Annotated in this window: 44 protein-coding genes and 1 tRNA gene; 17 read left to right on the forward strand and 28 right to left on the reverse strand. The window is 57.5% G+C overall.

The window, feature by feature from the left end; translation table 11 throughout:
• Positions 1 to 650 precede the first annotated feature (650 nt).
• The 9 genes from IC235_RS12490 to rpmH all read right to left on the reverse strand — a co-directional run bounded on the left by IC235_RS12490 (position 651) and on the right by rpmH (position 9,307).
• Positions 651 to 1,826: a serine hydrolase gene (locus tag IC235_RS12490; protein WP_191005519.1), complete on the reverse strand. Its 1,176-nt coding sequence runs from the start codon at positions 1,824 to 1,826 to the stop codon at positions 651 to 653.
• Positions 1,827 to 2,075: 249 nt separating this feature from the next.
• Positions 2,076 to 3,221: a hypothetical protein gene (locus tag IC235_RS12495; protein ID WP_191005520.1), complete on the reverse strand. Its 1,146-nt coding sequence runs from the start codon at positions 3,219 to 3,221 to the stop codon at positions 2,076 to 2,078.
• A gap of 197 nt (positions 3,222 to 3,418) precedes the next feature.
• Positions 3,419 to 4,747 (reverse strand): APC family permease, encoded by a 1,329-nt coding sequence (locus tag IC235_RS12500; protein WP_191005521.1) that lies wholly within the window; start codon positions 4,745 to 4,747, stop codon positions 3,419 to 3,421.
• 140 nt (positions 4,748 to 4,887) lie between these two features.
• Entirely contained in the window at positions 4,888 to 5,415 is a 528-nt protein-coding gene (locus IC235_RS12505; protein ID WP_191005522.1) for a DUF2480 family protein, read from the reverse strand.
• A gap of 78 nt (positions 5,416 to 5,493) precedes the next feature.
• Positions 5,494 to 6,186 carry a tRNA (adenosine(37)-N6)-threonylcarbamoyltransferase complex dimerization subunit type 1 TsaB gene (gene tsaB, locus IC235_RS12510; RefSeq protein WP_191005523.1) on the reverse strand — a complete coding sequence of 231 codons (693 nt, stop codon included), beginning with the start codon at positions 6,184 to 6,186 and terminating at the stop codon, positions 5,494 to 5,496.
• Between the two features lie 111 nt (positions 6,187 to 6,297).
• A complete protein-coding gene (locus IC235_RS12515) occupies positions 6,298 to 6,819 on the reverse strand; it encodes a coiled-coil domain-containing protein (protein ID WP_191005524.1) in 522 nt (173 codons plus the stop codon).
• Between the two features lie 106 nt (positions 6,820 to 6,925).
• Entirely contained in the window at positions 6,926 to 8,620 is a 1,695-nt protein-coding gene (locus tag IC235_RS12520; RefSeq protein WP_191005525.1) for a S41 family peptidase, read from the reverse strand.
• A gap of 25 nt (positions 8,621 to 8,645) precedes the next feature.
• The gene (locus tag IC235_RS12525) at positions 8,646 to 9,086 is read right to left on the reverse strand and encodes a ribonuclease P protein component (RefSeq protein ID WP_191005526.1); all 441 of its coding nucleotides are present in this window, start codon (positions 9,084 to 9,086) and stop codon (positions 8,646 to 8,648) included.
• 62 nt (positions 9,087 to 9,148) lie between these two features.
• Positions 9,149 to 9,307, reverse strand: coding sequence for a 50S ribosomal protein L34 (gene rpmH, locus IC235_RS12530; RefSeq protein WP_046246180.1), 159 nt, complete (start codon positions 9,305 to 9,307; stop codon positions 9,149 to 9,151).
• Positions 9,308 to 9,443: 136 nt separating this feature from the next.
• Between rpmH and IC235_RS12535 the strand changes: the two genes are divergently transcribed.
• Positions 9,444 to 11,177 carry a M61 family metallopeptidase gene (locus tag IC235_RS12535; RefSeq protein WP_191005527.1) on the forward strand — a complete coding sequence of 578 codons (1,734 nt, stop codon included), beginning with the start codon at positions 9,444 to 9,446 and terminating at the stop codon, positions 11,175 to 11,177.
• A gap of 253 nt (positions 11,178 to 11,430) precedes the next feature.
• Here IC235_RS12535 and IC235_RS12540 read toward each other — a convergent pair whose 3' ends face one another.
• The 3 genes from IC235_RS12540 to IC235_RS12550 all read right to left on the reverse strand — a co-directional run bounded on the left by IC235_RS12540 (position 11,431) and on the right by IC235_RS12550 (position 12,986).
• Positions 11,431 to 11,721, reverse strand: a complete 291-nt coding sequence (locus tag IC235_RS12540; protein WP_191005528.1) for a hypothetical protein — start codon at positions 11,719 to 11,721, stop codon at positions 11,431 to 11,433.
• A gap of 94 nt (positions 11,722 to 11,815) precedes the next feature.
• A complete protein-coding gene (locus IC235_RS12545) occupies positions 11,816 to 12,760 on the reverse strand; it encodes a PfkB family carbohydrate kinase (protein ID WP_191005529.1) in 945 nt (314 codons plus the stop codon).
• 152 nt (positions 12,761 to 12,912) lie between these two features.
• A tRNA-His gene (locus IC235_RS12550) sits at positions 12,913 to 12,986 on the reverse strand.
• A gap of 149 nt (positions 12,987 to 13,135) precedes the next feature.
• On the opposite strand from IC235_RS12550, the gene IC235_RS12555 reads away from it, so the two are divergent.
• Positions 13,136 to 14,548, forward strand: a complete 1,413-nt coding sequence (locus IC235_RS12555) for a DEAD/DEAH box helicase (RefSeq protein WP_191005530.1) — start codon at positions 13,136 to 13,138, stop codon at positions 14,546 to 14,548.
• Positions 14,549 to 14,565: 17 nt separating this feature from the next.
• Here the strand turns inward: IC235_RS12555 and IC235_RS12560 are convergent, their stop codons facing one another.
• The 3 genes from IC235_RS12560 to upp form a co-directional block, all read right to left on the reverse strand.
• The gene (locus IC235_RS12560) at positions 14,566 to 15,144 is read right to left on the reverse strand and encodes a hypothetical protein (RefSeq protein ID WP_191005531.1); all 579 of its coding nucleotides are present in this window, start codon (positions 15,142 to 15,144) and stop codon (positions 14,566 to 14,568) included.
• 71 nt (positions 15,145 to 15,215) lie between these two features.
• Positions 15,216 to 15,662: a hypothetical protein gene (locus IC235_RS12565; protein ID WP_317173570.1), complete on the reverse strand. Its 447-nt coding sequence runs from the start codon at positions 15,660 to 15,662 to the stop codon at positions 15,216 to 15,218.
• Positions 15,663 to 15,844: 182 nt separating this feature from the next.
• A complete protein-coding gene (gene upp / locus IC235_RS12570) occupies positions 15,845 to 16,564 on the reverse strand; it encodes a uracil phosphoribosyltransferase (RefSeq protein ID WP_191005532.1) in 720 nt (239 codons plus the stop codon).
• Positions 16,565 to 16,837: 273 nt separating this feature from the next.
• Between upp and IC235_RS12575 the strand changes: the two genes are divergently transcribed.
• The 6 genes from IC235_RS12575 to lpcA all read left to right on the forward strand — a co-directional run bounded on the left by IC235_RS12575 (position 16,838) and on the right by lpcA (position 22,572).
• The gene (locus IC235_RS12575) at positions 16,838 to 18,820 is read left to right on the forward strand and encodes a hypothetical protein (RefSeq protein WP_191005533.1); all 1,983 of its coding nucleotides are present in this window, start codon (positions 16,838 to 16,840) and stop codon (positions 18,818 to 18,820) included.
• A 3-nt stretch (positions 18,821 to 18,823) separates the two neighbouring features.
• Positions 18,824 to 19,174 carry an ADP-ribosylation/crystallin J1 gene (locus IC235_RS12580; protein ID WP_191005534.1) on the forward strand — a complete coding sequence of 117 codons (351 nt, stop codon included), beginning with the start codon at positions 18,824 to 18,826 and terminating at the stop codon, positions 19,172 to 19,174.
• A gap of 20 nt (positions 19,175 to 19,194) precedes the next feature.
• Positions 19,195 to 21,039 carry an ABC transporter ATP-binding protein gene (locus IC235_RS12585; protein WP_191005535.1) on the forward strand — a complete coding sequence of 615 codons (1,845 nt, stop codon included), beginning with the start codon at positions 19,195 to 19,197 and terminating at the stop codon, positions 21,037 to 21,039.
• A 40-nt stretch (positions 21,040 to 21,079) separates the two neighbouring features.
• Positions 21,080 to 21,340, forward strand: a complete 261-nt coding sequence (locus IC235_RS12590) for a hypothetical protein (RefSeq protein ID WP_191005536.1) — start codon at positions 21,080 to 21,082, stop codon at positions 21,338 to 21,340.
• 87 nt (positions 21,341 to 21,427) lie between these two features.
• A complete protein-coding gene (locus IC235_RS12595; RefSeq protein WP_191005537.1) occupies positions 21,428 to 21,916 on the forward strand; it encodes a hypothetical protein in 489 nt (162 codons plus the stop codon).
• 65 nt (positions 21,917 to 21,981) lie between these two features.
• Positions 21,982 to 22,572, forward strand: a complete 591-nt coding sequence (lpcA, locus tag IC235_RS12600) for a D-sedoheptulose 7-phosphate isomerase (RefSeq protein ID WP_191005538.1) — start codon at positions 21,982 to 21,984, stop codon at positions 22,570 to 22,572.
• A gap of 367 nt (positions 22,573 to 22,939) precedes the next feature.
• Here lpcA and IC235_RS12605 read toward each other — a convergent pair whose 3' ends face one another.
• The 4 genes from IC235_RS12605 to IC235_RS12620 form a co-directional block, all read right to left on the reverse strand.
• A complete protein-coding gene (locus IC235_RS12605) occupies positions 22,940 to 24,100 on the reverse strand; it encodes a hypothetical protein (protein ID WP_191005539.1) in 1,161 nt (386 codons plus the stop codon).
• 794 nt (positions 24,101 to 24,894) lie between these two features.
• Positions 24,895 to 26,310, reverse strand: a complete 1,416-nt coding sequence (locus IC235_RS12610) for a T9SS type A sorting domain-containing protein (RefSeq protein WP_191005540.1) — start codon at positions 26,308 to 26,310, stop codon at positions 24,895 to 24,897.
• A gap of 537 nt (positions 26,311 to 26,847) precedes the next feature.
• Positions 26,848 to 28,533: an NHL repeat-containing protein gene (locus IC235_RS12615; protein WP_191005541.1), complete on the reverse strand. Its 1,686-nt coding sequence runs from the start codon at positions 28,531 to 28,533 to the stop codon at positions 26,848 to 26,850.
• Between the two features lie 275 nt (positions 28,534 to 28,808).
• A complete protein-coding gene (locus IC235_RS12620) occupies positions 28,809 to 30,491 on the reverse strand; it encodes a T9SS type A sorting domain-containing protein (protein ID WP_191005542.1) in 1,683 nt (560 codons plus the stop codon).
• 626 nt (positions 30,492 to 31,117) lie between these two features.
• Between IC235_RS12620 and IC235_RS12625 the strand changes: the two genes are divergently transcribed.
• Positions 31,118 to 32,653: a YifB family Mg chelatase-like AAA ATPase gene (locus IC235_RS12625; protein WP_191005543.1), complete on the forward strand. Its 1,536-nt coding sequence runs from the start codon at positions 31,118 to 31,120 to the stop codon at positions 32,651 to 32,653.
• Positions 32,654 to 32,813: 160 nt separating this feature from the next.
• A complete protein-coding gene (locus IC235_RS12630) occupies positions 32,814 to 33,848 on the forward strand; it encodes a quinone-dependent dihydroorotate dehydrogenase (RefSeq protein WP_191005645.1) in 1,035 nt (344 codons plus the stop codon).
• Here the strand turns inward: IC235_RS12630 and IC235_RS12635 are convergent.
• Both IC235_RS12635 and IC235_RS12640 read right to left on the reverse strand, forming a co-directional pair.
• Positions 33,790 to 34,476 (reverse strand): DUF2306 domain-containing protein, encoded by a 687-nt coding sequence (locus IC235_RS12635; RefSeq protein ID WP_191005544.1) that lies wholly within the window; start codon positions 34,474 to 34,476, stop codon positions 33,790 to 33,792. The two genes, IC235_RS12630 and IC235_RS12635, sit on opposite strands and share 59 nt — an antisense overlap.
• 126 nt (positions 34,477 to 34,602) lie before the next feature.
• Entirely contained in the window at positions 34,603 to 35,577 is a 975-nt protein-coding gene (locus tag IC235_RS12640; RefSeq protein WP_191005545.1) for an acyloxyacyl hydrolase, read from the reverse strand.
• A 486-nt stretch (positions 35,578 to 36,063) separates the two neighbouring features.
• On the opposite strand from IC235_RS12640, the gene IC235_RS12645 reads away from it, so the two are divergent.
• The 6 genes from IC235_RS12645 to IC235_RS12670 all read left to right on the forward strand — a co-directional run bounded on the left by IC235_RS12645 (position 36,064) and on the right by IC235_RS12670 (position 41,298).
• Positions 36,064 to 36,813, forward strand: a complete 750-nt coding sequence (locus IC235_RS12645) for a porin family protein (protein ID WP_191005546.1) — start codon at positions 36,064 to 36,066, stop codon at positions 36,811 to 36,813.
• 776 nt (positions 36,814 to 37,589) lie between these two features.
• Positions 37,590 to 38,264 (forward strand): porin family protein, encoded by a 675-nt coding sequence (locus tag IC235_RS12650; protein WP_191005547.1) that lies wholly within the window; start codon positions 37,590 to 37,592, stop codon positions 38,262 to 38,264.
• Positions 38,265 to 38,436: 172 nt separating this feature from the next.
• Positions 38,437 to 39,033: a porin family protein gene (locus tag IC235_RS12655; protein WP_191005548.1), complete on the forward strand. Its 597-nt coding sequence runs from the start codon at positions 38,437 to 38,439 to the stop codon at positions 39,031 to 39,033.
• Positions 39,034 to 39,259: 226 nt separating this feature from the next.
• On the forward strand, positions 39,260 to 39,559 hold the full coding sequence (locus IC235_RS12660) for a hypothetical protein (protein ID WP_191005549.1): 300 nt from the start codon (positions 39,260 to 39,262) through the stop codon (positions 39,557 to 39,559).
• Positions 39,560 to 39,733: 174 nt separating this feature from the next.
• Positions 39,734 to 40,300 (forward strand): porin family protein, encoded by a 567-nt coding sequence (locus IC235_RS12665; RefSeq protein WP_191005550.1) that lies wholly within the window; start codon positions 39,734 to 39,736, stop codon positions 40,298 to 40,300.
• 392 nt (positions 40,301 to 40,692) lie between these two features.
• Entirely contained in the window at positions 40,693 to 41,298 is a 606-nt protein-coding gene (locus IC235_RS12670) for a porin family protein (RefSeq protein WP_191005551.1), read from the forward strand.
• Positions 41,299 to 41,440: 142 nt separating this feature from the next.
• Here the strand turns inward: IC235_RS12670 and IC235_RS12675 are convergent, their stop codons facing one another.
• The 3 genes from IC235_RS12675 to IC235_RS12685 all read right to left on the reverse strand — a co-directional run bounded on the left by IC235_RS12675 (position 41,441) and on the right by IC235_RS12685 (position 49,289).
• On the reverse strand, positions 41,441 to 42,805 hold the full coding sequence (locus tag IC235_RS12675; protein ID WP_191005552.1) for a dipeptidase: 1,365 nt from the start codon (positions 42,803 to 42,805) through the stop codon (positions 41,441 to 41,443).
• A 102-nt stretch (positions 42,806 to 42,907) separates the two neighbouring features.
• On the reverse strand, positions 42,908 to 43,546 hold the full coding sequence (gene plsY, locus IC235_RS12680) for a glycerol-3-phosphate 1-O-acyltransferase PlsY (RefSeq protein WP_191005553.1): 639 nt from the start codon (positions 43,544 to 43,546) through the stop codon (positions 42,908 to 42,910).
• A gap of 217 nt (positions 43,547 to 43,763) precedes the next feature.
• On the reverse strand, positions 43,764 to 49,289 hold the full coding sequence (locus tag IC235_RS12685) for a hypothetical protein (protein WP_191005554.1): 5,526 nt from the start codon (positions 49,287 to 49,289) through the stop codon (positions 43,764 to 43,766).
• Positions 49,290 to 49,716: 427 nt separating this feature from the next.
• Between IC235_RS12685 and IC235_RS12690 the strand changes: the two genes are divergently transcribed.
• Entirely contained in the window at positions 49,717 to 50,739 is a 1,023-nt protein-coding gene (locus tag IC235_RS12690; RefSeq protein ID WP_191005555.1) for a Gfo/Idh/MocA family protein, read from the forward strand.
• Positions 50,740 to 51,138: 399 nt separating this feature from the next.
• Here IC235_RS12690 and IC235_RS12695 read toward each other — a convergent pair whose 3' ends face one another.
• The 4 genes from IC235_RS12695 to IC235_RS12710 all read right to left on the reverse strand — a co-directional run bounded on the left by IC235_RS12695 (position 51,139) and on the right by IC235_RS12710 (position 57,246).
• Entirely contained in the window at positions 51,139 to 52,821 is a 1,683-nt protein-coding gene (locus IC235_RS12695; RefSeq protein WP_191005556.1) for a sodium/sugar symporter, read from the reverse strand.
• A 357-nt stretch (positions 52,822 to 53,178) separates the two neighbouring features.
• Entirely contained in the window at positions 53,179 to 55,689 is a 2,511-nt protein-coding gene (locus tag IC235_RS12700; protein ID WP_191005557.1) for a TonB-dependent receptor, read from the reverse strand.
• 237 nt (positions 55,690 to 55,926) lie between these two features.
• Positions 55,927 to 56,757: a 50S ribosomal protein L11 methyltransferase gene (gene prmA, locus IC235_RS12705; protein ID WP_191005558.1), complete on the reverse strand. Its 831-nt coding sequence runs from the start codon at positions 56,755 to 56,757 to the stop codon at positions 55,927 to 55,929.
• Between the two features lie 102 nt (positions 56,758 to 56,859).
• Positions 56,860 to 57,246 (reverse strand): hypothetical protein, encoded by a 387-nt coding sequence (locus IC235_RS12710; RefSeq protein ID WP_223847267.1) that lies wholly within the window; start codon positions 57,244 to 57,246, stop codon positions 56,860 to 56,862.
• Positions 57,247 to 57,671: the final 425 nt, after the last annotated feature.

Here is a 57,671-nt window from a genome sequence, read left to right on the forward strand (position 1 = left end):
CCGTGGCTTCCCGTAGAAAGCCACGTCTTACCTGTTGTCTTTTCCAGTCATTCAAAGAACGTGCGTCGGCCCCTGTTAGGCCAACCTTGTGACTACTCCCGTAATCAGTCTTGTGCTACTTGCTTCCCTGCTATTCATGCCTTCTCGCTCCTCTTTTGAAGCCGGGGTCAACAACGGCAAACAGCCTATTGTTGGTTCCCCTGCCGCAACGTTTCTGGCTCCGTTTGAGCCCCTGTTGCGATTGGGAGTGCAAAGGTACTTACAATTTTTGATTTGTCAAGCTTCTTCAGATTTTTTCTCTCTTTTCAAATCCCTGTTTTCAAGCAGGGCTGCAAAGCTACGGCGATTTTCTTAGTTTTTGCAAGTCTTCAAAAAAGAATTTTTCTTTTGGACTTTCTCTAGGCAGCACGAGGGGTAAGACAATCAAACCATTCGTGAAGTTCCGCGTCTTTTCAACTTCCTCGGAGAGCTTTTGCTTTTGAAGCAACCAATGTCCATTTGACGATTTGGGATTGCAAAACTACTAGTTTTTTCTCTCCTGGAAAAGCGCTGCGCAAAGATTTTGGCTGCTCAGGCAGGTAGCAAGTACCTGTCTCGTGTATACCATATTGTAGACCAGCATCTTAATACGGCCAGCATTTTCAGAATTTTTAACGGATTGGTTCGGGAGCAAAGAACTCCGCTAGGTTAGGGCGAAACTGACGAGCACGCTGAGTCTCGTATTGCTGGATTAAACGGCCAAGTTGAGCCAAGAAGGGTAAGCCAATGGAGGCATACTCGTAAGCCCCGTCGTTGATGATGCCGTCCTTGTTAACGTACAGGACCGCGCTGAGCATGAATTCCGACTGGTGCAGAGAGTCGGCGAAGTAGGCAACATCGGCGAGGTAGCCGTGGGACATGCCTACTATATTATAGATGCGGAGGCTGGCTTGGTAAGGAAGCTTAGGATCCCGGCCGTAGTAGAGATATTTCTTGTAAGCGTCGAAATACTGAGCGGGTGCATACGGACGGAAGCCAGACTGATGTGGGGTGGCGTGGAGGTACCACCGGAGGAAAGCATAATCGGAAGACGTGAGGTTGAACCGCCGGCTTGCCGAGACAGAGGAAGGAAACAGGATACTTTGGAGCACCGCGGTGACGTCCGCCAAGGGCAGGTGATTGGCAGTCGTAAAGTCATATGGCCTGCGAATAACCCGGCGACCAACCTGGTAGGCCTGTCCTTTAAGAACGCGCCCTAGCGGACTGGTATAAGGAACGGCATTGTATTGGGCTGCTTGTTTATATAAGGTATCGCCTTGGATGGTGTGAAAACTGATGGGATTCGTGTAGCGGTTAGCGTTGGTGTCGCAGGGAGCAAAGCGGCGGGTAATACGGGCATTGGGATAGCCAAGCTGGGCGAGTCGGTCGTTGAGTGGGCGTTGACCAAGAAATTCATAGAGCCGATTGTAGGCGAGGTTGTCGCTGACCAACAGCATGCGCTTGATGTAGTTGCCAACGGTAGCCGCCTGGTCGGAATCGGCTGGGGCGGCGAAGCGGACCGGGGTCTGGCAGCGCCAAGCAGTACCAGTAGCCATAATGGTGCGGCGGTGCACACCCGGCTTATTAAGCTTGTTAAGCTTTTCGAGGGAGAGCGCTACAACGGGCAGCTTAACTAAACTAGCGGGGTTGAAATATTGGCCAGGGTTGAGCTGGTAGGTGTGAGGGATGAAGGAGGGACGGTTTTGCGCGTCGCGGTTAATCTGGGTGTAAATGATTTGGAGCTCGTATTCCGGGTTGGTGGCAATGCGGGTCAGTTCAGGGCTAGTATGAATCAGGGAGTCAAGCAAAGGGGAATCATTGAGCATTGCCCTCCCCTTCCTGCCCTCCAGGCGATCACCATCAAGAAGTCGGTGGAGGATAGGTAGCAGCTGGTGAGCCCCCGCCGCTAAAGAGGTTATCCCGATTATTGCGGCTACTCTAATCGCGTAATAGTGTAGGGGCGAGAATAGTGAGTGCGGTTTCATGACGGATAGAAAATAGAAAGGGTCATGGTGTTGCCACCACGACCCTGTATATCAGGTAGTTTATGGCAGAAGCTAATTGGCCAGGGGGATCAGACGCTGAGCTAAGAGCAGGTTGGAATCGGTTTGACGCCAGTTGTAGCCGGTGCCAAAGGGCAAGGGCTTGGGAGGATGCAGAGAATCAGTGTAAGCCCTGGTAAGGTCAGCCTGGTAGTGGTTGGCAAAAAGCGGGATGGGACGTTTATACGTGCCATAGTAATTGAATTTCCAGGCTCCTTTTTGGAAGAACTTCATGGCGATGCCTGAATCATCTTGCAGGACGTAGCGGCTACGACGCAATACTAAACGGCGGACTTCGCTGAAGTATGATTTATGCATCAGATACGTAGCCGACTTAACGTAGGTGGTAAGCGGACCAAGAGCGCGCACAAACGCAAGTGGCGCGGGCTTGGCGCGCAGACCTTGATTACTGAGGTCGGTGGAGAAATAGTAAACGGTTTTAGGCTGACCATCGGGGCCGCGTAGCTTCATCTCAACCCCGAGAACGGGCTTAGAGGCATCAACCTGAGTGGTATCAGCGGTCCGGTCGGTCAGTTGACCGGTGGCATCGAGCTGCACGGGGCGGATGGCGATGATTTGATTGCCGGTACGAACGGCAAAGAGCATCATCAAGGGGAGCGCCCCGTTGAGTTCCATAGACTTCAAATCGACGGCCATGTCGTTGGTGCGAAAGAAGCTAAAGTTGAGCACCGACCACAGGGAGGTTTTGACGGTCGAGAACAGCTTCGGATTCGCCAGCGAGGTTCGGGTGGGGATGCTCCCGACGGGCTCTAAGCCCATCAGCACGTAGGTCTGGCTGGTGGGGAACATCGTGAAGACGTTCAGAAAATCAGGACCACTAAAAGGGTAAAAGATGGTGGGGCTGCTGCGGTGAACGGAATCGAGTTCGGTGCGGGCCCATTTGGTCATGCGCGTGGTGTGCGTAGCGCGGTACTTAGCCCAGCTCCTATCCTGGTCTTTGGCGAAAGCTTTCCAGGCCGGCTTCGTCGCCAGGGCTAATAAATCGCTGTGGCTACTGGGGCGCAATCCGCTCAGGAAAGCGGCCACGTCTTGAGCACGGGTTGTATCGGGGGCGGTAAGGAGCTTGGCGTTGGCGGCTGACGGAGCCGACTTGGTGGAGTCTCGCTTGGTGGAATCGATGGCAGCGGCAGTAGCAGCCATCGATTCTTGCTTGCCGGCAGTTGCCCGGGAACCTGTTTCCGTTTTGGTGGTCGATTCCGTACAAGCAGCTAGCAAGAGCAAAGCACCCGGTAAAAACCGGAGCGCAACGGTGCGAAAGTACATGTTGTATAACAGTAGTTAAACGGTAAGTCCCAATGATTAGGCCTGCCAATGAGGCTGCAAGTTACAGCCGCGCTTCAACCTTGGACAATTGGCGCGGTACGGGTGGAGCGCGTGGTCAGAAAATACACCAGTAATCCGGCGCCCAGAGTAGCCAGGCCGTAAAGCGACTCGGTTGGCTTATCCCGCAGAATGAAAGTCAGCGTCCACCCGCTCAGGCCCAGAAAAACAAGTGGGGTGAATGGGTACCCCCACGCACGGTATGGGCGCAGCAGATGGGGTTGGCGCCACCGAAGAATAAACAGGCCCAGCACGGTCAGGAACGTAAACAAATTCAGTACGAATCCGGCGTAGACCAATACTTCCTTGAAGCTGGGCTTTAGCACAAAGGCTAACGTAATAGCCGTTTGCAGCAAAAGCGCGCGTACGGGGATGCCAGCCCGACTACGGCCAGCCAGCCAACGCAAGGCCGGGATGTCCTCTCCCATTGTTTGCACGATCCGGGGCCCCGCAAAAACCATCGAACTAACCGTAGAAACGAGCAGGGCGGCAATGATGCCCCCCATTAACCGACCGCCAAGGGGACCGAACAGGGAAGTAGCGGCCACGAAGCCAACTTCGACCTGGCCACTCAACCCAGCGAGCGGGGTGGAGCGAAGGAATACGTAGTTGAGCCCCACATATAATAGGAGTACGACCGCGGTACCGACCAACAAGATGCGAGAAAGATTGCGCTTGGGATCTTCAATTTCGCCGGTGAGATAAACCGCAGCATTCCAACCGGAGTAAGCGTAGCTCACATAAACCAGCGATACGGCAAAAGCAGGGCTGAGCAAGGCTTGCCAACCCGCCGCATCAGGCGCGAAGCGCAGCGGCTGCGCCTCCCCTACTATCATGCCAGCCCCAATAAAAACAACCAGTACGCCCACTTTTACCGCGGTAATGACAACCTGCAATCGACTACCGGCGCGGGTACTGCTACCGTGCACCAGGGTTAAGATGAGGACGACCGCTATCGAGAGGCTGGTGGGGTGCAGAGTTGGCCAAAGGCTTTTCGCGTATTCGCCCAGCGCTAGCGCAGCCAAGGCGGTAGGTGCGGCGAAGCCCACTGTAGCCGATACCCAACCCGATAGAAACCCCAGGGCAGGATGGTAAATCTGGCTTAAGTAATGGTACTCGCCGCCCGAGCGGGGCATGGCCGCGGCTAGCTCACCGTAACAAACGGCTCCGCACAGCGCAATCAGGCCGCCTACTAGCCACAGCATGAGCAAAGCAAAGCCACTTTGGATGCCCAGCACCTGAAACCCCAGGCTAGTGAAAACGCCCGTGCCCACCATATTGGCAACGACAATAGCCGTACCCGTGAGAAAATTGATTTTGTAGGGCGCGTTAAGCGAGGAGGGCATACAGAAGAACTTGATTCCCCAAAGATGCGGGCATTCGGGGATATTGCCGGGCAGACAGTCTCAAAAAAAGCTTGACATTATCCTAGTGCCTTTGAGTGGGCCTTCGCCTTCTACCCATTTTTACGAACAGAGACCTTGGATTAACCGGCCCCAGTGCTCACTTTAGGCTTTTTGTAGAGCGGCACGGTACTACACGGCTCGCCATACATGATGCTACTGGCAATGGGGAGCAGCTTCTGCATGATGGCCACGTAGGCATAGGTAGGCACGGGTACATTGCCGCAGCCTTTTACCACTACCTTGGCGTCGCGGTACTCTTCGGCCTCGATACCAGCAATGGCCTCCTGAAACAGGGCTTGCTCCAGAGCCGCCAAATCGCCGAATACGTAGCGGTAGGCGTGGTTCTGAAGTTTAGTGGCAAGTAGCATATAGGCCCAGGTGGGCACAATAGCATCAGTGGAGCAGATGATGGCCACATTCTTACCATCGTACTGCGCCCAGTCGTGGGTTTTGATAAACTCGCGGAAATCCTTCTCGCGCAGGACAAGGCCGTGGAAGAGGTTGTCTTTGATGTCGTACACCACGCGCTCGCCGGGATGAATAAGATCTTCCAGGTTGAGGGTAACGAGGCCACTGTTAGCCACACGATTAACAAAGGGAAGTTCCATAGGATGCATCGCCAAGCTTCTGCTTAATATTAGGTTGTTAACAATACAGCCAACCGGGCCGCAAAGCCAAACCTTCGTCTATTGCTTGGGCGTCGTGGTGTAGACTTCTTTTAAATAAAAAGGCTCGTAATAAGCCACATCCTGAAATTCTTGCTGGTGGTACGCTGCAACGGCCAACGCCCCTACTGCTACCGCCGAAGGCTCAATACCCGTCAGGAAGCCCGCATTGGGCTGCTCCCCGAGCAGTGGCTGAAACTTTGCCGCGCCATGGCCAAAGAATAAAACGGAATGGTGGGCCAATTGTTCGGCCAAGGTATTCGCATCAAGAATAAGTGGCGTAGGGGCCAGCACTTCTTGTCCGTCGTGGCTATAAAGAGCAGCGTATACTTCCATTCGCCGGGCATCCAGCATGGGGCAAAAGAGGAAGTTTTCGGGCCAGGCAGTACCAGCCGCTACCTGGGCGGCCAAGGCACGTAGTGTGCCTATTGCTATTAAAGGGATATCAAGCGCGAAACATAGGCCCTTTGCCGCCGCGCCGCCGATGCGCAGGCCGGTATAAGAACCGGGCCCATCACTTACCGCTACGGCGCTGAGGTCGGTTATGGCATAGCCGGTGTTTTCGAGCAGTTGGTCGATTATTACCGTGAGGTGCGTAGAGTGCGATTTGTCGAGCCGGAGCTCGGATTGACCAAGCAGGGAGCCGTCGGCTATTCGGTGCAGGGCTACCGAACAGACCCGCGACGAGGTTTCGAGGGAGAGCAGTATAGACAAGTGTTTTTCGTTAAGCAAGCGAATTTACGGCATTTGCCGTTGGCCTTGCCGCTTCACTTAAGATATTTTCCCTCTTGGCCCCAACTACATAAGAGGAATTGCCTACCTATACTATTTGCTCTCACCAAGCAGATTAAGAATGCGGTCGAGTTTAGTATCCACAACCTTGGCCTGCGTGTTCAAGACGTCAATCTTGGCATCGGTAGCCGCTATCCTAGTATCGATATTTGATATCCTGGCATCAGTAGCCGCTATTCTTGTATCGATATTTGATATCCTGGCATCAGTAGCCGCTATTCTCGTATCAATAGCTGCTACGGTAGTGTCAATAGCCGCTACCTTGCTATCAATAGCTGCTACTATAGTGTCAATAGCAGTTACCTTAGTATCGATAGCTGATACCCTAGCATCAGTAGCTGCTACTTTGGTATCAATGGCGGCGACCTTGGTATCAATAGCCACTACCTTGTCCTTCACGTCCACCAACTCATTCAACAAGAATTGAATATTGCTGCTTTGCTGTGTTACAATATTCACTAACTGAGTTAGCTGAACAGTATGACGATCTGCAACTGCCAGGGTTTGGGAAACGAGCGGCTCAAGTTGGTCAAGGCGTTGGTCAGCAGTCATCATTGGAAAGGAAGATTTTAAGGATATTTGGTAGCTAGCACCAACATCTAATACACTATTCCCTAGCAACTCCTGCTACTGAATAGTCATCTCCTTATAAGGGCAATAACTACTTTGTGTTCATCGACTTCCGTGCACTCGCGGCCTGCCCGCTCGGTTTCAGCAACGCGGCGTAGCGGTTGGGGTCGTTCAGCACCGCCACGGCGGCGAGGATGTTGGGGTCGTCGTCGAAACCCGCTTCCGTTCGACCTTTCTCGAAGTAGTAGCGCGACACGATTTCCTGCTCCAGCAGCTCTTTGATCTCCGGCTTAAAGCGCTGCAAGTCGTTGGCTTTATTTACCGTCACTTTCTTGCGGATGGTTTCGAGTTCCAGCTTCACGTCGTCGTAGTGCTTCTCTTCTCTCACCTTCTTGCTGAGCTCGGCGAGCGCTTTTTCAGCGTCGGTGCTGTAGCTGAGATTCTTACTCTGGAGAAAGTTAACAAACTTCTGATACTCGGCGTCGGACAGCTTGAACTGACGAGCGGGCGCAATGGTGGCGTGCTCGGCGCGGTAGCGGGTGGCGTAGTCGAACAGGTAGCTTTTCTGGAGCAGAATGCGGGTAATGTCCGCGATTTCACGATCCTGCACCTCAATGTCCGGGGCTACGCCGCCGCCGTCGTATACCGTACGGCCCGCGGTGGTTTTGAAAGCCGTGCGTAAGGAATCTGGGAATTTACCCAGAGAGCCATCTTCGGCACGGTGGGCGTAGTCGATTTCCTGGATGCAGCGACCACTGGGAATGTAGTACTTGGCGGTCGTCACCTTTAGCTGGGAGTTATAGCTAAGTGGGCGGGTAGCTTGCACGAGGCCTTTGCCGAAGGTGCGCTCGCCCACCAGCACAGCCCGGTCGTAGTCCTGCAACACGCCCGATACGATCTCCGAAGCCGAAGCCGAGCGGTTGGAAGTGATAATGGCAATTGGAATCTGGGTATCGAGGGGCTGGTCGAGGGCCTTGTAGGTTTTGTTCCACTCCGTGACTTTACCCCTGGTGCTGACTACATCCAGCCCTTTGTCGATGAAAAGATTGGAAATATTAACGGCCTCGTTCAGCAGGCCGCCGGGATTGTCGCGGATGTCGAACACGATTTTCTTGGCGCCCTGCTCCTTAAGCTTGTTAACGGCCGCGCGCACTTCCCGCCCCGCGTCGACCGTGAAGCCCCCGAGCTGGAAGTAGCCGACATCGCCGGAAATCATGCCGGTATAGGGCACGTTGTCGACCTGAATTTTATCGCGGGTGATGTCGATTTGCACGGGCTTGTCCTGCCCATAGCGGGTCACTAACAGCCTCACCACCGAGTTGGCCTGGCCCTTAAGCAGCTTGCTAATGTCGCCGTTGCTCTTCTTATCAACTACTACGCCGTTGATGTCGAGGATTTCATCACCGGGGAGCAGGCCCGCCTTTTGGGCCGGGTAGCCTTCGTAGGCACTCTGAACTACGGTCTTGCCGTTGCGTTTCACTACCGAGGCCCCAATGCCGCCGTATTGGCCGGTCGTCATGGTGCGGAAGTCCTCAATGTCGTCCTCCGGGATATAGTTGGTGTAAGGATCCAGTGAGCGCAACATGGCGTCGATGCCCGTCTTCACCAGCTTGGCGGGCGTGATTTCGTCCACGTAGTAAGTATTCACTTCCTTGAACAGCGTGGCGAAAATGTCCAGGTTTTTAGCGATTTCAAAATAACGCTCGTTGTCAGAAGAAGCTCGGAAAGACACCAAGCCTAGTGCGCCAACGGTTAGGGTAACGAGTAATTTTTTGCGGATAGTCATATAAAATAAGTAGAGGTAGGCTAATTTACGTGGGAGGAAGCAAACGAGATGCTTCACCTGTTGTATTTAATAAACGATAGAGAGCGGAAATTAGTCTTTTTTCCACCAAACCCAGTGGACTTTTTTCTTTACCCGTGAAGATAATACCAAGAAGGGCTACTTGATGCCCGGTAGGGTGCTCCAACAACCGATATTTATTAAGCCGGTACGCCTCCCGGATCAGGCGCTTGAGGCGATTCCGGTCGACTGCCCGCTTAAAAGTGCGCTTACTGACGCTGATAAGCACCTGCGGCGGCGCAGCCGTGGGCGCCGGGCTCGCAACCCAAACAATGCGCAGGGGGTAAACGCCAAAAGAGGAACCCTGCTTGCTAAAAAGCTCTTCGATGAGCTTCTTGCGGCACAGGTGTTCCTCTTTCGGGAAGGTATAGCGTCTGGAGATCGGGGCTTGATGCTCGGTGCGTGGCATTGGCTTACAATAGCTCAGCTACTATTCCCAAGCATCAAGCACGAACTACTAAGCACCAACTACTAGCGCTTGTGCTTGCCTTCGTCGGAAACGGTAAGGCGCTTGCGGCCTTTGGCGCGACGACGGGCTAGCACGTTACGGCCGTTGGCGGTTTCCATGCGCAGACGGAAGCCGTGCTTGTTGACGCGCTTGCGCTTCGAAGGTTGGTAGGTGCGTTTCATCTTAAAGTTTAAAGTCTAGTTTCGAGTTGGGCCGGCAAAGGTACGGGCTTTCTCTGGAAAAGGCAAGACCCTCAGCCACTTTTACCGGCAACGGGCCCCCCGTAGTAGCTTTAGCCACTTTTACCCCGTTTTGGCGATGATTCACTACCGCGTTTCCTTCGAAAACCCCCTCACGTTTTACCTGCGCATTGAGCTAACGCTGGACGTGGCCGCGGAGGCCACCGCTCCGCTGGGGCTGCAGCTACCGGCTTGGCGCCCCGGGCGTTATGAGCTGCAGAACTTTGCCCAAAAGGTTCAGAAGGTCGAGGTGTTCGATGCGACGAACAAGCAGCCCCTCCCCTACCGCAAGCGCACCAAGGACCGCTGGGAAGTAGCCGCCGCAGCTGGTCGTACCGTGCGGGTGAGTTACAACTTCTACGCCCACCAGATGGACGCTGGCGGCTCCTGGCTCGACGAGTCGCAGCTCTACCTGAACCCCGTGCAGGCCCTGATGTACGTTGAGGACCGCCAGCAGGAGGCCTGCCAACTAACGCTGGCGCTTCCCGAGGGTTGGCAGCTAGCTTGCGGCCTGCAGCAAACCGCCCCCAACGTGCTGGCCGCCGAGAATTTCGACCAGCTGGCTGATTCACCGCTCATTGCCAGCCCCACGCTGGTGCATCAGCAATACGAGGCCGGCGGCTTGCCTTTTCACATCTGGGTGCAGGGGGAGGCTGAGCTTAGCTGGCCGCCGATTCTGGCCGATTTCAAGGCGTTTTCGGATGAGCAATTACAGCTGTTTGGGGGATTCCCAGTGGCCGACTACCACTTTCTGAACCAGTTTTTGCTCTACAAGCACTACCATGGGGTGGAACACCACAACTCGACGGTGATTACCCTGGGGCCAGCCGAGCAGATTATGAGCGAAGACTTATATAAGGAGTTGTTGGGGATAAGCTGCCACGAGTTGTTCCACACCTGGAACATCAAGAGCATCCGACCGGCCGAGATGCAGCCGTACGATTACAGCCGGGAGAACTATTTCCGTACCTGTTTCATTGCTGAAGGCATCACGACGTACTACGGCGAATACCTCCTGGCCCGCAGCCGGGTGCGGACGCCCGCTCAGTATTTTGAGGAACTCAACACAGTGCTGCGCAAGCACTTTGACGATGCCGGCCACGAGAACCTCTCGCTAGCCGATGCCTCCATGGACCTCTGGCTGGACGGCTACAAGCCGGGCGTGCCCGACCGCAAGGTATCGGTGTACCACAAGGGGGCACTGGTAGCGCTGATTCTGGACTTAACGCTGCGTCAGCTCTCGGGCCACGCCCGCAGCCTCGACGATGTGATGCGGCGGCTGTACGAGGAGTTCGGGAAAACGGGTATCGGCTACACCGAAGCCGACTACATCCGGTTAGTTAACGAGGTGGCCGGACGCGACATGCACCTGTACTTCGACAAGTTTATCTACGGCACCGCCCCACTTACCGAACCTTTGGATAAGGTGCTGCACACGGTGGGCTGCCAGCTACTAGTGGCCGAAAGCAGCACGGCTTCGGAGGGGCTGTTTGGTTTCCGCACGGTGGTGAAAAACGAACGAACGGAAGTCAGCGCCATTTGGCCCGGCTCGCCGGCCGCGACGGTGCTGACCATTGACGACGAAGTTGTGGCCGTGAATGGCCGGCGGGTCGTTACCAACCTGCAATCCTTGCTCAACCAGGGCGAGCCAACCTATGAGTTGAGTGTTTTTCGCCAGAACCGGCTGCTCACGGTGAATCTGGTAGCCGTACCGAATGTCAGCTTTGGGCATCGGTACACGGTGGATAAGCTGGCAACGGCCGACCCGGCTCAGCAGGAGGGATTCCGCAAGTGGCTGAGGTGGGAATTCTAACCGAATAGCCGATAAGGCATTGGGTGGCTAGCGGCTTATTACTGAGAGGCCGCTCTTCAGCCCCATTGACGATCCCGGCCAATGGTTAGGTTCACCAGGGTGGGTAGCGAGCTACTGGACTTCGTCAGCCAAACACCAGGGAGGAGTTATTCTACTAAAGAGCCAGGAGCAAATGTGGTCAGTCAGCATCCGGCTAAAAAAGCAAGCCCCGACTAACTGGAGTTAGTCGGGGCTTGCTTTTTAGTCAGTTATGTTAGTTGGCTCGGCTACCAGGGCCTTTCTGGCTTCTGTCAACCGACATGGGGCTGTTGCCTTGCGGGTTGCTACGCGGCTTGTTGGCCTGAGTATGGCGCACCTCGTTGAAGTTGCCACCGGGGGTGTTGTTCTTGGTGTCGTTACCCTGCTGGGTAATGTGGCTCTGGTTCACGTTCTGGTTGGTCGCCGATTTTACCTTGGGCGTGGCCGTCTTTTTATGATGCTCATTCTCAAAGGGCACCACCGAAGGCTGCTCGTCGGTAGGGATGGAATTTTTCTTGAGAGTCATGGCGTGGAAGGCAAAAGTGGAAGATGTTTCCTTTTACCCATCTGGCCCGCAAAGAGTTGTCCTTTTCCACCGCTGGCCGCGCCTTTGTACCCGCTTAAGTGGCTGGCACGTTGGCTACGGCCCCAACCGGCATCACTTTCACCAGCTCAGCGAACTGGGCTTCGCGGGCTTCCACTTCTTCGTCTGTGAGGTTAAGGAGGCGCTCAGTGCCGAACTTCTCGACGCAGAACGAAGCCATCGCCGAGCCGTGGATGACGGCGCGCTTCATGTTTTCGAAGCTGATGTCGTCGGTAGCGGCAAGGTGGCCGATGAAGCCGCCCGCGAACGTGTCGCCCGCGCCGGTGGGGTCAAATACTTCTTCCAGGGGCAGGGCCGGGGCGTAGAACACCTTGTTCTTGTGAAAGAGCAGGGCGCCGTGCTCGCCTTTTTTGATGATGAGAAACTTCGGGCCCATGCCCATAATTTTCCGGGCGGCCTTCACCAGCGAGTACTCGCCGCTGAGCTGGCGGGCTTCTTCGTCGTTGATGCTGAGCACGTCGACCATCTCGATAGTTGCAATCAGCTCTTCCAGCGCAATGTCCATCCAGAAATTCATGGTGTCCATCACAATCAGCTTGGGCCGGTTGATGAGCCGCTGGATGACGAGGCGCTGGACCTGCGGCGCCAGGTTGCCGAGCATCAGGTACTTGCAGTCCTGGTAGCTATCGGGGATGATGGGGTCGAAGTCGGCCAGCACGTTCAGCTCCGTGACGAGGGTTTCGCGGGAGTTGAGGTCCTGCGAGTACTTGCCCGACCAGAAAAACGACTTCTCGCCCGGCTTGATCTGCAGGCCTTCTACGTCCACGCCGTGCTTTTCGAGCAACTGGATGTCGGACTGCGGAAAGTCTTCGCCCACGACGGCCACCAATTTCACGGGCGTGCCCGAGTAAGAAGCCGAAAGGCTGATAAACGTAGCGGCCCCGCCGATGATTTTGTCGGTTTTGCCGTAGGGCGTTTCGATGGCGTCGAATGCGACGCTGCCGATGACGAGAAGACTCATGTAGCTAATGGTTAGGGTACTGGCGAAATATAGTAGGCGGTTGCGGAACAAATGGCAGCTTAGTTGTAGCCAATTGCGGCCCGCAATCCGGGCCACAACGTTCGGCAATTAAAAAAAAAGTCCCCGGAAGTTTCCGGGGACTTTTCTGGATGGGTAAATAATGGGGCTCGAACCCACGACCTTCGGAATCACAATCCGACGCTCTAACCAGCTGAGCTATATCTACCGTGTTTGTTTTTGGTGGGGCAAAGATAGAAAAAGAAGCCGAAACCGACAAAAAAAGTTCGGAATCGGGCCGGACGTGCCACGGGCTTGGCCCGACGGGCTTCTTGCGATAGGGTGACGCCCCCGCTGCAAAAAGCCGACCTTTGCCGGATGGAACCCAACTTCACCCCATCGTTCAACGATTTTAAGCTCAACAAACAACTGCTCACGGCGGTGGCCGAAGCGGGCTTCACCCAGCCCACGCCGGTGCAGCAGCAAACCATCCCGCTCCTGCTGGCCGGGCACGACGTGCTGGGCATTGCCCAAACCGGCACGGGCAAAACGGCCGCCTTCGGCCTGCCCCTGCTGATGAAGGTGAAATACGCGCAGGGCACCAACCCGCGGGCTCTGGTGCTGGCCCCCACCCGCGAGCTGGCCATTCAGATTGAGAACCACTTAAAGGCCTTGGCGGTGAACACCGACCTGCGAATTTTCGCCATCTACGGGGGCCTGGGGCCGAAGACGCAGATTGAAACCATTGCCCAGGGCGTGGATGTGCTCATTGCCACCCCGGGCCGGCTGCTGGAGATTTACCTGAAGGGCGACTTGGTGCTGCGGGATTTAAAAACGCTGGTGCTGGACGAGGCCGACAAAATGATGGATATGGGTTTCATGCCCCAGATTCGCCGCATTTTAGAGGTGATTCCCCGCAAGCGGCAGAACGTGCTGTTCTCGGCCACCATGCCGGAGCGGGTGACGCTCCTGAGCGAGGAGTTCCTGGAGTTTCCGGTTCGGGTCGAAGTGAGCCCGCCGGCCCAAACGGCCTCCACGGTAGCGCAGACCCTGTACGAAGTGCCCAACCTGCTCACCAAAATCAACCTGCTGCACTTTCTGCTGCACCGCGACGCCGAAACCATGACGCGGGTGCTGCTCTTCACCCGCACCAAGGAGCACGCCGACCAGGTCGCGCACTTTCTGGAGCGCAAGGCCCCCGTTGGCGAGGTGCGCGTAATTCACGGCAACAAGGGTCAGAACGCCCGCATGAACAGCATGGATGCTTTTCGGGCCGGCGAAGTGCGCTACCTCGTGGCAACCGACGTGGCGGCGCGGGGCATCGACGTGCCGCAGGTAAGCCACGTCATCAACTTCGACGTGCCCATCGTGCACGACGACTACGTGCACCGCATCGGGCGCACGGGCCGGGCCCAGCACACCGGGGCGGCCATCACCTTCGCCAATGAGGCCGAAATGGTGCACATCGGGGAGATTGAGGCGCTCATCAACCAGCAGATTGAGGTGCTCCCGCTGCCGGCTGAAGTGCCGGTTGCGGAAACCCCATTCGAGGAGCAGCAGAAGATGAGCCGCGAACTCGACGAGCGCCGCAAAAAGCTGGACCCTACCTTTCAGGGGGCTTTCCACGAGAAGAAAGAATGGATTAAGCCCGGCGTGACCATTGACAAGCGCACCGGCAAGCCCTTCGTCGAAGGACGAAAAAAAAGCACCAAGGGCGCCAAAGCCAACGTGGGCAAGAAGGGCGGCTCCGCCCCCGGCGTGAAGGCTATCAAAGCCCGCAAGCGGCGTTAGGTGGGAAACCAGTAGCGCTACGGCTCGCGGCTCAGGGCCTCGATGCACTGCTCCCGAATGCTCCAAAGCTGGGGGAGGGTGAGGCCCAGCCCGGGGTTCTGGTGGAGCCAGTACCGCAGGTAGGTTTGGTGGAAAGCGACTTTAGCATCACCTATCTGGGTGGGCTCAATCTCCAGTTCGAGCAGCAGGTCGGCCCGGAAGTCGTCGGCCGAAGAGTTGGGCCGGGTGCAGTCGAGTACCGTGCGGTGTACCCGCAGGTAGTTGTGCACCTCGGGCAGAAACGCAAGGCCGTACTGGGCCAAGGTACTGGCTACCGCGGGAGTGTTCAGGCCGTTCATTCTGAAAATGCCCAGCTTCAGCTTCAGGTCCGGGATGCCATTTTCGAGGGCCAGCTGCCGGAGCACGGCGTGCTTGGGGCCGCAGGTAGCGCCCCCGTCGGCGAACACGCTGACTAGGTTGGTCTTATCGGTGTTGCGGCGGTAGGGCAATTCGCGGATAAACTGCGCAGCGTGCTGGAAGTCGGTGATGCGCCGGCTTAGAAACTCCCGCGAAATCTCCCCAGTGTCTTGAATCCGGAAGTTGAAAGCGCCAGACATGCCTCGTACGGGTTAGGTATGACCTTTTTACGCGAGGCTATGGCTTTCGTTCTGGGCCGAAGTCAGGGCTACTAGTGGTGCAGCATGTGCCCGAAGCGCACGCTGGCGAAGGTGAGGGCCCCACCCCACAGCACGGCGCTCCAGAACATGTGCAGCAGGATGCGCGGGCGCGGCACGCCCAGCAGCGTGGCGATAACCGTGCCGCCAATCGGCGAAAGCAGCACGGGCGTGAGAAAGGCGATGCCGCCCATGCCGAACTTACGGAATACCTTGATGATGTTGCGCGAGCGTTTCGTAAAAATGGGCTCCCGCCGCAGGCGGCGCTGTTTCTGGCGGTGCTGCATCCACACCCCGCCGATGCCGGAGAAGACGAACACGCTGGTCATCATGCCAGCCACGGTGAGGGCCACGGTCGGCCAAAAATGCAGCCCCATGGAGGTGCCGGCCAGCGGACCACCCAAAAACTTGACCGTGCTCAGCAGGAACACGGACGCGTATTTAACGGCAGGATGGAGCACGACAAAATGAAAGAGCAAACCAATGAAACTTGAGACCCAACAACGCGCCGGAGCGTACAACAAAGATACCAAGTTACCAAACTAGCAGGCGCTATTCCTGCGCGGAGCCGGGGCTGCGCCAGGCCAACGGCCTGAATTCACCGGCCAAAGCAACTGGCGCCCCGCCCAACGAAATCAGGGGGCTATAGCTTACTGCCGTAGGACAGGTCGCCGGCGTCGCCCAGACCAGGTATGATGTAGGCTTGCTCATTCAGGCCCTCATCGATGGCGGCTACCCACAGATTGGCTTCGGGAATCTCGCGGGCCACGTAGGCCAGGCCGGCGGGCGAGGCAATGACGGACGCGATATGTACTTGCCGCGGCATCCCGAAGCGCAGCATGGCCCGGTAGGTTTGCACGAGGCTTTTGCCGGTGGCCAGCATGGGGTCGGCCAAAATCAGGACCCGCTCGTCGAGGCTGGGAGCCGATAAGTAGTCGACCTGCACTTGCACCTGGGCCGTGCCCTCGATGCGGTAGGCAGCTACAAAGGCACTGGGCGACTGGTCGAAATAATTGAGGAAGCCTTGGTGAAAAGGCAGCCCCGCACGCAGCACGGTGGCCAGAATCGGGAAGTCGCGCAAGAGCTTGCCGGTGGTTTCGGCCAGGGGCGTTTGAATGATCTTGTCGCTGTAGCTGAGGTGAGTGCTGATGCGGTAGGCGATGATTTCGCCTAGCCGCTGGAGGTTGCGACGAAAGCGCAGGCTATCCTTTTGCACGTCTTTATCCCGCAGCTCGGCCAGGAAATGGTTGGCAATGCTGGGCTCGGCGCACACCACGTGTACGTGGGCCAGGTCCTCGGCCACCTCGTTGGCGGCGGATGGCGCGGCAAGAACAGCCGGAGCGGGGAATGGAGTAGTAACCATGAGCGAAAGTAGATTAATAGGTGAAGCCTGTACGTTAGAGACCAGCTGGGCGCCCTAAGTTGGCACAAAAACCAGGGGCGGGCAAGAAAGACGAACGGAATTTATTCTTTTCTCCGCAGCCCAAAGACGAGTTAAGCCACTTGGTTGTTGAGCTGAGCCGGGAGCCCAGCGTATTCTCACCAACGGCTTGCTGCGTAGGTTTGTTAAGAAATTGCCTCCCTAAGATTTTATCCGGCGAAGTAACTTCCGTTTTTATGAGCACTACCTGGATTTATGCATAAAGCTCTGCTCCTGTCTTCGGCTACGGTGCTGCTGGCGGGCTCCTTGGCGGCCCAAACGGCGCCGCCGGTATCTACTACGCCCCCGACCCCTGCCACGCCCCCAGCGCCGGCCCCAGTGAAAGTAGAAAAATCCCCGTGGCTGATTTTTGACCAGCCCCTCGATAGCCTGCCCCCGACGCGGGGCCGGGCCGGGCGGGAGAAAACGCTGCGGACTACCCCCAACCGCCCGGGCGCAGCGCAGCCTGCCGCCCGCGTCACGGTTGTTCCAGGGGCTACGCAAGGGGCGAACTACGTGCCGCTCGATGCCGATACTTACCGCTTGCTCGACCGCTACGCCATCAAGTTTGGTCCCGATTCGCTGACCGACCCGCACACCAGCGTTCGGCCCTACACCCGGGCCGCCGCAGCTCGTTTAGGCGAGCGCATTCTCTCGCCCGATAGTCTGGGAGTACCAACGGGTACGCTTTCGCGCTCCGACCGGTTCAACGCCGCCTACCTGCTGAAAGACAACTGGATGAACAGCGCCCGCGGGGCCGACCTCAACGAGAGCGCTAACCCGGTCTTGACGTACTTCTACCGCAATCAAACCGACCTTTACCACGTCCAGACCCGGGACTTTGCGTTGCGCGTGAACCCGGTGCTGCTAGTGCAGGCCGGCAAGGACAACGGCATCAGCGGGCTGCGCTACGTGAATACGCGCGGCGTGTACCTGGAGGGCAACATCGACCAGCGGCTGGGGTTTTACACGTTCCTGGCCGACAACCAACAAGCCGTGCCGCAGTACGTGCAGACGCGCATTCAGCGCGACCAGATCGTGCCCCACGAGGGCTACTGGAAGTACTTTAAAACCGAGGGCGGCAACCAGTACGATTTTTTCACGGCCCGGGGCGGCATCACGTACGCGGCCAGCAAGCATATCAACCTGCAACTGGCCCACGACCGCAATTTTATTGGCAATGGCTACCGCTCGCTCATACTCTCCGATTACAGCGCCCCGTATTTCTTTTTAAAGATTAATACCCGGGTCTGGAAATTCAACTACCAGAACTTATTCGCGGAATTGACGGCCGAAAGGAAAAACGCCGACCAAGTGTATCCTAAAAAGTACCTGGCCCTGCACCACCTCAGCTTCGACGTCACGTCCACCTTCAACATCGGGGTGTTCGAGAGCACCGTGCTGGGGGGCCGGGGCGCGGACAGCACCATCGTAAACGGGCAAATCGTGCGCCAGCGGGGCCGCTTTGAGCTGCAATACCTGAACCCGGTGATATTCTACCGCGCCGTGGAGCAGCAGGCAGGCTCCGCCGATAACGCCATTCTGGGGCTGGATTTCAAGTGGAACATCCTCCATACCGCGCAGCTCTACGGCCAGCTGGTACTGGACGAGTTTAAGCTCAGCGAAGTGCGCGCGGGCAACGGCTGGTGGGCCAATAAGCAGGCCTTCCAGCTGGGGGCCAAATACATCGACGTGGCGGGGCTGCGTAACCTCGACTTGCAGGTGGAGCTCAACTATATCCGGCCTTTTACCTACCAGCACGAGGACAGCTACACCAACTACCAGCACTACCAGCAGCCCCTGGCCCACCCCATGGGGGCTAACCTGACGGAGGTTCTGGGCGTACTCAGCTACCAGCCGCTGCCCCGCCTGATGCTGGTAGGCAAGGCCTTTTACTCCGTGCAAGGGCTCGACCTGAACAATGCCGACGCTCCGGGCCAGAACTACGGCGGCAACGTGCTTAAATCCTACGACACCCGCGTGCAGGAATTCGGCAACCGCACCGGCCAGGGCAACAAAAGCCGCCTGCTGCACGCCGACTTCACGGCTACGTACCAGCCGCGCCTGAACCTGTTTCTGGACGCGAAGCTGATTGCCCGGCGTCAAACGTACTCGCTCACGCCAGCCCTTGACGGGAGCGAAGTGTACGCTTCGCTGGCCCTGCGCTGGAACATTGCCCAACGGCTCCACGAATTTTAAGCCATGCCCCCGACTACCCCACTCTATCGCCCGGTTAATCAGCAGGAACTGGACTTGATTGCCGGGCTGGGCTGGCAGGCCTTTCCGCCGCGCCTGCCGGAGCAGCCTATTTTTTATCCGGTGCTGAATGAGGCTTACGCGGCGCAAATAAGCCGCGACTGGAATGTGCCCTTTTACGGCATGGGCTATGTGGTTCGGTTTGCCGTAGATACCGCCTACTTAGCGCGGTTTCCGGTGCAAAACGTTGGCGACCAGCAGCACGATGAGTTGTGGGTGCCCGCCGAACAGTTAGCGGAATTCAATCAGCACATCGCCGAGTTGATTGAAGTAATTGCCGAGTTTCGGCGTCCTTAGCCTATCGGCTTTCGCTATCCATGAAGACTTATCTGAGAATCCTGCAGTACGCGCGGCCTTTTATCGACTTCGTGCCGCTCTATTTTTTATACACCATCCTGACGATTTTCTTCAGCATTGGCAACTTCACCCTGATCATTCCGCTGCTGAACGTGCTGTTCAACGTGGATAAGTCGGCGGTGCTGGACGCGCCCAAAGCGTTGCCGGACTTCTCGCTGACGATCGGTTACGTAACGGATGTATTCAAATTCTATTTTGCTGAGATTCTGGCGGCGCGCGGGCGCCTGGGGGCGCTGGGCTTCGTGTGCGTGGTGGTGGTGGTGTCGGTATTGCTCAGCAACGTATTCCGCTATTTAAGCTTGCGGCTGCTCGCCCGGGTGCGGGCCCGGGTTATTCGGAATCTGCGGCACGACTTGTACCAGCGCATCACCGAATTGGAGCTGGGCTATTTTGCCGGGGAGCGGAAGGGCGACCTCATGTCGCGCTTCACCAACGACGTGCAGGAAGTAGAAACGTCCGTGGTGAACACGATGACGGCCGTGGTGAAAGAGCCACTGACGATTATTGCCTATTTCGTGGTGCTCTTCACGATGTCGGTCAAGCTGACGCTATTCACGCTGATTCTGTTGCCGGTTTCGGGCGGCATCATTGCCGGGGTAGCCAAGCGGCTCCGGCGGCAGGCGAAGCTGAGCCAAGGCACGCTGGGCACCATGCTATCGGTCATCGACGAGACCCTGGGCGGCATTCGGGTGATTAAAGCCTTCAACGCGCAAGGCTACATCCGACAGAAGTTTGAAGCCCAAAACGACCAGTACGCCCGCACCTCGCGCAACATCGACAACACCCGGGACCTGGCCTCGCCTTTCTCGGAGTTCGCCGGCGTAACGGTAGTGGCCGGGTTGCTGTACTACGGTGGCACCCTGGTGTTAAGTGGCCAAGCGAACCTGACCGCCGCGACGTTTATCGGCTACATCATCCTGTTTTCGCAGGTGCTTACTCCAGCCAAAGCCCTGTCGTCATCGTTTGGCAACATCCAGCGCGGGCTGGTTGCCGGTGAGCGGGTGCTGCGCATCATCGACACCGAGCCCGCCATTCGCGACCGGCCCGGGGCCACGGTGCTGCCGCCCTTCGAGCGCGAAATTGAGTTCCAGGCTCTGCAGTTCAGCTACGGTGAGACCCCCGTGCTCTACGACATCAACCTGACCATTCGTAAGGGCAGCACGGTGGCGCTGGTGGGCCCCAGCGGCGGCGGCAAAAGCACGCTGGCCGACTTGCTGCCGCGTTTCTACGACCCCAGCGGCGGCCAGATTCTCATTGACGGCCACGACCTGCGGGCCTGCACGCTACACTCGGTGCGCGACCAGATGGGCATCGTGACGCAGGAAAGCATCCTGTTCAACGACACCATTTTCAATAACATCCGCTTCAACACTCAGGCCACCGAGGCTGAAGTGATCGAAGCCGCCAAAATTGCCAACGCCCACGATTTCATCCTGGCCAGCCCCGAGGGCTACCAGACGGTAATTGGCGACCGGGGCTCCCGCCTATCGGGCGGGCAGCGGCAGCGCCTCAGCATTGCGCGCGCCATTTTGCGCAATCCCCCCATTCTCATCCTCGACGAAGCCACCTCGGCCCTCGACACTGAAAGCGAGAAACTGGTGCAGGAAGCGTTGCAGCGCCTGATGCGAAACCGCACGTCGCTCGTTATTGCTCACCGCCTCAGCACGGTACAGCACGCCGATGAAATTGTGGTGCTACAGCACGGCCGCGTGGTCGAGCGCGGCACTCACGACGAGCTGGTGCGCCGCGAAGGCGGGGTATACCAGCGCCTGAGCTCCCTGCAAACCAATGCTGCGCTGGTGTAGCGCTAAGCGCCAGACCCTCTTTTCTTAACCCATTGAATTTATGCTCAGCAAGAAAGCTCCTTGGGTTTTTGGCTTGTTGGCCTTATTCATGTTTGCGTTGCGGGTTGGCTTCAAATACTACCGCAGCCAGCAGAGATCCGAGGCTCAGCTTAAGATAGAGAACGCTTATGCGCGGAAGGAAGCACTGGTCAGGTCAATTGAAGCGGAGCAGAATGCCCGGCGGGCCAACGGGGCCCGGGTGGTGGCCTCCCCCACCGACACAGCCGTAACAACCACTGACCCGCTAGCCCAGGCCAAGTAGCTTATTTAATAAGCCCTATTTTGCAGCCACTTTCCCAGTACTTCCGTTTCTGATAGCTGCCATCTTTTCACTTCACCCTCGTTTGCTATGCTCGCCCTGAAACGCATTGTTACCGTCGCAGTAATGGTTTACCTGCTGCTGGCACTCTTGTTCGTTCTCGTACCAGCTGTGCGGTCCTCGATTGTGGACATGGGCAGTGGGCTGTCGGAACTGGAAAAAGAACGACAGTTTTACCAAGCCCTGTTCATCATCGGGGCCGGGCTACTGGCCTTGCACCTGATCACCGAAAACCTGGACAGCGTGCTGCTGCGCCGGGCCGTTAGCCAGCGCGAAAGCAAAATCAACGAGCTGAAAGCCCGGCTTTACGACCATCAGCAGCGCACGGACACTGCTCCCACGGTGCCGACTAGCCGCACCGTGGACGGCCGGATCACCGCTCCCACGACGGCAAGCCGCGCGGCGGGCTCCCCCAGCCCCACCGAGAATCGGACGACTGACCACTTGGCCCAACCGACGTTTCCGCAGAACGATCCTAGTCTGTCGAATACTCCGCCCGCCGAGCGGCCCCCACTGTAAGTACTTCCTCCGGCTTCCTGCCCTGCCTTAGCTTACCTACTCCAATACTGAACCCCAGCCATCAATTGCCCGACTCCGCTCATCTTCCCGACCTCATTCACGCCGAGCTGACCGAAGCCCGGACCGTGCTCGACCGGTTTCTGGCCGATCCGGCCATGCTGGCGCGCATTGCCGAAGCAGCACAGGTAATGGCCCGGAGTTTACGGGAGGGTGGTAAAATTCTCACTTGCGGCAACGGCGGCAGCCTCTGCGACGCGCAGCACTTTGCCGAAGAGCTCAGTGGCCGCTATCGCAAGGACCGCCGCGCGCTGGCTGCTATTGCCCTCACCGAAGCCTCGCACCTTACCTGCGTCGCCAACGACTATGGGTTTGAGTTTGTGTTTAGCCGCTTCGTACAGGCTTTGGGCCGGCCGGGCGATGTGCTCCTGGCCATCAGCACCAGCGGTCACTCGCCCAACGTGCTGCGTGCCGCCGAAGCGGCCCGCGAGGCCGGAATGCTGGTCGTGGCCCTGACGGGCAAGGACGGCGGGCAGCTGGCCGGCATCAGCGATGTGGAAATCCGAGCCCCGCATTCCGGCTTCGCGGATCGGATCCAGGAAATTCATATCAAAGTAATTCACATCCTGATTATGCTGATTGAGAAGCTGGCACTGTAAAAGCTTAGGGGGCTCCAGCTGTTAGTGAGGCCTATTAGTGAATTATATGACTGGGATGACCATACTGCCTGGTTGTGATAACTTGGCTGTGACAATATGAATTTCCAGGACGGTTTGGGAACCTCGTCTAGACTGGAAGAAGGGCCTGAAATCCAGCGAGACCGCTACTGCTTCGCGGATCTCCGACTCGGGGCCAATTTCTGATTCCTATTGTAGCCGACGGAACTACTCGCAGCCTACTTTCTCTATTTGCTTGCGACCAATGTCGGAACCGTAGGCGCACCAAAAAGCCCTCCTGACCAGACGGCCAAGAGGGCTTTTCCGTGGGAGAAAGAATGGATGGAGGGCTCAGCGGCTCGCTCCAGGCCTAGCGCACCAGGAGCTGTGTGGCGGCGGTTTGGCCGTTGCCCAGCCGGGCTCGCAAGTGATACAAGCCCGGTGCTAGCCCGCCCAGCCCGAGCTCAATGGCCCCGGCCACGGCGGGCAATACTTGCGTGCGCACCCTGCGGCCCAGCCCATCGGTGATGGTCAACTCGCCGCCCCCGTGAGGCAGCACCAGCGTGACTTGGTCCGAAGCCGGGTTTGGATAAACGGTCAGCGTTAGAGTCGCTTCTGGCGTGCGGGCGGCCGCGAGCACGCTTCCGCTGTTCAGCTTCGCCTCAATTATATTACGATTCGTACCCCCGACGACATTTAGCGAGCCAAACGATACATCACCACGCGCTGACCCGAACAGGTAAGCATTACCGGCGACATCGGTGCCAATACGATCAAAATGGCATAGATCGTCGGACCCAGTTCCCTCGGCGATGCCCGCGCCCGCCCACTGCGCCGTGCCTTCCCCAGTGTAGCGAGCCACGAAGGCACTCTGCTTACTTGCCAGCGGCAGGGGCGTGCTACCCAACGTGAGCGTGCCCTGATAGTCACCGATGGCGTAAAGGCCACCCCGACCGTCGAAGGCTACATCGGGTACACTGTAATCGCCCGGCAGACTGGGGGTAATCTCCCGGGACCAGAGGGGGGTGCCATCGGCGCCATAACACGCCAGATACGCCGTACTTTCGTAGCTGGAACTTACCACCCTTTTATTGATAAAGCCGCCCACGGCCACCCTCCCAGCCGCGTCAACGGCAATCGCGTTCCCACTATCGTTGTTGGTCGTACCAACCCGTTGTGCCCATATGACGATGCCCCGCGGGTCGAACTTGGCCACATATAAGTCTCGATCGGTGGCGCTCGCCGCGTTCAGCGTTATCGTACCAAAAGTGGCCGAGCCCATGAAATCTCCCGTCAGGTACGTGTTGCCGGCCGCGTCAATCGCTACATCACTAGCGCTAGCACTGCCCGTGCCCCCGGCCTTGCGCGCCCAGAGGATGGTCCCGCTTGGTGAGAATTTATAGAGGAAGACATTACTAGTGCCGCGACTCGCCACTAGCTGGTTCTCGGCCTCGCTGCCAAAACGCATGGCGCCGTTAAATCTGCCGGAAGCGTACACGTTGCCCGCCGCGTCCGTTGTGAGACTGGTCAAATACTGATTGCTTAGATCCGCCGCCTCGGCCTCTTCGACTTTCCCCCACAGCGGCTCTCCCCGAGGGTTTAGCTTTACCACGAATGCCCTAGCCTCATCAGGGTTTGTGGTGAGGACTAGAGATCCAAAGGAAAGCCTACGATTGAAAAGGCCGCCCACGTACAGGTTGCCGACGGCGTCCACGGCCAGAGGCCAGAATCTACTGTCTGTGTATTGGTAGATCCAAGCCAGCGAACCATCGGGGTTAAGCTTACCCAAATAAGAGTAATTGAGAGATTCTGGGCCTCCTATGAGGGTGGTCCCACCAAAAGTAAAGTTACGTGCGGACCTCCCCTGGAAAAAACGGCTGCCATCAGGTGCCACAACCATATGATAACCTACGCTATTCGAAAACAATCCATTATCACCGGTCGTATTATTGGCCCGCCGGACGGAGGCCCAGGTCGGATCCTGGGCCTGCCCCCGAAAACTGGCTAAGCTCAACGTTGCCACCAGCGCTAAAAAGACCATCCAGGGGTGAAAAATTATATTGATGCGCATAAGAGAAGAGATGATGAAACCAGTGAACACGTAATGAGAGGCGTACAAATACTGAGGCGGGTAGATAACCTTGCAATATTACTAATAAATACTCGAACTTTAAAAATCGAGGGTACAACCCAGGCCTAGATTAACGGTTGTCAATGCTGGGAGCCCAGCCTCCCCTACCTAGATGCGTAGCAACAGCCCTCCCGACCCAGGGGCCAGGAGGGCTGTTTCAAGCGGTAAGAGTCAACTGACGGCTGGCTCCGAGCTTAACGCACCAGCAGGCGCGTGGCGGCGGTTTGGCCGTTGCCCAGCTGGGCTCGCACCTGGTACAAACCTGGCGCCAGCCCGCCCAACCCGAGCTCAACAGTTCCGGCCACGGCGGGCAATACCTGCGTGCGCACCCTACGGCCCAGCCCATCGGTGATGGTCAACTCGCCGCCGCCGGAGGGCAGCACCAGTGTGGCCCGCTCCGAAGCCGGGTTCGGGTAAGCCGTTAGCGTCAGGGCCGCTCCTGGTGTGCGGGCGGCCGTGAGCACCCCTCCGCTGTTCAACTTCGCCTCAAATATGCTCTGATAATTACCACCAGCAGTATTCAGCGGGCCCAATGATATCGTGCCGGCCCCTTCCCCCACCAAGTAAGCATTGCCGGCAGCATCGGTAGCAATATACGTAAAGGCAAACTTGGATACATCGGTCACGTCGGGGATGGCCGCGCCCGCCCACCGCGCCGTGCCTTGCCCATTGTAGCGGACTACGAAGGCGCTCTCCTTGCTGACCACCGGCAGGGTCGTGCTGCCCAACGTAAGCGTGCCCAGATAGGTGCTGATCGCGTAGAGGCCGCCCCGACCGTCGAAGGCCACGTCTGCTACACCGGAATAGCCCGAGCTCAGAACACTGGGGGCAATTTCCCTGGACCAGAGGGGATTCCCGTTGGCACCATAGCAGGCCAGGTATGTCATACTTTCGAACCTAGGACCGACCAGCCTGCTGTTGATGAAGCCGCCCACGGCTACCACCCCCGCCGCGTCAACAGCAATCGCCTTACCAGCATCGTTGTTGGCCGTGCCGGCCCGTTGCGCCCACATTATACTGCCCTGCGGGTCGAACTTAGCCACGTACAGGTCTTGGTCGGCGGCGTTCGTCGCGTTCAGCGTTACCGTGCCGAACGTGGCCGAGCCGGTGAATACACCCGTCAGGTACGTGTTGCCCGACGCGTCGGCCGCTAAGTCACTATTACCGTCATTGCCTGTCCCCCCCGCCTTGCGGCCCCAGAGGACGCTCCCGCTCGGGGAGAATTTGTAGAGAAAGACGTCATAAGCGAGACCACTCGACACCAACTGGTTCGCGGCCTCGCTGCCAAAACGCATGGCACCAATAAATCCGCCGGAAGCGTACACGTTGCCCGCCGCGTCCGTTGTGAGACTGCTCAAGCCGTAATTGAGTCGGTCTAATGGTGAGCCCTCTTCCACTTTCCCCCACAGCCCTTCCCCCTGTGGAGTCAGCTTTGCCACGAATAGCCTAATACTGGGGTCCGTGAGTGTCAGAGAGCCAAAGGAAATAGTACGACTAAAACTACCCCCCACGTACAGGTTGCCCGTGGCATCGACCGCCAGTGTCCAGGGAAGATTGTTCTCGTACTGGCGGAGCCAAGCCAGCGAACCATCGGGGTTGAGTTTTCCCAAATAAGAGTTATAGCCCGGGCCAGCTACTGTAAGAGTGGTCCCGCCTAGAGTAAAGCTCCCTGCGAATAACCCGTACAAAAACCGGCTGCCATCCGGCGCTACAGCCATTTTGTACCCGTAACTGATTGAGCTGGTGGTACTGGTGGACCGTCGTACGGACGCCCAGGTCGGGTCCTGAGCCTGCCCCCGAAAACTACCTAATCCTAATGTTGCTACTAGGGCAACAAAGACCATCCAAGGACGAAAGAATACTCTACTGCGCATGAGAAAAGAGGTGAAAATGTTGTAAGAGATGATGAAACCAGTGAAAACAAATGCGTGGCATACAATTACTGAGGCAGGTAGATCTCCTTGCAATATTACCAACAAATACTCGAACTTTATAAAAAACTATCAACGGTCCACAGGCCCTAGATCAGCGGTTGTCGATGCCGGTAGCCCAACCTACCTGGATGCGCAGCAACAGCCCTCTCGACCCAGGGGCCAGGAGGGCTACTTCGAGCAAGCGGTGATGATTGACCAGCGGCTCGTTCCGGCTTAGCGCACCAGGAGCTGTGTGGCGGCGGTTTGGCCGTTGCCCAGCCGGGCCCGCAAGTGATACAGGCCCGGCACCAGCCCCCCCAGCCCAAGCTCAACGGCTCCGGCCACCGCGGGCAACACTTGCGTGCGCACCCTGCGGCCCAGCCCGTCGGTGATGGTCAGCTCGCCGCCCCCGGGGGGCAGCACCAGCGTGGCCCGCTCCGAGGCTGGGTTCGGGTAAGCCGTCAGCGTCAGGCTCGCTCCCGGTGTGCGGGCGGCCGTGAGCACCCCTCCGCTGTTCAGCTTTGCTTCAAACGTAGTAATATTGCCATCTATTTCGCCAGCAGAATTTAGGGATCCAAATGATATAGTGCCCGGCCCTTCACCCAGCAGGTAAGCATTGCCAGACGCATCAGTGGCAATACACTCGAAGGTGCATGTACCGTCGGGCAAGGTCCCAGTAAAGGTAGCCGCGCCCGCCCACCGAACCGTGCCTCGCCCATTATAGCGGGCCACGAAGGCACTCTCCTTACTGGCCGACGGCAAGGTCGTGCCATCCAACGTGAGCGCGCCCTGATAGTTGCCAATCGCATAGAGGCCGCCTCGGCCATCGTACGCTACATCTTTTACGCTGTAAAGTCCCGAAACACTGGGGGTAATTTCCCTGGACCAGAGGGGGGAACCGTCGGCGCCATAGCAAGCCAAGTACGCCACTCCTTGGAAGCTAACCCCTACCAACCTACTATTGATAAAGCCGCCCACGGCCACCACCCCAGCCGCGTCAACGGCAATCGTCTCCCCAGCATCGCTGTTGGCCGTACCAGCCCGTTGCGCCCACACAAAGCTGCCCTGCGGGTCAACCTTGGCCACATATAAGTCTTGGTCGGTGGCGTTCGCCGCGTTCAGCGTTACCGCGCCGAAGGTGGCCGAGCCGGTGAAGCTACCCGTCAGGTACGTGTTGCCCGACGCGTCGGCCGCTAAATCATTACTGAAATCATTGTCTGTTCCCCCCGCCTTACGGGCCCAGAGGACGCTCCCGCTTGGTGAGAATTTGCAGAGGAAAATGTCATAAGCGACACGACTCGTCACAAGCTGGTTCGCGGCCTCGCCGCCAAAACGAATGGCTCCCGTAAAGCCGCCGGAAGCATACACGTTGCCCGCCGCGTCCGTTGTGAGATGGTTTAAAAAGCAGTTACCTCGGTCTGCCTGTGGAGCCTCTTCGACTTTTCCCCACAGTCCTTCCCCCTGTGGAGTCAGCTTTACCACAAATCCCCTAAGCCCACCAGGGGCCGTGAGTGTCAGAGAGCCAAAGGAAATAGTACCATTAAAATTACCACCTACATACAGGTTGCCAGTGGCATCTACCGCCAGCGCCCAGGGAAGACTGTTCTCGTACTGGCGGAGCCAAGCCAGCGAACCATCGGCGTTAAGTTTACCCAGATAGGAGTTAAAGGTAAATATCCCCGTCGTGAGGGTGGTTCTGCCAAAAGTAAAGCTCCCCTCGAACGTTCCGTAGAAAAACCGGCTGCCATCGGGTGCTACAGCGATACTTTGACCTTGACTCCGTGAGTTGGTCGTACTAGTGGCCCGCCGCACGGACGCCCAGGTCGGATCTTGGGCTTGCCCCTGAAAACTGCTTATGCTCAATGTTGCCACCAGGGCAAAAAAGGCCATCCAGGGACGAAAGAGTACACTAACGCGCATGAGAAAAGAGGTGAAAATGTTGTAAGAGATGATGAAACCAGTGAAAACGTAATGAGAGGCGTACAATTACTGAGGCGGGCAGTCTATATTTAAATATTACCAAAATATATTAGAACTTTCAAATAATCTGTCAACGGTCCAACCCTGGCTTAAATCAGCGGTTGTCACTGCCGGTAGCCCGGCCTCCCCTGCCTGAATGCGCAGAAACAGCCCCCGGCCCAGGGGACAGGAGGCTGTTTCAAGCAGCAAGAATCAACCGAAGGCTTGCTCTGGATTTAGTGCACCAGCAGGGGCGTAGCAGCAGTTTGGCCGTTGCTCAGCCGGGCCCGCAACTGGTACAGGCCCGGCGCCAGCCCCCCCAGCCCAAGCTCAACGGCTCCGGCCACCGCGGGCAAGGCCTGCGTGCGCACCACACGGCCCAGCCCATCGGTGATGGTCAGCTCGCCCCCCCCCTGGGGCAGCACCAGCGTGGTCTGCCCCGAAGCCGGGTTCGGGTAAACGGTCAGCGGCAGGGCCGCCCCTGGCGTGCGGGCTGCTGCGAGTACACTTCCGCTGTTCAGTTTCGCCTCAAACAGAGTAGCATTCGTACTGCCGACAGAGTTTAGCGAGCCAAACGACACATTGCCAACCGCTGCCCCAAGGAGGTAAGCATTACCAGTGGCATCGGCGTCGATATAGTCAAAACTGCATCCATCGTTGGGCCCGGCCCCCTCGGCGATGCCCGCGCCGGCCCAGCGAGCCGTGCCTTGCCCATTGTAACGGGCCACGAAGGCACTCGGCTTGCCTGCCAGCGGCAGGGGCGTACCGCCCAACGTGAGCGCACCCTCATAGTCGCCAATCGCATAGAGGCCACCCCGGCCATCGTACGCTACGTCCTTTACGCTGTAAAGACCCGGAATACTAGGGGTAATTTCCCGGGACCAGAGGGGACTCCCATTAGCCCCGTAGCAGGCCAGGTACGCCGCTCTTTGGAAGCCAGCACCTACCAGCCTACTATTGACGTTGCCGCCCACGGCCACCACCCCAGCCGCGTCGACAGCAACTGCTTCACCAGTATCGTCGTTGGCCGTACCAGCCCGCTGCGCCCACACCACATTGCCCTGGGGGTCGAACTTGGCCACGTATAGGTCCTGGTCGGTGGCGTTCGCCGCGTTCAGCGTTACCGTGCCGAACGTGGCCGAGCCGGTGAAGTTACCCGTCAGGTACGTGTTGCCCGACGCGTCGGCCGCTAAATCACGATTATCGTCATTGCCTTCCCCCCCGGCCTTGCGGGCCCAGAGGACGCTCCCGCTCGGGGAGAACTTGCAGAGGAAAATGTCAAAAACAGCATTATTCGTCGTCATTAGCTGGTTCGCGGCCTCGCTGCCAAAACGCATGGTTCCGCTAAAGTTGCCGGAAGCGTACACGTTGCCTGCCGCGTCCGTTATCAAACTGCTCAAGAAACAGTCGCCTCGGGCTGCCTGTGGGGCCTCTTCGACTTTTCCCCACAGCCCTTCCCCCTGTGGAGTCAGCTTGGCCACGAATGCTCTAAGCCCACCGGGGCCCGTGAGGGTCAGAGAGCCAAAGGAAATAGTGCCACCAAGATTACCACCTACATACAGGTTGCCCGTGGCATCGACCGCCAGCTTCCAGGGAAGACCGCCACTATACTGGCGGAGCCACGCCAGCGAACCATCGGGGTTCAGTTTGCCTAAATAAGAGTCAAAGCCAGCACCAACTGCCGTCAGGGTGGTCCCCCCGAAAGTGAAGCTCCCCTGGAACGTTCCGTGGAAGAACCGGCTGCCATCGGGCGCGACGGCGATGGCATCGCCGTAACTAGCCGTGTTAGTGGTACTGGCGGCCCGCCGGACGGAGGCCCAGGTCGGGTCCTGGGCCTGGCCCCGAAAACTACTTAAGCTCAACGTTGCCACCAGGGCAAACAAGGCCATCCAAGGGCGAAAGCGTACAGTAATGCGCATAAGAGAGGGAAAAATAAAAAAAGAGAAACTACAAGACCTTGACCGGTAGGATAGCCCGTAGGTTGCGTTGTAATAATATTTTTTTGGCTTATTTAGAAGTATCCATCGCGGTACCAACTTCGAACCCCTGCCTTGCGCTTATCCATATTCCCAGCTAGTGCCAGTCGCTCAGCCCTAACTGCCCAGATTCGCTCACTCCACGGCTTACTAAGAGGACCAGCTGCTCTACCCTAACTTTTCCGCAGCTCATGAGAACCCAAGTGTGCTGACGGCAAGTGTCAGGTCGGCCATTAAATCGTCGACAACCTCAATGGCAGGTGAGCAGCCTCCGACTGGCTATTGACGCCGTGGCTCACCGCGGTGGAAACAGACAGTTAAAACATGATGACACGAAGGAGGTTGCCCAGTTCGGTGTTCATTAGGCTAATCAGCAAACCAGCCCCTTTTACTACCTGTTGCAGGCCCCGAAGCCCGGCAGACCCGCAGTTTCGCTGCACTTACTCCGGGGGCGAATCAGAAGCAGACCGCGGCCGGAGCAACGGACGCGCCCGCCGCCCTAAATTGCCGCACTTCTCGCCCTTATCACCTGCTCACCAACGCTCCAACCACGGGTTGGAAGTACTACTATGCTCACCAAAACTTTCGGTTCGGCCGTCCAGGGCGTCAACGCCTACACCATAATCATCGAAGTGGTGGTGTCGGCCGGAACAGGTTTCAACGTGGTGGGCCTGCCCGATAACGCCATCAAGGAAAGCCAGCAGCGCATTGAGGCCGCCCTGAAGTTCCGCGGCTACCGCATGCCGCGCACCAAAACCGTCGTCAACATGGCCCCGGCCGACATTCGCAAGGAAGGTGCTGCTTACGATTTGCCGATTGCCCTGGGAATCCTACACGCCTCGCAGCAGCTCCAAACTGAGCGGCTGCCCGAGTACCTCATCATGGGCGAAATGGCGCTCGACGGCGAGCTCCGACCAATTAAAGGGGTTCTGCCCATTGCCATTCAGGCGCGCAAGGAGGGCTTCAAGGGCATCCTGCTGCCCCGGGCAAATGCGGCGGAAGCCGCCATCGTCAACAACCTGGACGTGATTCCGGTCGGGAGTATGCAGGAGGCCATCGACTTCTTTGAGGGCCGGGTCGATATCAAGCCAACCACCGTCGACACCCGCGACTTATTCCAACATTCGGTGAATAAGTACACCGCGGATTTTGCCGACGTGCAGGGCCAGGAAAACATCAAGCGGGCCCTGGAAATTGCGGCGGCGGGTGGCCACAACGTTATTATGATCGGTCCGCCCGGCGCGGGCAAGACCATGCTGGCCAAGCGCCTGCCCAGCATCCTGCCGCCGCTGAGCATGCAGGAAGCGCTGGAGACAACCAAGATTCATTCGGTGGCGGGTAAGCTGGGCGGCGGGGGCCTGCTAAGCACGCGACCTTTTCGGGCGCCGCACCACACCATCTCGGACGTAGCACTGGTTGGCGGCGGGAGCAATCCGCAGCCGGGCGAGATTTCGCTGGCCCACAACGGAGTGCTGTTTTTGGATGAGCTGCCCGAATTTAAGCGCACCGTGCTGGAGGTGATGCGCCAGCCGCTGGAAGAGCGCCGCGTAACCATCGCCCGGGCCAAGCTCAGCATTGAGTTTCCGGCCAACTTCATGCTCATCGCCAGCATGAACCCCTGCCCGTGCGGCTACTACAACCACCCCGAGAAAGAATGCGTGTGCGGCCCCGGCGTGGTGCAGAAGTACCTGAACAAGGTCTCGGGCCCCTTGCTCGACCGTATCGACCTGCACGTGGAGGTGACACCCGTCACCTTCGACCAAATGACGGAATCGCGCAAGGCCGAAACCAGCGCCAACATTCAATGCCGCGTCGAGAAGGCTCGTCAGGTGCAGGAAGCCCGGTTTAAGGACTATGCCGACATCCACTCCAATGCCATGATGCCGCCACAAATGGTCAAGGACCTCTGCCAAATCAGCGAGGCGGGACGCCTGCTGCTCAAAACGGCGATGGAGCGCCTGGGTCTCTCGGCCCGCGCTTACGACCGCATTTTGAAGGTCGCCCGCACCATTGCCGACCTGGCCGGCACCGACGATATTCAGATTCAGCATCTGGCCGAAGCCATTCAGTACCGCAGCCTGGACCGGGAAGGGTGGGCCGGCTAGCCTGCGATGCCGACGAGATAGTGGAGTGGTGTGCTACTTTTGATTGGCCCCAACACTGTTAGATCGCGCTGCTGGACTCGCACGACTACTTTCGGCCGGTGTTGGCGGCTATTTCCGCAGTAAGTTAATGCCGGATGCGGCCGGGCAGAATACTAGCATGGTGTATAAAGCGCTTGTCAAGCCCCTCCTTTTTACCCTGGACGCCGAGCGCGCCCACCACCTCGTTTTCGATAACCTGCGCCGCGCCGCCCGCGTGCCGGGTATTAAGGCGCTGCTGCGGGGGCTCTATAACTTCCAGCACCCCAGCCTGGCGCGGGAGGTGTTCGGGCTTAGGTTTCCCAATCCTGTAGGTTTAGCGGCGGGGTTCGACAAGAATGCGGTCCTGACCGATGAGTTGGCTACGCTGGGCTTTGGATTTGTTGAAATTGGAACCGTGACGCCTCGGCCGCAGCCGGGCAACCCCACCCCACGGCTGTTCCGGCTGCCACAGGATGAGGCGCTGATCAACCGCATGGGGTTTAACAACGACGGCGCCGCGGCCGTGGCGGCCCGGCTGGCCAAGCGGCGGAACCGGCAGCTCATCATCGGCGGCAACATTGGCAAGAACAAGGACACGCCCAACGAGCGGGCGGCCGCCGATTACACGGCCTGTTTCGATGCCCTGGCCGAGGTGGTTGATTATTTTGTGGTGAACGTTTCGTCGCCCAACACGCCCAACCTGCGCCAGCTACAGGAGAAGAAACCACTTATTGAGTTGCTTCAGCAAGTTCAGACGCGTAACCTGAGCCGTCCTATCCCCCGCCCTCTCCTGCTAAAAATCGCGCCCGACCTCACCGATGCGCAGCTCGACGACATTCTGGAGATAGCCCGGGAAACGCAGTTGAGCGGCTTGGTGGCCACGAACACCACCATCAGCCGGGCCGACCTGCGCACCGAAACCACTCACGTGGCAGGCTTAGGCGCGGGCGGGCTTAGCGGGCGGCCGTTGCGGGCCCGAGCCACCGAAGTGATTCGTTACCTGCACCGCCGCAGCGAGGGTGCCCTGCCCATTATCGGCGCGGGCGGCATCCATTCGGCGGCGGATGCGCAGGAGAAACTGGCGGCGGGCGCGGCGCTGGTGCAACTCTACACGGGCTTTATCTATGAAGGCCCCGCGCTGGTGAGCCGGATAAACCAGCGCTTGGTGCCAGCGTAATCCCCTTCGCGCTTACCCGACGGTGCCACCACGCGATAATGGGAGACCCCAGCAGGGTGGGCCATAAGAAGTTGTACGGAAACGAAATAAAGTGCAGGCTAGTGACTGAAAACGCCGACACGGCGGCGATGTACGAAGCCATGAAACCCGAAATGTGGTTCAGGAGCCATTGGTTTTTAGTCCAGCGCCCAGCGTTGGCGTAGCCGCGCAACTGCCGGGCCGCCGTCGTGGCGCCCAGCACCCCAAATACGCCCACCGGGATGTTGCGCACCACTACGCCGTAGCCCACGGTGCCCAGAAACACCACCAAGCCCAGCCCCGCTACCGCCCAATCGAACGGGACCACTTTCGCCTCCCAGGCCAGATGCTTGAGGTAAAGCGAACGGTAGCCGAAGCAGGCCATGTACAAGCTAAAAATAGCCGTGAGCAGCAAGAATAGGCTGTGAATGTGCCCGGCACCCAGCAGCGCCGTAGTACCAGCTACGGTCATGGCCCAGAAAAATATCCTGCCCCAAGTACGGTGCGCCCCGCCGCCTTTGCGCACGGCGAGGGCTACAGGAGCCACGAAAAAACCAATAAACCCGGCCGTCATGTGCAGGTAGCGGTTTGCTTGGAAAAAAGTTTCCATAGGAAGAAGCGTGAGGGATAATCGACTGCGGCCGAAAGATGGCAGGCTTTTACCATCAACCCGTTAACAAAGCATCCCAACCGTCAGATTTAGCCTCTGAAACTTGTTATCATCCGGCTGGAGCGCCTACAGCTTGGCTCCAACCTTGAACTCTATCACGTCGGCCGCGCCCCGGTGAATTTTTAAATCAACGGCGCCGAACAGGAAATTGGTGAAGTGGTACTTCAAGCCTAACCGCTCGTAATAAGCCGTGCTCGATTTGTAGGGTGCATACACGTAAAAGCCAAAATGTGACACGAATGCCAGTTGCCCGAACAGTAACTCGTGGCCGACAAAAACGCCGGCTTTTTTCACATCGGGCTGCTTAATACCAGCGCGGGTGGTGTCGGCGAGTTGGGCTTTGAGGCTGCGGTCGTAGAACCCCTCAACTCCCGCAAGCAGGTTGGACTTGCGGTTGACGCGGCGGCCTACGGCCGCCGTGACCGAGTTAACCAGGTATTTCTGGCGGTCGCTCGGGTTACGCTGCTTGAAACCCACGCTTGTGCTGACGTTGAAAAAAGTTTGACCGACCTCCATCGGGGCCGGGGCGTTGGCGTTGACTTGGGCAAATGACCGCAGTTCATGGTAGTTGAGCCCCAGTACCACCGAGGGCAGGTTTACCCCGAAGTTGGGCTTGGTAGTAGCGCCATTGGAATAGTGGTTCAACCCGAGGCCTACCAACAGGCCTACGTGCGGCGTGAGAGCGTAATCGTACTCAAAACGCAGTTGCAAGGTCGCGTTCAGAGCCGAGCTGGCAATGGTATTCTTGTGGTTGGTATCCTGGTTATAGGGATTGCTGAGGTACGCCAGGCCCGCCCCCATGCGGAGGCTGAAATCGTGCCGTGGCCCCCGCGAAAACGGTTTACTGATGTAGGGGCTGGCCGAGACCGCGTAGCCCAGCACGGGGTTGTGGAAATCGTAGTACGTGAGCGCCAGGCCCAATTTCGGGAACTTATACCAGCCGTGCCAGGGCGCCGAGCCAGTGGTTTGACGTTGGAGGTTTATTTCAAGGCCCGTGGGGTGTGACGTTACCAAATGCCGGATGGCAGTGGTATGAGCCATAATGATGCTGCCCTGCCAGTAGGCCCCTACTATGAGCGGCGCAGGCGGTGCGGGAGAAGAAATTTTTATCGAATCAGCCTGCGCTTTTGCTGAGTGCGCGGCTAAAGTCAGCATCAGGGCCGGTAAGCTGCTTACGACCAGCCGTGATAGTAGCCGTGGGCTCATAATTAAAGCTCAGGAATAGTAACAAAATCGTGGCTTAACAGGGGAGTCAACAGCGTGTTGCTTGTAGGCTTTTTCATTTTTTCAGTAACCTCCTCGCCCGGAAAGCCGATATAAGGCTCCTTAGTTAGAGAGGTGCATTTCAACTAAAAATTCCCTTTGAGTTCATTGGTTTTCACCCTTGATTCTTGCCCTAACGAACAAGATAATTCTTTGCTTGCACAGGTTGGCAGGCACTGCTCGCGAGCCGTAGAAAGCCTTCTGACGCTTACTACTCACTAACTGCTCATTCCTTTCCTTTCCACTTGTTTTTCTTAATGTACCATGAAAAAGATTGCAGTATTAGCGCTGTCGCTCGTGAGCGTATCAGCTGTGAAAGCACAAGATACTGGTGGTTTCCGTATCGGTGTGAAAGCTGGAGCCACTTATTCCAACATCTCCGGCAAAAACGTTTCGCAAATTACTGGCCCTAACTACGATACTAGCCTAGACTCTTACAAGCTGGGCTACAATGCCGGCGTCGGCCTAAGCATCCCGCTTAGCGCCGACGGGGTGTTTGCGTTTGCCCCGGAGCTGCTATATAACCGCAAAGGCTATCAAATCGAGTCCAAGCAGACCAGTGGCTTGGCCAGTGGAGTTGAATCCGTTAAAAGCAAGCAAACACGTGTGCTTCATTATCTCGACGTACCCCTGCTGGCTAAAATGAACGTGGGCGGGCTATTCTTTGAGTTGGGCCCGCAGGTGAGTTACCTGTTTGGATCGAAGACCAAGCGGGAAACCACCACAAAGTATCTCAACGGCGATAAGACCGAAGTAAAAGATGACGACGGCTTCCTCGACTACAGCGGCATTAAACGGGGCCCGGCCGACAAATCGGACTTGGCTCAGTTCGACATCGCCGGGGTAGCCGGTGTCGGTTACATGACTGACGGCGGCCTCAGCGTGAATCTGCGCTATGCCCGCGGCTTCAATTCCTTGCTTGACACGAAAGGGGTTCCGAACGACAAAGAGCCCAAGGCTTTTAATAACGCTTTCACCCTGCAAGTAGGATACCTGCTGCCACTCGGCAAGTAAGCGCTCACGGCTAATTATATTATCCCAATTATCCCAAACGACAAAACTGCGGCCTTTCGGTCGTCAGCTTTGTCGTTTGAGGGGACGGGTGTGGTAAGCATCCACCCAGCATAACTGGTTATGGATAAGCCGTAAATCAATGCTTTGAGGCGGCCTCCTCACAAAGGCATCGGAGGCCAGTAGCCTGGCAAGTGGCTTCTTAAGTAGTTAACCAGCAGTAATTATTCAACAAAGCGGGAGAGATGCTTCGATAAGCTCAGCTGGAAGTTCTTTTTCGTACGCTTACTTAGGCACAAGTGCTTAACAACGACGAGGGCTGCGTAGAGCCTCAACAGCACGGTAGAAGATGAGCGCGCCTAGCGCGATGTAGCATCTGATTTTACTCAGTTTAAAGTGCGCTCCTGCGCCTGAGTGGTCATTTCCACTCACCGATTTAGCATTACGCCGGCACAATAGCATGTGACCCAGCACCCAAACCCGTAGCACTGTTTGAACTTCAACCCACGCTTTTATTTGGAAAGCACTTGAGACGAGCAACAAAGCAAGTAAGTAGCTTATACAAAAGCAGATACAGGCTGAATAACATATGAAAATATTAAAAAAAACTATTGCTTTTTCACCTAACTGTTGAATCTCATCTAGTGTTAATTGAAAATTATTTTTGGTTTTCGAGCAACCTCTCTACGCAAATAAACGCTATAAACCTGCTTTCTGGAACACATTGCAGTTCTGGAAAAAGCTACCCTGATATTTTTATCATTTTGCCTTCTTTTCCAATGAAAAATCTATTGCTCTCTCTTGGCTTGCTAGTCGGTGTGACTGGCGCGGCCCATGCTCAAAATGGTGTGAAATATGGCCTAAAAGGTGGTTTCAACGGCGCAACCTTTTCGGGTACTGACTCCAAAGGCTCAGAGTATAAGGCCGGCTTTGCGGCTGGCGGTTTTCTGAACTTCGGCTTCTCGGATTTAGTCTCCATTCAGCCGGAGTTGTTATACTCGCAGAAAGGAGCTTCCATCGATAACTTTCAGGGGGCGAGCGGCACCACCCTCAAAAGCACGGTGGGCTACCTGGATGTGCCTCTGCTGGTGCGCCTAACCGCGGGGGACGATGGCAAAGGTCCGTTCTTTGAAGCCGGCCCGCAGGGCAGCTTCGTGCTGCATAACCGCGACTTCACCCAAACCGGGGGCAACGACACGCAAAGCACCAAGAACACCAGCACCGATGACCTCAACAAGGTCGTGATTGGTTACGTGGCCGGCATCGGCTACCAGATCACCAGCGGCCTGAGCCTAGGCCTGCGCTACAGCGGCGATATTTCCCAGGTCTACAAGGACGGGGCTTCCCGGGCGTATGCCTTCAAGCCAGGCAGCACGCAGCTTAACGGTAACAACCCCAACGTCCACAACTCCGTCTTTCAGTTTCAGGTGGGCTACGCTTTTGGTGGTCGATAACTCGGGGATTTTCCCAGTGACCTCAGATTACCAGCCCACCGAACAGAACCTTTCTTTTGTTCATTTTATTATACATTAATGGATAAATAGCCAAGTACGGTATAGGATTTGGTAAATATTTTTTATCAATGTTACCGACTGACTATTTAACCTTAATTTTTCTCTTACGACAATGAAAAAGCTAGTCTTATTGCTTAGCCTCTTGGCTGGCATTTCCGCTTCAGCATCGGCTCAAGTAACTTTTGGAGTGAAAGCCGGTCCTTCATACACAAACTACACTGGTCCGTCTGCTACCGGTGAAACCTATGGCAAGGTAACCTATAGGATAGGCTTCCACGCCGGGGTATTGGCTAACCTGGCCGTTGGCGATGCGGTCTCCATTCAGCCGGAGGTGTTGTACTCGCAAAAAGGCGCGAAGGTCGCTAATAATCACGATAATAGGGATAGGCTCAATTATATTGACGTTCCGATAATGGTTCAGTATAAGATCAATGGACTCTTCTTTGAGGTTGGCCCTCAAGTAGGTGTTTTGCTTAATGGTAAGACAACTGACGGCACCGTCACTCTTAGCCTTAAAGACCCGAAATACATTAAAACCGTTGACTTTGGCTATGCCGGAGGACTGGGCTATAAGTTAAAGTCAGGCCCCATGTTCGGGCTTCGCTATAATGGCGGCATTACCAACCTTGAGCCAGGTGATAATGATCAACCTAAGGTACGCAACGGTGCTTTTCAACTGTATGCAGGCTTCATGTTCGGCCGCAAGTAATTGCTAAAATCCCCACACAAAAAAGCCCGGCTTCCGCAAGCGGAAGCCGGGCTTTTTTGTGTGCTTCTCACCTTTATATCATTGGGTGAAGTGCGGCTGTGGCATTGCCGTCGAATTAAGTCATGTTAAGTAAAGGGTTTCCTGCTGTCTCCACGTATAACTGGTTTGCTCGTGCTAAAGGCACTGAAAAGGCCCATTCCTTGAAGCTGGCCCACAGGATAGCTTCGTGCTGCATAACTGCGACTTCACCCAAACCGGGGGCAACGACACGCAAAGCACCAAGAACACCAGCACCGACGACCTCAACAAGGTCGTGATTGGCTACGTGGCCGGCATCGGCTACCAGATTACCAGCGGCCTGAGCCTGGGCCTGCGCTACAGCGGCGATATTTCCCAGGTCTACAAGGACGGGGCTTCCCGGGCGTATGCTTTCAAGCCGGGCAGCACGCAACTGAACGGCAACAACCCCAACGTCCACAACTCCGTCTTCCAGTTTCAGGTGATATATAGCTTTAGTGGTCAATAGCTTTAGTTCTTACCTAATAACTCCGGAGGTTCCCTCCCAGACGGGCGAAACACTTTTTATTCATTTTGATGGAGCATCTACCACTGTGCAGGCAAGTATGGCATGGCATTTGTCTGGTTTTTCTCAGCAGCATTGTTGATACATTTAAACTCTCTTTTTACACTTCTAATTGCAATGAAAAAGGTAATACTCTCGCTCAGCCTACTGGTTGGGATTTCCGCTTCAGCATCGGCTCAAGCATCTTTCGGGGTAAAAGCTGGTGCTTCCCTCACAACCCTCACCGGCTCCGGTTCTGAGAATGTAGCCAATAAGATTGGCTTCAATGGTGGGTTATTGGCTAACGTGCGTTTCGGCGACGCGCTCGCGATTCAGCCTGAAGTATTGTTCTCGATGAAAGGCTCACAGTTCAAGGATGATAGCAAGTATAAAACCAATCTTAGCTATATTGACATCCCCGTACTGTTGCAGTATAATGCCGATGGCCTCTTCTTCGAGGCAGGTCCTCAGCTAGGCATTTTGGCTAGTGCCAAGTTTACTAATGGTGACGAGAGTGAGGACATTAAAAAAGGGATCGAAACCATTGACTTTGGCTATGCCGTAGGGTTGGGCTACAAGTTAGAGTCAGGCCCCATGTTTGGGCTGCGCTATAATGGGGGCATTACTAATATTAACAAAGAAACTGATAAGGTCCGCAACAGTGCGTTTCAGCTGTACGCTGGTTTCATGTTCGGTGGCAAGTAATTGCTAGAACGCCTTCTCAAAAGCCCGGCTTCCGCAATGAAAGCCGGGCTTTTTTGTGTGCTCCGCTTGTTTATTGAGATGAAGTAATAATTGCAGCCTTGCGATCAAGGTGAGCTTTGCCTACTACAATTGGAGGATCCACGCCCTCCTGTTGCCGACGTGTGACGGCGTTATTCATGTGGTAAGGCAGTGAAGTCCCGTTAGCCTCGAAGCCGAGGGCTAGCTCCTTAACTCGGGGCGATGGAGCCTCAACTTCTTACATGAGCGGGGCACTTTGCTAAATCTAGTTAAGCGTTTATGGCTGCGCAGGCAAGTATGGCATGGCATTTGTCCAGGTTTTCTCGTCAGCATTGCTGACCTATTTCAACCCTCTTTTTACGCTTCTTTTTGTAATGAAAAAGGTAATACTGTCTCTCGGTTTGTTAGTTAGTGTTGTTGGTGCAGCCAGTGCCCAAGAAACCCGTTTTGGTATTAAGGCGGGCGCCAGCTTGTCTACCCTTACTGGTGGCGACGATAATGAAAATAAAAATCTAGTAGGAGCCAACGCCGGCATTATGGCCGACATTAGCTTTAGCGACCTTATTTCCTTCCACCCGGAGCTGCTCTACTCTCAGAAGGGCGCAAAGGCCGAGAATGACTTCATCAAAGTTCAAACGAGACCATCGTATCTAGACGTGCCATTATTGGCCCGCGTAAAGGCCGACGGGTTATTTTTTGAAGCAGGACCGCAGGTTGGTTTTTTACTTGCTATAAAAAACGAAGTTGATATTAAAGGCATGGCCTCGAGCTCAAGCACCAGCACCGATGGTACACGCAAAGTCGACTTCGGCTACATAGCAGGCGTAGGTTACCAGTTGCCCCAGGGCCTGGAGTTTGGTGTTCGCTATAACGGCGGCATATCTGACCTCGCCGACAGTTCTTCAAAATCTTCAGGTGACTCCAAAGTCCGCAATTCTGTGTTCCAATTTCAAATTGGCTACCTATTCGGCGGCAAGTAATTGCTAAAACGCCTTCTCAAAAGCCCGGCTTCCACGGTGGAAGCCGGGCTTTTCTGTTTACTTCCTTAAGAGAGGAGCCTCCGCTGATTTAGTAACTCTCCACACGACCTAGCTTAATGTACCGATAACCCTACCACGCCATTTACTGCGCCGCCGCGTAGTTGCGATAGAAGTGCGGAATGGTTTCGATGCCTTTCAGGAAGTTAAACACCCCGTAATGCTCATTGGGTGAGTGAATGGCATCGGAGTCCAGCCCAAAGCCGAGCAGGACGGTATCCAGGCCCAGCTCGGACTTGAACATGGCCACGATGGGGATGGAGCCGCCGCCGCGGGTAGGTACCGGGTGCTTACCGAAGGTGGTTTCCATGGCGTCGGCCGCGGCCCGGTAGGCCACCGAGTTGGTGGGAGTAACTACCGGCTCTCCGCCGTGGTGGGGGCGCACCTCCACGGTGACTCCCGCCGGAGCGATGCGGCGAAAGTGCTGTTGGAACAGCTCGGTGATTTCAGCCGAGGTCTGGTGGGGCACCAAGCGCATGGAGATTTTGGCGTGGGCCTGGGAAGCAATGACCGTTTTGGCCCCCTCGCCGGTATACCCTCCCCAGATGCCGTTGACGTCTAGCGTGGGGCGGATGCTGGTGCGCTCCATGGTGGAATAGCCGGCCTCGCCGGCCGTGGCGGGCAAGCCGATGCTCTGCTTGAATTCCTCTTCCGAGAAGGGAGCCTGGGCCATTTCGGCGCGTTCTTCAGCGCTCAGCTCGGCCACGTTGTCATAGAAGCCCGGGATGGTGATGCGGCCGTTCTCGTCGTGCAGGCTGGCAATCATCTGGCACAGGGCGTTGATGGGATTCATCACGGCGCCGCCGTAGAGGCCGGAGTGCAGATCGCGGTTAGGGCCGGTCACGGTAACTTCGTGGTAGCTGAGGCCACGCAGGCCCACTTCGATGCTGGGCACGTCGTTGGCCAGAATCCCCGTGTCGGAGATGAGAATGACGTCGGCCTTCAGCTTCTCCTTATTCGCTTTCACGAAGATCTCGAGGTTGTTGGAGCCGATTTCCTCTTCGCCCTCAAACATAAATTTGATATTGCAGGGCACGCCGCCCTGACCGTCGCGCATCATCATTTCGAAGGCTTTGACGTGCATGTACACCTGGCCTTTATCGTCGCAGGCTCCACGGGCGTAGATGTTGCCGTCCTTAATTACGGGCTCGAAGGGCGGCGAAGTCCACAGCTCGTACGGATCGGCGGGCTGCACGTCGTAGTGGCCGTACACCAGCACCGTAGGCTTGCCAGGGTCGGTGAGATAGTCGCCGTACACGATGGGGTTGCCGGCCGTAGGGCAGACTTCGACGTTCTGCGCGCCCGCTTCTTCGAGGCGCAGCCGAAGGTAGTCGGCAGCCCGCAGCACGTCGTCGTGGAACTTAGGATCGGCCGACACGGACGGGATGCGGAGCCAGGCTATCAGCTCGTCAAGAAAGCGGGCTTGGTGGTCAGAAAGGTAAGAGGCCATGCGCGGCGAAGAGTAAGTAATGAGGGAGTGAGAACGGAGCGGTAAAAGTAACGGGCACAACCGAAATGCGCCAAGGCCCGAAACCACCGGCCGGGGCCCGTGCTACTTCCGCCCAAACAGTGGCACCCGGCTCTCCGTCCCGGCCCGTAGGCGGCCGATGTTGGCCCGGTGCGTGTAGATAAGCAGCGCCGCCAGCACAAACCCCACCCACACCATGAAAGGCTGCGCGGGCCGAAACTCGGGCAGTAACTGCAGCAGCGCAAACGTGACGCCCGCCGTCATGGATGCCAGCGACACATAGCGAAACAGCAGCAGCATCGCCACGAATACCAACAGGCACACGCCCACGGCGCCGGGAGCCACGCCCAGCATCATACCCAGCACGGTAGCTACGCCCTTACCACCCCGGAACTGGGCAAAAACGGGGTAAATGTGCCCCACGATGGCCAGCACGCCGCAGGCCAGCTTGTAGTACAGGACGTGTTCGGCCGGAATGGCACCTTGGGCCAGCAGCCCGGCGGGCAGGCAATACGCGGCGATAAAGCCTTTTAGCGCGTCGATCAGCAGCACCACTGAGCCAGCCTTGGGGCCCAGCACACGAAACGTGTTGGTGGCCCCAGCGTTACCAGAACCATGCTCACGGATGTCGGCCAAGCCGAAGAAGCGGCGCCCCACCCACAGGGCCGTGGGGATGGAACCAAGCAGGTAGGCAGTCAGAAGAGCGAGCAGGATGATGATCATGGGTAAGGCCGAGGGATGGACGATATCCTCTGTCCTCGCAAAGGAGGGGATATTTTATCAAAAGCAAACTGGGGTGATAAGCTCCCGGCACAATGGTCGAACGGCTCACACCAGTTTCGTTCGGGCATTGTGCCGGGAGCTTACCACCCCAATTTCAGATTGCTGAAACTGCTCTTCCCTTCACTGGAAGGGCGTAAGGCTTTACGTTAGTTTGTTGCTAGCTGTCGCCGAAGGGGTCGTCGGAAGCCTTCTTTTTCTTCTTTTCCTCGTCCTTCTTCTTTTTCTCTTCTTCCTTCTTTAGCTTTTCGGCTTCCTTGGCCTGGCGCTCGGCTTCTTTTTTGTCCTGGGCCGGGTTGGGCGTATCCCCTGTTGCGGGGGCGGTTTCTTTGGCCTTGGCTTTCTTAGGCTCCGTGGGAGCGGCATCGGCTCCAGGAGCGGCCGGCGGGGCAGCTTTTTCCTTGGCTTGTTCTTTTTTAACCGGGGCAGGCAGCGGGTCATCAAGCGTACCATCGCCGAAGGGGTCGTTGGCCTTGGCCTTCTTTTTCTTCTTAGGAGGACTGGGCGCGGGGTTAGTGCTGTCACCGCCGCCAGTCGCCGCATCGCCCTTGCCTTTCTTCTTTTTGCCGTCCACTTCATCAAGCTCCTCGCTGGGCTCTGGGGCCGTGGAGAGGGCAGCTACCTTGCCCGACTTGTGCAGGTAGTCCTTCTCAAAGTGCGAGCGGAACGCGTCGACATCCGCCAATTCTCCCAGGAAAACCCCGTAGCTCGTGGCCGTATTGTAGTCGTACTTGGCCTTGCTGCTGATTTCGGTGTCGAAGGTCTCGCCCTGCGACTTGGCCAGCAGCAGGTTTTTGGCGTATTTGAGGTAGTACCAGGCTTGGGTGCCCGCTTCGAGGTACATCTCCACCAGGTCGGCGCCTTCTTCGCGGCGGATTTCCACGTAGCCATTCACCAGGGCGTTCAAGGGTTGCTTTCCTACACCCGCCAAGCCAATCGGGCCTACCGAATACCACGCGCGCTTCTTGTCGTTCCAACGCAGGTTAACCTTGCTTAGCACCAGGGTATGCATCAGCTTGGGGGAAAGCTTCATCAGCGGGTCGGCCTTGCCCTTGTGCGCGATGTAGTCCTCCACACCCTGGTCGCCGATGAATTGGCCCAGCTTGTATCGCTCGTTGGGCGAGCCGTCCTGGGCTTCGGGCGAGCGTTTAGTGGCGCGGGCCAGCTCGGCGCCCATCACTTCGATGGCCTTGGGCGGCATGGTGATGTCCATAGCCAGCAGCGCGTCCACCGCGTAAATGGCGCTGTCGGGCTTAGCGGTACCCACGCCGCTACCCACCATCTTGTAGTCCTTGCTCGAGTTGATGAAGGTCATCGGCCCCCGGAAAGTAAGCGCGTTGGTGCTGTCGGTGTAGGTAAGCGCCGCCCCCTCATAAGCGTTGAGGTTGCTCGGATCGGTCCGGGAGATGCTGTATACCCCCGTCTTATCGTTGTAGCGCAGCTTACCGTCGACTTTAAAAACGGGCACGTCGGCGCTGGGTGGCGCGGCGGCATACACCGGATAAATCTTCTGCGTCTGGTCCGACATGAACAAGCCCGTCACGAGCGGGGTGCCATCGGCCGACTTCGCATCGGTCAGGTCGAGGGTAAAATTCTTGACGTCGATGGAATCTTTTACCGGCACCCAATCGCCGCCTTTGTGCGCTTTTCCGAATTGTAGCTGCACTTCTCCCCCTACGAATGCGAAGCCCCGGCGCTGCGAATTCAGCTGCAAATCGCCGCGGTAGCCAATGCGGGGGGTGAGCTGAAACTTGCCGGTGATTTTGGCCGTGGCCACGGTGGGAGGCCCCTTCACGGGAGCAACGGTTTCCACGGCTTCCTCCTTCGCATTGCCCTTACGGCGCAGGAACCCTTTCGAGCCCTTGCCGGAGCTGGCACTGATGCTGGCGAGCGGGCCTATGGGATCCGGCTCGAAATTGCTGAAGCGCAGCGCCACCGAGTCGCGGCCCATTTTATAGGTATACTCGGCGTCGCCGGCAAAGGCCATCCTCGACAGCACTTCGATGTTGCCCTTCACCAGCTTGTGAATCTTTTTCAGCGAGTCGAGCTCAACCCGGGCATTTTTAAGGCGCTGGATCCGGCCATTGGCCAAAATGCTGACTTTACCGGAGTCGGGGATAACCCAGGCATCGGCGGTGGCGATGTGGGGCACCCCCCCTACCTGCATCTGGTATTGAGCTAGGTCATACACCCCAGTGGAGGCTTTGAACTTCAGGCCACCCTGCTCGGGGTTGGTAGAGTAGAAGAACGACTTGGTAGAGTCAGCATTGGCGGCCACGCGCAGCTGCACTTGCTTTTTCTTAAAGTCCCAGTGGCCACCGCTGAGGGTGGTTTTAAACTTCGAGTAGGGCAAGTCGATGCTGGCCGTGCTGCCTTCCTCCCGCTTGAAATCGGCGTAGCCCTTCTTCAGGCTGTAATCGAAAGTGACCTCGTTGGCGGTGAGGGCCGGCTTGTTGGTTTCGGCCGACTTAACGTTGATGGTGGCGCGCTTGCCGGAGTAACTGTCCGATTTAAAGACGAACTCCGGCGACTTAATGAACGACTGCGGCCCATCGAGGCGACCATTGCCGCCGGCGTTTCGGGGCGTGAGCAGCGCCGTGCCCTTGAAGTTGTAAGCCGTTCCGGCTTTGGTTTTTGAGTTAATACTGGAATACAAGCTGATGGCCTCACCGGAACGCGGCGTAATCAGATACATGGAGTCGCGGCGCACGTGCCAGCGCATCATGTAGCCGGGCGGCATGGTCATATTGGGGATGTCGACGCCCCCTGCTGTTTTCGCCGCGACGGTACCCGACTTGCCGACGGTCACGACCGAGTCGCGATAAAACACAAAATCGTCGGAAACAAAGGTACCCGACTGGTAGGTAATGGTGCCGTCGGCTTGCAGGCCTTTGCTGTTCATCATCACCTTATTGTACACGCGGCCCCGGCCCTTGTAGAGCGGGAACCCCTCCTTGGGCACGTTGTACACAAAGCCCATCGCGCCATCTTCCTGCACCGTGAGCTTGGTGGCAATGTCGGGTATGATTCCGCCGCTCCGGAACGTGCCGGTAAGCCCGGAAGCCGATTGGCTCATGTAATTCAGCGAGTCAATCCGGAACGGCGGGATGTCGAATACCACCGTTGAGTCGTAGACGCCGCCCAATACCCCTTGGTTGCCGAAGTATACGTTGGCTCCGCTCTTGGACTCAAAAGCCGGGTACTCCCCCTTCTTCTTGCGGCCCGACTTGTTCTTGGGATCATTCAGAAACAGGCGCCCCGTCGAGAAACTACCTTTGTTGGTCAGGGCGTACTCGGCGCGTTTGCCATTGGGCTTGCCTTTGGCGTCGCGGGCTTCGCTACGAATGACAATGGAATCAATCTTGGCCATGTCGATGTAGAACCCATCGTAATCGAACTTGAAGTTGGCGCCCCTAAAGCGCATGGCCGAGGCCAGCACCGCCCCATTGAAGGTAATGTTCCGGTTTTTTCCGATTCGGATAATGGCGCTGTCGGGCCGCACGAACACGGTAGCGGAGTCATTGGTAAAGTTGAAGCGCTTCACCCCACGCACCAGCAGCTCGTTGGTGTTCAGGTTAAGGACGGCGTTACGATTGGTACCCGACAAGGATTTGATAGCCAAGTGGTCATAATCTTTCTTATCGCGGGCGGAGGCCACGTAGTGCGCCCCTTTCGGCAGGATGGTTACCTGACCGGTTTGGGAGTCCCACTGCACATAGCCATCGCGCGCCAGGCCCGCCATGTCGGTGCGCATATTGGGAACCGACGTTTTCAGGTCGCGGGCCAGGTCGCTGACGTTGAAAGTTTTTATTTTGTCGTGGCTTTGGCTATAGCCCACCAGCATTTGCAGCGGGTGCAGCCGGTTGATGCTCTTCAGCTGCTGATACCGGTTGTTGGTGAAAAACTCTTTGCTCTCAAAATCGGCCGTTTGCTGGTTTTTCGACGACAGCACCGCGAAGCTGATGGTGGGGCTGCGCAGGTTCCAGATCAAAGACTCGGTACGAATATCTATCTGGTGATAAGAGTCGCTGTACGGGGTGGTTTTGTATAGTCCTTCCTCGCGGGCGAGCTTCAGTTCCTGCTTGGGTTTTGAGTATTTGAGCTGCGTGCCAGGGTGCGTCACCGAATCCTGGCTGCCCTCATAAATGGTGATGGCGGCCCGGCTGGCGGTGATCAGCGTATCGCCCAACACGTAAGCCCGCGACAAGGCCTTGAACTTGGGCTTGCCATCGAGGCTCACCGTGAGCTTGGACAGCGAGCCGTCTAAAGCCGCGCTCAGCAGCCGCCCGCCCGCCATCGAGAGGCCGCCCCGGTACTGAATATTTTCCCCCAGGGTTTTAATGCGGGCGTCGTTGGTGAGCGAGATAAAGCGCGGGTAGCCCGTATCGGCTGCCCCGGGCTTGCGCCGCACGCTCTTGTAGCTAAGGGCGCCTTTTACAGAGCCCTCCAGGACCGCGGGATACGTCAGCGTGACCGGCTGAGCCGTAAACTCGGGCTTGCTCATGTCGAAATCGAAGCCGGCTATATCGGCCGTAACCGGGTTGGTGTTGATGGACCACACCAACTGTCCGCCCGAGGCCAGGAATCGGTCAGAATTAGGAACGGCCGTGCCACTCACTTTTTTCAGGAGCACCGAGTCGCCGGCTGTGCCCATAAATAAGTCGACATCCTTCACCACAATCACCGCCCCGCGCGCCGGGGGCGCCAAGTATTCATCGTAGGGCAGGGCCGATGGGGTGAACGAAGCCGTGGGCGTCTCAAAGTCGGCAGCGTTGACGGCCGGCGCGGCTTCCTTAGCGGGCGCCGTGGCTTTAGCCGCCATCGGAGCACCCTTGGCCGCCGGCTTCTTGGCCGGAGCTTTCTTCACGGGGGTTCCCCAGCCGTCGTCGGTGTCGCCCCAGCCGCCGCCCGAGGGCGATGACCACAAGTCGGCGGTATCCCAGCCACTGCTGGCTTTTTTCTTGGGGGCGGGCTTGGCTGTTTTCGCGGGAGTCTTAGCGGCCACAGGCTTTTTTGCCGCGGGCTTAGCGGCGGGTAGCGGCTCTTCCTTCGGAGCGGGGGCTCCGAATTCTAGGTTGGAAGTGGGCGCGGCAATGGGCGAGTAGGCGAACGAAACCGTCCCCCCGATGGCGCGTAGCGTGTTGTAACCCGAGCGGTGGAGGTAGCCCCCGTTCAGGAAGCGGCTGGTGCTGAAGATAAATTTCTCGGTCTCCTGGGGCGATTCTTTCTCCAGGGTCTGGCCCAGCACGTCGAGGTACTGGTCCATCTGCTGATCGGTAAGCTTGGCGGAGTTAGCGCCCCCCAGGACGGACTTGAAGAAGGTTTCAAAGTGAGGCCGGGGCCGAAACCTCTTGGCCAGCATAATTTGCGACAGGGCTACGATGCGGGCCTGCTGAGAGGCCGTAAGGCGGTTGCTACCCCACAGCTCCTTGAGGCTGCTGCCTACCCCGCGGGCCGCCGCGTTATTGGTGCTGGCCATCATGCCCTGCACATCGATGATATACTGAGCCGGGTCGGTCGAAAGCTTGCCCACCTGGTAGCGGGGCGCGGCAGCCGGCGCCGTCCCGTTTCCCCCCGGAGCGGGCGCCTTCGTTGGGGCTGGCGCTTTCGGCTGCGCCTGAACCGAAGAATAGCTGCCTAGCCCCAGGCTCAGCCACGCAGCAGTAAGGATAATTAATGGTTTCATATAGGCTATTGATCGGTTAGCTAATCTACATTATTTGTCGGTACAACCCGACAGCCCCGCAGCGGGCTCTATTTTTCAGCTCTCTCCCAGTTCTGGCAACCTCAGTCGCACACCGACAAAACGACGCGGACAGGCCCAGGCTAGCTGCATTTTTAAGGCAAATACCTGGCAGTAAGTATACTGCTCGGCATTGCGCTCAAAAACCCGGTACAAGTTAGGCAGAATCAAAAAAGTAACACCGTCAGAATAAGGCTTATATTGGCTTGGCTACTCATTATCAATAATTTTCTAAGCTACATCCTTTTTACCGGCCTTGTATTATCCCACTCCTAACGGAGGGTCTGATAGTCGGCCTGAGTCGGGGCCTTCATTTCTAGCTGGGCCGGGGCCCTTCGGTGGTGGAGTTCCTATTGTGTTACTTCGGGGCATGGTTACTGCTCCCATTCGCACGGCCCTGCTCGCATACGGCATGTCGGGCAAGCTTTTTCACGCGCCATTTCTGGCCGCGCACCCCGGATTTGATTTATGGGCCGTGGCCGAGCGTACCGCACAGCGTATGCGCCAAGACTACCCCACCGTTCGCAGCTACCCGAGCGTGACCGAGTTACTGGCCGACCCGGCCGTTGAGCTAGTGGTCCTGAACACGCCCAACAACACCCACTTTGCCCTGGCCCAGCAAGCTCTGGAAGCAGGCAAGCACGTGCTGCTGGAAAAGCCCGTGGCGTCCTCCGCAGCCCAGCTGCGAGAGTTGCAGGCCCGGGCCCGGGCGGCAAACCGCTGCCTGCTGGCTTATCATAACCGTCGTTGGGACAGCGACTTCGAGGCGGTGCGACGCGTAGTGGAAAGCGGGCAGTTGGGCCAGCTTATCGAAGTGCACCTGCGCTTCGACCGCTACAAGCCAGGGCTCAACGTCAAGAAGTTCAAGGAAGAGCCCGGCCCGGGCAGCGGCCTGCTTTACGATCTGGGCCCCCACCTGCTCGACCAAGCTCTCAGCCTGTTCGGCCAGCCCCTGGGCAGTTACAAAACGCTGGGCCAGTTCCGCCCCGGCAGCCAGGTCGATGATTTCTTTACCCTGCACCTGCGCTACCCGCGAGGGCTAAACGTATGGCTCACCGCCGGCTTGCTAATAGCCGACCCCGGCCCCGCCTACGTGCTGCACGGCACGCTGGGCAGCTATCAAAAACACCGCACCGACCGGCAGGAAGCCCAACTGCAGCAAGGGCTGTCGCCCCTGGCCCCCGGGTATGGCCGCGAGGAGCCCGGCCGGGAGGGCCGCCTCACCGTAGCGGCACCCGATGGTTCCCTGACGACCACGGCCGACCCAGCCACTCCCGGCAACTACCTGAATTTGTTCGAAGCAGTGTTTCAAACCATTCGCCACGGGGCCCCCTACCCTATCAGCGCAGAGCACCTGCTCTGGCAGATGGAGCTACTGGAAGACAAGCCATAATTTTCCTCCCAGCCTCTCCCTAATGAGTAGAGGTTCAGAACTCAGATAATTAATAACTAGGGTTTTGTCTTGCGTACGATACGACGGCGGGCCTGATGCTCGCCATGGCAGAACGCCTCCAGTCTCCATCGAGGAGCACGGGCGGGTTGTAACGCAATAGCTGCCTGGCGAAGCTACCAAACTCAAGTTGCAGAATAGCCGGGTAGCGGCGACTGGTTGGTAGTAATTAAAAAGGCTAGGTGGTTGAGAGCCGCGTAGCGGTGACAGATTCGGCGGTTGGCGTTGGCCTCTCACCGCGACGCGGCTCTCATTTGACCTAGGTTACCATGCTCTCCCAACCTACCGCCGCTACCCGGCTATTCCGCAACGTGGGTTAGCAAGGCCGGCTCCCAGTGGCCCTTACCAGTAAACGGTGTAAAGCGTAGTGAGCAGGAGTAGGACGATCATGGTGCCAATGGCAAAGCTGCGGGTAGTTTTGAACATGCTGCGGTCTACTTCCAGGCCATTGGTCTTTACGCCCCGGCTGGTTTCGGCCAGGCTGATGGCCACCATGGCAACTACGCAGATCAGGAACACAAAGCCCATCCGGTCGAGGAAGGGAATTTCGTAGACGCCCGCCGCGTTGGGCACCGCGAAGCCCAGGGGCGCCAGGAAGGAAAGGTCCGCGAAGCCCGGCAGAAACTTGAACAGCACCGATAGCAGAAAGCCGCCAATAGTAGCAAACAGGGCCGCGGTAGACGTCGTTTTCTTCCAGAAAAAGCCCAGGATAAACATGGCAAAGATGCCCGGCGACACGAAGCCGGTGTACTCCTGAATGTACTGGAACCCCCCTTTTTTGTCGATGCCCAGGTGGGGGGCGATGAGTACCCCCAGTATCATCGCCACAACCACCGCAATTTTACCAGTGGTTACCAGCCGTTTTTCCGAAGCTTCCGGGTTAAGCACTTTCTTGTAAACGTCGAGGGTGAAGATGGTGGCGATGCTGTTGGCTTTGCCGGCCAGCGAGGCTACGACGGCGGCCGTCAGCGCCGCAAACGACAGTCCCTTCAGGCCCACGGGCAGGATGTTGAGCAGCACGGGATAGGCGCGGTCGGGGTTGAGTTCGCCGTTCTGCATCATCTCGCCGCTGAACACGTTGCTCTTGTAAAGCACGAAGGCCGCGATACCGGGCAGCACCACAATCACGGGCATGAGCAGCTTGAGAAACGCCGCGAATAGAATGCCCGCCCGCGCCGTGGGCAGGTCGGCCCCCAGGGCGCGCTGGGTGATGTACTGGTTGCAGCCCCAGTAGTTCAGGTTCACAATCCACATGCCACCGAGTAGCACGGTTAGGCCGGGCAGGTCTATGTAGTTGGGATTATCGCGTTGGAAGATCATGTGGAAATGGTCACCGGCGTTCTGGGTCATCAGGTGGAAGCCATTGACCACCCCCGAAGTACCGTAGTGCTCGGCTACCAGGTTCAGGGCCAGGTAGGTGGTAGCCAGGCCACCCAGGATGAGAAAGAACACCTGAATTACGTCGGTGAAGCCAATTACCTTCATGCCGCCCAGGGTGATGAGCACGGCAAAGCCGGCCAGCATGTACATGCAGAAGTTCAGGTTCAGCCCGGCGATGCTGCTGATGGCAATGGCCCCCAGGTAGAGAATCGACGTCAGGTTAACCACAACGTAGAGCGCGAGCCAGAACAGCGCCATAATCATGGCCACGGTGCCATTGTAGCGCTGGCTAAGGAACTGCGGCATCGTGAAGATGTGGTTCTTCAGGTAGACCGGAATGAAGAACACGGCCACCACGATAAGCGTGATGGCGGCCATCCACTCGTAAGTCGCAATGGCCAGGCCCATTTTAAAGCCCGAGCCCGACATGCCCACGAACTGCTCGGCCGAAATGTTGGAGGCAATGAGCGAGGAGCCGATAGCCCACCACGTCAGGGAGCCTTCGGCCAGGAAATAGTCTTTAGAATCCCCTTCCATCGTGCCATCGTGGCCGGTTTTGCGGCGGTAGATCCAAACGCCGTAGCCGGCGACAATGATGAAGTAAACGAAGAAAACGATATAGTCAATCGTTGCGAGCTTGTTCATTGAGCGTATTAGTAGGATGGAAGTTCTGCAGCCAGCCTGAACGCAGGAGTGCGCGGTAGCGGCGAGGCTATGGGAAAGTAATGTTCCGGTAAAAAAACCGCTTCTGAAAGGAAAATCTTTGATTTCGCCCCAGAATTGCTTTCGACCCCGACGATGAGGGGAGTTATCCTCAACCGTAGCGCCAGCCTCCGGGGTCCGCTAAATCGTCGGGGCCAACGCTCCAAGGCGAGGGCAACATCCCCCTGGTATCTCGTCAATCAGAGCAGTTCTCGCAAAGGAATTAAAAATTAAAAATGAAGAATTAAAAATTGACCAGCCGATTTTTAATTCTTCATTTTTAATTTTTAATTCCTGAAGCTACTTGCCGCGCACTATCACCGGGCCCATACCTTGGGCCGGCTGCCCGTTTTGGCTCAAGCCTTCGGCCACGGCCTGAAAGCTCCCGCTGCCGTCGGCAGTGAAAAAGTGGAGCTCGGCCTCGCCCTTGGCATTGGTGCGCACGGCCGGGTTCCAGTACAAGGTGCTGGTGCGCGGGTCGACGGGCGGGTTGGTGAGCAAGGCGTTGTAGCGGGGCTGGTAAAACTCACGGGCCTGGTAAAAGCCGGGCAGCTTCACCGTAGCAATGCCGGGAGCCGGGGACTGGTCGGCACCTTTATAATCGGGGTTGGCTCGCTTGGTATAGATGGCAATGGCCCCGCCGGTACCGCCGAAAATGGCAGCTTCGGCTCCTTTGAATATTTCGACGGATTCAATATCGGAAGACGGCAGGGTGTTAATGACATCGACGTCGACCCGTTGGCCATCGAGAATGAACAGGGGCGTGCCCTGCCCCCGGATCTGCACCGACATGTTGGGTGGATTACCGCTAATGGTGAGGCCAGCTACCCGCCCTTGCAACACCTGCAACACCCCCAGGCCCGATTGCGCCGAGGGCATATCCGCAAAATTGATTACGGTGCCTCCCTTCGCCCCATAAAGGCGGCGCGAGTCGTTGGCCGGCACGGTCTCGCGCTTGGCCGTCACAGCCACGTTGGCTAGCCGGATGTTGCGCATGCCTTTCTCGGGATGCAGGTCCAGGTCGGCCGCCTGGGCCTGGCGACTGCGCCGGACAAAAGCGGCCACGCCGGGCGGCGCAGTCGCTACGGGCGGCAACCCGGGTAAGGGCTGCGCGGGGGGCACCGGACCATTATCGGGCTGGATGATGACGTTGCTGCCACCTTGCGCCCGCCGGGCCTGCAGCGTGATAACTGCCGTGTCCTGCACCGGAAAGCCCACGAAGCTGAAGCGGCCCTGCGCGTCGGTGGTGCCTGTGGCGACATTTTTTACCGGCTTTACCTGCAAGAAAGTCAGCTGGCTGTTGGCAATGGGGCGGTTGCCGTGCTCACTCACTACCTGGCCGACCAGGCTAATCTCCTGCTCGGGGGTGAAGATCACGGGTGGCGCTTGCCCGGCCAGCACGGCTTTCCACACGAACCGCCGCCAGCCCTGGGTCAGCAGCAGGTCGTCGAGAGCCTGCGCCGTGGCCGCCGACTGCTCCCGAAAGTAATAGCCAGGGTCTTCGACGTAGCCGACCAGGTCGGACGTCAGCAGCAGGTTGGAGGCGATGGTTTCGGCGTTGGGGTCGAGCGCGCTAAGCCCGGCCTCGCTCACGCCCACCGAGAGGTTGGCGGCCACGGGCTGCCCAGCCGCGTCGACCACCCGCACCGTAAGCTGAACCGGCGAATGGGGGCCGTAGCTGGCCTGGTCGGGCGTAATGGTAACGCGGAGGGCCGCCGGGCCGTTCTGCACGAAAGCCAAGCGTTCACACTGCGGAATTCCCTGGCTGTCGAATAAGGTGAAGTGAATGATGCCGTTCGGATAGTTTTTCTTGGGCATCCGCCAAACGACGGGCTCGTCGCCCGCGAGCGTTCGCGGGCTGGGGTAGGCCAGTATACCCCGTACCTCGGTCAGCAGCTGCACGGGTCCGGGGGCCGGCGCCCCGGCGGGTCCCCGATACTGAGCCGCGACTAAAAAATCCCCGCCGCTCTCCACCACGTGCAACGAATACCCGCTGGCTTGCACCGACGGCAAAGGGTAGTCGGCCGTGCTGCCGTCGGGCAGCGTAAAGTGTGCGTGGTAGCGCTGGCCCGCACCCGGCACCAGGGTAAAGCGGCCCATACCCCCGTGGCGGGAGCTGTAGGTTGCTACTACGGCATTCTGGGCATTCAGAATCTGGCCCCGCACCGCCACGCTCCGGCCGCTGGCGTCGGTGGCTTTGCAGGCCACTACGCCCGACAGGCCCTCCACTAAATAGCCGCCTTCCGGAAAGAACTGCACGTCTGGTTTGTTGGCGAGGGCCGCGCTCTTGGGTTTGCCAGCCGACTTGGCGGTTTCGGGGGTGCTTTCCGGCGGCCCCAGGGGCGAAGCAGGCCAGATGCTCAGGCGGCGGCTGTACACGAAATGGTCGCCCGCGTTGCGCATCCAATTGGTATAAGCCCGCAGCACGTAGGTGCCGGCAGCCAGCGAATCGGCAATATCGAGGTCGCCACTGGCCCGGCCACCCTTCAGGCGCAAGGTCCGGCGGGCCACTACCACTCGCTGGGGCGAAAGCAAGTCGACGTGCAGCACTTGGCTGAGGGAATCTAGCTGGTGCTGCGAAGCATCGACCACATAGGCGCTAAACCAGATGGTTTCACCAGTGGCGTACACCGGCCGGTCGAGGTGCAGATAGGCTTTTTCACCCCGGGCGGCGGTATAAAACTCGCCCAATTGGCGCACAATGCGCTGAATCATTCCCTCCTCACTGGGCCGCGGGCGAAAAGCCATCAGCAATACCCCACCCACGAGCAAGGCCGCTAGTATTCCCTTTGGCACGCGCACTGTTTTCATGGTTGAATTTGATCAAATACGGTTGAGCTTCAGCGCCGAATCAACCGCAAGCTTACCACAACAAAGATGGCGAAGGCCGAAAACTTTGGTTAAGCCAGGCCAGCCGGCGCCGGTAATGTCTTCCAGTGCCGACAGGTCTCCTTTGATACTTCTAACAAAGGAATGCCGCCTTGCCATTCAACAGAACAAACCCGCGACAACACCTTCCGGATAACTTTTGGGCTATTCCGACGATTTCTACTCTTTCTCAAAGATAGCCGACACCCAGCTTCGCAGGGTCCGGTGGCGCTGATAGCGTAACCCATGACGGGCGGCTTCGGCGGTAATTTTAGGCAAATCCTCCTCGTAAAATCCACTAAGCAGCAAGGGCTGGCCACTGGGCAACAGGCGCGCATACTCGTGCATGTCTTCGAGGAGCACATTGCGGTTGATGTTGGCCAGAATAAGGTCGAAAGGGGCTTCCCGGGCCAGCGTTTCGACTCCCCCCAAGCGGCACTCAATGCGGTGGCACTGGTTTTCGACGGCGTTGTCGCGGGCGTTCTCCACGGTCCAGGGCTCGGTGTCGACGGCCAGCACCTGGCGAGCCCCCAGCATTTCGGCCATAATAGCCAGAATCCCGGTTCCGGTGCCCATGTCGAGTACGCGCCGGCCCTGGTGGTTCACGTCGAGCTGGTTTTCCAGCATCAGGGCCGTGGTTTCGTGGTGGCCCGTGCCAAACGACATGCGCGGCATGATGACGATGTCGTAGTCGATGCCAGCGGGCTTGGGATGGAAGGGCGCTCGCACCGACACCCGGTCGGCAATAATCAGGGGCTGGAAGTTCTTTTCCCACTCCGCGTTCCAGTTTTGGCGGGTGATAACCCGGTGCGAATGGTTCAGCTCACCGATTCCGCCATAGCGACTCATGATTTCCGATACCGCGTCGGGGTTGAAAGCCTCTTCGGTGGTGTAGGCGCAAAAGCCCGCGTCGTTGTCTTCGAAGGTGTCGAAGCCTACTTCGGCCAGTTCGGCCACCAGGATGTCGGCCAGCTCACGCGGAGCTTCTACCGTCAGTTCAATAAAATCCACTTCGGAAATGTCAGGGTTTGGAGGTCGTGGGTTGGTAGCGCTTTGCTCAACTGGCCGGCAACCAGGGCGCTACCCAGTTGGTGAGCTACAGAGTTCGCCCTGTTAGTTCTTGCAGCCCGCGAACGAGCGTACCGTGGTGTAGTGAATGGCAAAGTCGGCCCTCGCGCGGTCAGGCGTCACGAACAGTACGTAATCGGCGAAGTCGCGGGCGGGAGTCTCGGCCCACAGGCCGGCGCGATCGGCAAACAGCTTATTGTCTTCCTTAAAGACCAAAAGGTCGGCGAAGGCTTCTTCGGGTTCGATGTATACCGTACCGAAGCAGTAGCTGCGGCGGCTAGGGTTGGTTTCGAGGTACACCGACCCGTAAATTTTGCAGGGCTCCAGTGGGCCAGCCGCACGCGGGCGCGCTACTACTAAGGGCTCAGCGGCCAGCGCCTTAGGAGCAGGCAGCACCGTCAGTAAGGCCGTAAGCAAAAAGGAGAAAAACATAGCTGAGCTAGATGTAGAGTTCCAGGATGTGGTGTAGCTTTCGGGCCCAAAGGTCGTCAAAAGCTATGGGATAACGATTCCACGACAGTGCCTGTGCCCCAGCACACGTTGTGGCTGCTAGTTGCTGGTTGCGGGGAATGATTCCACCCCTCTCAGGCTTGGCCGTTTTCAACGCTAAGGTAGTAGTTGCTTGCTCCGCCAGGCTGATAAAAATCATCGATTAACAAAGAATCTATTCAAAGACTAACAAATATGGATTCCCCCGCACTTAATGCGTTTTTTAAATCAAATGGTACCGTTCCAACTCCTAGATGGGTGCTTGAACCATACAAGGAGCTTGCCACACGGATTATTACTCAAACGGGTGGAGCACGTGCAACTAAAGCATCGCTACACGCAATGACCATACAGCCTCAGCGGCTAGC

It is taken from the genome of Hymenobacter montanus (assembly GCF_014699115.1).
Taxonomy (GTDB): domain Bacteria; phylum Bacteroidota; class Bacteroidia; order Cytophagales; family Hymenobacteraceae; genus Hymenobacter; species Hymenobacter montanus.

Coding starts and splice junctions, on each gene's coding strand:
- IC235_RS12495 (WP_191005520.1), bottom strand. CDS start 3,221: ATGGCTGCTACTGCCGCTGCCATCGATTCCACCAAGCGAGACTCCACC.
- IC235_RS12500 (WP_191005521.1), bottom strand. CDS start 4,747: ATGCCCTCCTCGCTTAACGCGCCCTACAAAATCAATTTTCTCACGGGT.
- IC235_RS12505 (WP_191005522.1), bottom strand. CDS start 5,415: ATGGAACTTCCCTTTGTTAATCGTGTGGCTAACAGTGGCCTCGTTACC.
- IC235_RS12515 (WP_191005524.1), bottom strand. CDS start 6,819: ATGATGACTGCTGACCAACGCCTTGACCAACTTGAGCCGCTCGTTTCC.
- IC235_RS12520 (WP_191005525.1), bottom strand. CDS start 8,620: ATGACTATCCGCAAAAAATTACTCGTTACCCTAACCGTTGGCGCACTA.
- IC235_RS12525 (WP_191005526.1), bottom strand. CDS start 9,086: ATGCCACGCACCGAGCATCAAGCCCCGATCTCCAGACGCTATACCTTC.
- rpmH (WP_046246180.1), bottom strand. CDS start 9,307: ATGAAACGCACCTACCAACCTTCGAAGCGCAAGCGCGTCAACAAGCAC.
- IC235_RS12535 (WP_191005527.1), top strand. CDS start 9,444: ATGATTCACTACCGCGTTTCCTTCGAAAACCCCCTCACGTTTTACCTG.
- IC235_RS12540 (WP_191005528.1), bottom strand. CDS start 11,721: ATGACTCTCAAGAAAAATTCCATCCCTACCGACGAGCAGCCTTCGGTG.
- IC235_RS12545 (WP_191005529.1), bottom strand. CDS start 12,760: ATGAGTCTTCTCGTCATCGGCAGCGTCGCATTCGACGCCATCGAAACG.
- IC235_RS12555 (WP_191005530.1), top strand. CDS start 13,136: ATGGAACCCAACTTCACCCCATCGTTCAACGATTTTAAGCTCAACAAA.
- IC235_RS12560 (WP_191005531.1), bottom strand. CDS start 15,144: ATGTCTGGCGCTTTCAACTTCCGGATTCAAGACACTGGGGAGATTTCG.
- upp (WP_191005532.1), bottom strand. CDS start 16,564: ATGGTTACTACTCCATTCCCCGCTCCGGCTGTTCTTGCCGCGCCATCC.
- IC235_RS12575 (WP_191005533.1), top strand. CDS start 16,838: ATGCATAAAGCTCTGCTCCTGTCTTCGGCTACGGTGCTGCTGGCGGGC.
- IC235_RS12580 (WP_191005534.1), top strand. CDS start 18,824: ATGCCCCCGACTACCCCACTCTATCGCCCGGTTAATCAGCAGGAACTG.
- IC235_RS12585 (WP_191005535.1), top strand. CDS start 19,195: ATGAAGACTTATCTGAGAATCCTGCAGTACGCGCGGCCTTTTATCGAC.
- IC235_RS12590 (WP_191005536.1), top strand. CDS start 21,080: ATGCTCAGCAAGAAAGCTCCTTGGGTTTTTGGCTTGTTGGCCTTATTC.
- IC235_RS12595 (WP_191005537.1), top strand. CDS start 21,428: ATGCTCGCCCTGAAACGCATTGTTACCGTCGCAGTAATGGTTTACCTG.
- IC235_RS12615 (WP_191005541.1), bottom strand. CDS start 28,533: ATGCGCGTTAGTGTACTCTTTCGTCCCTGGATGGCCTTTTTTGCCCTG.
- IC235_RS12620 (WP_191005542.1), bottom strand. CDS start 30,491: ATGCGCATTACTGTACGCTTTCGCCCTTGGATGGCCTTGTTTGCCCTG.
- IC235_RS12625 (WP_191005543.1), top strand. CDS start 31,118: ATGCTCACCAAAACTTTCGGTTCGGCCGTCCAGGGCGTCAACGCCTAC.
- IC235_RS12635 (WP_191005544.1), bottom strand. CDS start 34,476: ATGGAAACTTTTTTCCAAGCAAACCGCTACCTGCACATGACGGCCGGG.
- IC235_RS12640 (WP_191005545.1), bottom strand. CDS start 35,577: ATGGCTCATACCACTGCCATCCGGCATTTGGTAACGTCACACCCCACG.
- IC235_RS12645 (WP_191005546.1), top strand. CDS start 36,064: ATGAAAAAGATTGCAGTATTAGCGCTGTCGCTCGTGAGCGTATCAGCT.
- IC235_RS12650 (WP_191005547.1), top strand. CDS start 37,590: ATGAAAAATCTATTGCTCTCTCTTGGCTTGCTAGTCGGTGTGACTGGC.
- IC235_RS12655 (WP_191005548.1), top strand. CDS start 38,437: ATGAAAAAGCTAGTCTTATTGCTTAGCCTCTTGGCTGGCATTTCCGCT.
- IC235_RS12665 (WP_191005550.1), top strand. CDS start 39,734: ATGAAAAAGGTAATACTCTCGCTCAGCCTACTGGTTGGGATTTCCGCT.
- IC235_RS12670 (WP_191005551.1), top strand. CDS start 40,693: ATGAAAAAGGTAATACTGTCTCTCGGTTTGTTAGTTAGTGTTGTTGGT.
- IC235_RS12675 (WP_191005552.1), bottom strand. CDS start 42,805: ATGGCCTCTTACCTTTCTGACCACCAAGCCCGCTTTCTTGACGAGCTG.
- plsY (WP_191005553.1), bottom strand. CDS start 43,546: ATGATCATCATCCTGCTCGCTCTTCTGACTGCCTACCTGCTTGGTTCC.
- IC235_RS12685 (WP_191005554.1), bottom strand. CDS start 49,289: ATGAAACCATTAATTATCCTTACTGCTGCGTGGCTGAGCCTGGGGCTA.
- IC235_RS12690 (WP_191005555.1), top strand. CDS start 49,717: ATGGTTACTGCTCCCATTCGCACGGCCCTGCTCGCATACGGCATGTCG.
- IC235_RS12695 (WP_191005556.1), bottom strand. CDS start 52,821: ATGAACAAGCTCGCAACGATTGACTATATCGTTTTCTTCGTTTACTTC.
- IC235_RS12700 (WP_191005557.1), bottom strand. CDS start 55,689: ATGAAAACAGTGCGCGTGCCAAAGGGAATACTAGCGGCCTTGCTCGTG.
- IC235_RS12710 (WP_223847267.1), bottom strand. CDS start 57,246: ATGTTTTTCTCCTTTTTGCTTACGGCCTTACTGACGGTGCTGCCTGCT.